Source organism: Thermovenabulum gondwanense (assembly GCF_001601575.1).
Taxonomy (GTDB): domain Bacteria; phylum Bacillota; class Thermosediminibacteria; order Thermosediminibacterales; family Thermosediminibacteraceae; genus Thermovenabulum; species Thermovenabulum gondwanense.
This window is the reverse complement of the sequence record NZ_LOHZ01000040.1, coordinates 1-57,671: the sequence shown is the minus strand read 5'-3', so window position 1 is coordinate 57,671 and position 57,671 is coordinate 1. Positions and strand designations below refer to the sequence as shown.

Annotated in this window: 66 protein-coding genes, 1 tRNA gene and 1 other annotated feature; of the genes, 60 read left to right on the top strand and 7 right to left on the bottom strand. The window is 38.3% G+C overall.

The window, feature by feature from the left end; genetic code table 11:
- The first annotated feature begins 19 nt into the window (after window positions 1-19).
- Window positions 20-242: a binding site (T-box leader), on the top strand.
- Between the two features lie 99 nt (window positions 243-341).
- The 19 genes from ATZ99_RS09370 (at window position 342) to rnfB (ending at window position 19,902) form a co-directional block, all read left to right on the top strand.
- Window positions 342-2,981 (top strand): valine--tRNA ligase, encoded by a 2,640-nt coding sequence (locus ATZ99_RS09370; RefSeq protein WP_068748971.1) that lies wholly within the window; start codon window positions 342-344, stop codon window positions 2,979-2,981.
- Window positions 2,982-2,997: 16 nt separating this feature from the next.
- On the top strand, window positions 2,998-4,299 hold the full coding sequence (locus ATZ99_RS09365) for a bifunctional folylpolyglutamate synthase/dihydrofolate synthase (RefSeq protein ID WP_068748970.1): 1,302 nt from the start codon (window positions 2,998-3,000) through the stop codon (window positions 4,297-4,299).
- Window positions 4,300-4,435: 136 nt separating this feature from the next.
- On the top strand, window positions 4,436-5,431 hold the full coding sequence (locus ATZ99_RS09360; protein ID WP_068748969.1) for an FAD:protein FMN transferase: 996 nt from the start codon (window positions 4,436-4,438) through the stop codon (window positions 5,429-5,431).
- 156 nt (window positions 5,432-5,587) lie between these two features.
- Entirely contained in the window at window positions 5,588-6,220 is a 633-nt protein-coding gene (locus ATZ99_RS09355; RefSeq protein WP_068748968.1) for a redox-sensing transcriptional repressor Rex, read from the top strand.
- A complete protein-coding gene (locus tag ATZ99_RS12025) occupies window positions 6,217-7,029 on the top strand; it encodes an ATP-binding protein (RefSeq protein ID WP_068748967.1) in 813 nt (270 codons plus the stop codon). The genes ATZ99_RS09355 and ATZ99_RS12025 overlap by 4 nt, the downstream gene beginning before the upstream one ends.
- Window positions 7,030-7,075: 46 nt before the next feature.
- A complete protein-coding gene (locus tag ATZ99_RS09345; RefSeq protein ID WP_068748966.1) occupies window positions 7,076-8,413 on the top strand; it encodes a [Fe-Fe] hydrogenase large subunit C-terminal domain-containing protein in 1,338 nt (445 codons plus the stop codon).
- Window positions 8,400-8,747 (top strand): DRTGG domain-containing protein, encoded by a 348-nt coding sequence (locus ATZ99_RS09340; RefSeq protein WP_068748965.1) that lies wholly within the window; start codon window positions 8,400-8,402, stop codon window positions 8,745-8,747. The genes ATZ99_RS09345 and ATZ99_RS09340 overlap by 14 nt, the downstream gene beginning before the upstream one ends.
- Entirely contained in the window at window positions 8,744-9,481 is a 738-nt protein-coding gene (locus ATZ99_RS09335; protein ID WP_068748964.1) for a PHP domain-containing protein, read from the top strand. The genes ATZ99_RS09340 and ATZ99_RS09335 overlap by 4 nt, the downstream gene beginning before the upstream one ends.
- A gap of 113 nt (window positions 9,482-9,594) precedes the next feature.
- Complete coding sequence (nuoE, locus tag ATZ99_RS09330) at window positions 9,595-10,080, top strand: NADH-quinone oxidoreductase subunit NuoE (protein ID WP_068748963.1); 486 nt, start codon at window positions 9,595-9,597, stop codon at window positions 10,078-10,080.
- 3 nt (window positions 10,081-10,083) lie between these two features.
- A complete protein-coding gene (locus tag ATZ99_RS09325) occupies window positions 10,084-10,629 on the top strand; it encodes an ATP-binding protein (protein ID WP_068748962.1) in 546 nt (181 codons plus the stop codon).
- A 12-nt stretch (window positions 10,630-10,641) separates the two neighbouring features.
- Entirely contained in the window at window positions 10,642-11,007 is a 366-nt protein-coding gene (locus tag ATZ99_RS09320) for a (2Fe-2S) ferredoxin domain-containing protein (RefSeq protein WP_068748987.1), read from the top strand.
- A gap of 28 nt (window positions 11,008-11,035) precedes the next feature.
- Window positions 11,036-12,829, top strand: coding sequence for an NADH-quinone oxidoreductase subunit NuoF (gene nuoF / locus ATZ99_RS09315; RefSeq protein WP_068748961.1), 1,794 nt, complete (start codon window positions 11,036-11,038; stop codon window positions 12,827-12,829).
- A 22-nt stretch (window positions 12,830-12,851) separates the two neighbouring features.
- On the top strand, window positions 12,852-14,600 hold the full coding sequence (locus ATZ99_RS09310; protein WP_068748960.1) for an NADH-dependent [FeFe] hydrogenase, group A6: 1,749 nt from the start codon (window positions 12,852-12,854) through the stop codon (window positions 14,598-14,600).
- 265 nt (window positions 14,601-14,865) lie between these two features.
- Window positions 14,866-16,182, top strand: coding sequence for an electron transport complex subunit RsxC (rsxC, locus tag ATZ99_RS09305; protein WP_068748959.1), 1,317 nt, complete (start codon window positions 14,866-14,868; stop codon window positions 16,180-16,182).
- A gap of 15 nt (window positions 16,183-16,197) precedes the next feature.
- Window positions 16,198-17,121: an RnfABCDGE type electron transport complex subunit D gene (locus ATZ99_RS09300; protein WP_068748958.1), complete on the top strand. Its 924-nt coding sequence runs from the start codon at window positions 16,198-16,200 to the stop codon at window positions 17,119-17,121.
- A complete protein-coding gene (locus tag ATZ99_RS09295; RefSeq protein ID WP_068748957.1) occupies window positions 17,118-17,660 on the top strand; it encodes an RnfABCDGE type electron transport complex subunit G in 543 nt (180 codons plus the stop codon). The genes ATZ99_RS09300 and ATZ99_RS09295 overlap by 4 nt, the downstream gene beginning before the upstream one ends.
- Window positions 17,660-18,277: an electron transport complex subunit RsxE gene (gene rsxE / locus ATZ99_RS09290; protein WP_068748956.1), complete on the top strand. Its 618-nt coding sequence runs from the start codon at window positions 17,660-17,662 to the stop codon at window positions 18,275-18,277. Before ATZ99_RS09295 ends, rsxE begins: the two co-directional genes overlap by 1 nt.
- A gap of 17 nt (window positions 18,278-18,294) precedes the next feature.
- A complete protein-coding gene (gene rsxA / locus ATZ99_RS09285; protein ID WP_083947443.1) occupies window positions 18,295-18,882 on the top strand; it encodes an electron transport complex subunit RsxA in 588 nt (195 codons plus the stop codon).
- 30 nt (window positions 18,883-18,912) lie between these two features.
- On the top strand, window positions 18,913-19,902 hold the full coding sequence (gene rnfB / locus ATZ99_RS09280; protein WP_068748954.1) for an RnfABCDGE type electron transport complex subunit B: 990 nt from the start codon (window positions 18,913-18,915) through the stop codon (window positions 19,900-19,902).
- Between the two features lie 73 nt (window positions 19,903-19,975).
- Here rnfB and ATZ99_RS09275 read toward each other — a convergent pair whose 3' ends face one another.
- The 4 genes from ATZ99_RS09275 to ATZ99_RS09260 form a co-directional block, all read right to left on the bottom strand.
- Window positions 19,976-20,551 (bottom strand): manganese catalase family protein, encoded by a 576-nt coding sequence (locus tag ATZ99_RS09275; protein ID WP_068748953.1) that lies wholly within the window; start codon window positions 20,549-20,551, stop codon window positions 19,976-19,978.
- 12 nt (window positions 20,552-20,563) lie between these two features.
- A complete protein-coding gene (locus ATZ99_RS09270; RefSeq protein ID WP_245641363.1) occupies window positions 20,564-20,824 on the bottom strand; it encodes a spore coat protein CotJB in 261 nt (86 codons plus the stop codon).
- A gap of 20 nt (window positions 20,825-20,844) precedes the next feature.
- On the bottom strand, window positions 20,845-21,009 hold the full coding sequence (locus ATZ99_RS09265; RefSeq protein ID WP_245641362.1) for a spore coat associated protein CotJA: 165 nt from the start codon (window positions 21,007-21,009) through the stop codon (window positions 20,845-20,847).
- Window positions 21,010-21,113: 104 nt separating this feature from the next.
- The gene (locus ATZ99_RS09260) at window positions 21,114-21,650 is read right to left on the bottom strand and encodes a biotin transporter BioY (RefSeq protein ID WP_068748952.1); all 537 of its coding nucleotides are present in this window, start codon (window positions 21,648-21,650) and stop codon (window positions 21,114-21,116) included.
- 193 nt (window positions 21,651-21,843) lie between these two features.
- On the opposite strand from ATZ99_RS09260, the gene ATZ99_RS09255 reads away from it, so the two are divergent.
- The 20 genes from ATZ99_RS09255 to ATZ99_RS09165 all read left to right on the top strand — a co-directional run bounded on the left by ATZ99_RS09255 (window position 21,844) and on the right by ATZ99_RS09165 (window position 38,004).
- The gene (locus tag ATZ99_RS09255) at window positions 21,844-22,059 is read left to right on the top strand and encodes a copper ion binding protein (protein ID WP_068748951.1); all 216 of its coding nucleotides are present in this window, start codon (window positions 21,844-21,846) and stop codon (window positions 22,057-22,059) included.
- A 3-nt stretch (window positions 22,060-22,062) separates the two neighbouring features.
- The gene (locus ATZ99_RS11885; protein WP_157074748.1) at window positions 22,063-22,230 is read left to right on the top strand and encodes a hypothetical protein; all 168 of its coding nucleotides are present in this window, start codon (window positions 22,063-22,065) and stop codon (window positions 22,228-22,230) included.
- 117 nt (window positions 22,231-22,347) lie between these two features.
- Entirely contained in the window at window positions 22,348-22,728 is a 381-nt protein-coding gene (locus ATZ99_RS09250; RefSeq protein WP_068748950.1) for a NusG domain II-containing protein, read from the top strand.
- The gene (locus ATZ99_RS09245; protein WP_068748949.1) at window positions 22,728-23,246 is read left to right on the top strand and encodes a Gx transporter family protein; all 519 of its coding nucleotides are present in this window, start codon (window positions 22,728-22,730) and stop codon (window positions 23,244-23,246) included. Before ATZ99_RS09250 ends, ATZ99_RS09245 begins: the two co-directional genes overlap by 1 nt.
- A 42-nt stretch (window positions 23,247-23,288) precedes the next feature.
- Window positions 23,289-23,537: a DUF4321 domain-containing protein gene (locus ATZ99_RS09240; RefSeq protein ID WP_068748948.1), complete on the top strand. Its 249-nt coding sequence runs from the start codon at window positions 23,289-23,291 to the stop codon at window positions 23,535-23,537.
- Between the two features lie 5 nt (window positions 23,538-23,542).
- A complete protein-coding gene (locus ATZ99_RS09235; protein WP_068748947.1) occupies window positions 23,543-24,121 on the top strand; it encodes a Maf family protein in 579 nt (192 codons plus the stop codon).
- Window positions 24,122-24,146: 25 nt separating this feature from the next.
- The gene (radC, locus tag ATZ99_RS09230; RefSeq protein WP_083947442.1) at window positions 24,147-24,839 is read left to right on the top strand and encodes a RadC family protein; all 693 of its coding nucleotides are present in this window, start codon (window positions 24,147-24,149) and stop codon (window positions 24,837-24,839) included.
- A gap of 24 nt (window positions 24,840-24,863) precedes the next feature.
- Window positions 24,864-25,892 (top strand): rod shape-determining protein, encoded by a 1,029-nt coding sequence (locus ATZ99_RS09225; protein ID WP_068748946.1) that lies wholly within the window; start codon window positions 24,864-24,866, stop codon window positions 25,890-25,892.
- Window positions 25,893-25,904: 12 nt separating this feature from the next.
- A complete protein-coding gene (gene mreC / locus ATZ99_RS09220; RefSeq protein WP_245641361.1) occupies window positions 25,905-26,759 on the top strand; it encodes a rod shape-determining protein MreC in 855 nt (284 codons plus the stop codon).
- 6 nt (window positions 26,760-26,765) lie between these two features.
- Complete coding sequence (gene mreD, locus ATZ99_RS09215) at window positions 26,766-27,266, top strand: rod shape-determining protein MreD (RefSeq protein WP_068748944.1); 501 nt, start codon at window positions 26,766-26,768, stop codon at window positions 27,264-27,266.
- Between the two features lie 31 nt (window positions 27,267-27,297).
- Window positions 27,298-29,427 carry a penicillin-binding protein 2 gene (mrdA, locus tag ATZ99_RS09210; RefSeq protein WP_245641360.1) on the top strand — a complete coding sequence of 710 codons (2,130 nt, stop codon included), beginning with the start codon at window positions 27,298-27,300 and terminating at the stop codon, window positions 29,425-29,427.
- 111 nt (window positions 29,428-29,538) lie between these two features.
- Entirely contained in the window at window positions 29,539-30,192 is a 654-nt protein-coding gene (minC, locus tag ATZ99_RS09205) for a septum site-determining protein MinC (RefSeq protein ID WP_068748943.1), read from the top strand.
- Window positions 30,180-30,986: a septum site-determining protein MinD gene (gene minD, locus ATZ99_RS09200; protein WP_068748942.1), complete on the top strand. Its 807-nt coding sequence runs from the start codon at window positions 30,180-30,182 to the stop codon at window positions 30,984-30,986. The genes minC and minD overlap by 13 nt, the downstream gene beginning before the upstream one ends.
- Before the next feature lie 15 nt (window positions 30,987-31,001).
- Complete coding sequence (gene minE, locus ATZ99_RS09195) at window positions 31,002-31,289, top strand: cell division topological specificity factor MinE (RefSeq protein ID WP_068748941.1); 288 nt, start codon at window positions 31,002-31,004, stop codon at window positions 31,287-31,289.
- A 99-nt stretch (window positions 31,290-31,388) separates the two neighbouring features.
- Window positions 31,389-32,486 carry a rod shape-determining protein RodA gene (rodA, locus tag ATZ99_RS09190; RefSeq protein ID WP_083947441.1) on the top strand — a complete coding sequence of 366 codons (1,098 nt, stop codon included), beginning with the start codon at window positions 31,389-31,391 and terminating at the stop codon, window positions 32,484-32,486.
- A 91-nt stretch (window positions 32,487-32,577) separates the two neighbouring features.
- Window positions 32,578-33,243 (top strand): M23 family metallopeptidase, encoded by a 666-nt coding sequence (locus ATZ99_RS09185; protein WP_068748940.1) that lies wholly within the window; start codon window positions 32,578-32,580, stop codon window positions 33,241-33,243.
- A 23-nt stretch (window positions 33,244-33,266) separates the two neighbouring features.
- The gene (locus ATZ99_RS09180) at window positions 33,267-34,151 is read left to right on the top strand and encodes a site-2 protease family protein (protein ID WP_068748939.1); all 885 of its coding nucleotides are present in this window, start codon (window positions 33,267-33,269) and stop codon (window positions 34,149-34,151) included.
- A gap of 40 nt (window positions 34,152-34,191) precedes the next feature.
- Window positions 34,192-36,039, top strand: a complete 1,848-nt coding sequence (locus ATZ99_RS09175) for a TIGR03960 family B12-binding radical SAM protein (protein ID WP_068748938.1) — start codon at window positions 34,192-34,194, stop codon at window positions 36,037-36,039.
- Window positions 36,029-36,706 (top strand): TIGR03936 family radical SAM-associated protein, encoded by a 678-nt coding sequence (locus ATZ99_RS09170; RefSeq protein ID WP_068748937.1) that lies wholly within the window; start codon window positions 36,029-36,031, stop codon window positions 36,704-36,706. Before ATZ99_RS09175 ends, ATZ99_RS09170 begins: the two co-directional genes overlap by 11 nt.
- A 20-nt stretch (window positions 36,707-36,726) precedes the next feature.
- Entirely contained in the window at window positions 36,727-38,004 is a 1,278-nt protein-coding gene (locus ATZ99_RS09165) for an Rne/Rng family ribonuclease (RefSeq protein WP_068748936.1), read from the top strand.
- 141 nt (window positions 38,005-38,145) lie between these two features.
- Here ATZ99_RS09165 and ATZ99_RS09160 read toward each other — a convergent pair whose 3' ends face one another.
- The 3 genes from ATZ99_RS09160 to ATZ99_RS11880 all read right to left on the bottom strand — a co-directional run bounded on the left by ATZ99_RS09160 (window position 38,146) and on the right by ATZ99_RS11880 (window position 38,961).
- The gene (locus ATZ99_RS09160) at window positions 38,146-38,517 is read right to left on the bottom strand and encodes a hypothetical protein (RefSeq protein ID WP_068748935.1); all 372 of its coding nucleotides are present in this window, start codon (window positions 38,515-38,517) and stop codon (window positions 38,146-38,148) included.
- 97 nt (window positions 38,518-38,614) lie between these two features.
- Window positions 38,615-38,824 carry a hypothetical protein gene (locus ATZ99_RS09155; protein WP_068748934.1) on the bottom strand — a complete coding sequence of 70 codons (210 nt, stop codon included), beginning with the start codon at window positions 38,822-38,824 and terminating at the stop codon, window positions 38,615-38,617.
- Entirely contained in the window at window positions 38,821-38,961 is a 141-nt protein-coding gene (locus tag ATZ99_RS11880) for a hypothetical protein (protein ID WP_157074747.1), read from the bottom strand. The genes ATZ99_RS09155 and ATZ99_RS11880 overlap by 4 nt, the downstream gene beginning before the upstream one ends.
- Before the next feature lie 139 nt (window positions 38,962-39,100).
- Between ATZ99_RS11880 and ATZ99_RS09150 the strand changes: the two genes are divergently transcribed.
- From ATZ99_RS09150 to ATZ99_RS09050, 21 genes are all read left to right on the top strand, one after another.
- Window positions 39,101-39,601 carry a cell wall hydrolase gene (locus tag ATZ99_RS09150; protein ID WP_245641359.1) on the top strand — a complete coding sequence of 167 codons (501 nt, stop codon included), beginning with the start codon at window positions 39,101-39,103 and terminating at the stop codon, window positions 39,599-39,601.
- Between the two features lie 13 nt (window positions 39,602-39,614).
- Entirely contained in the window at window positions 39,615-40,964 is a 1,350-nt protein-coding gene (gene ypeB, locus ATZ99_RS09145) for a germination protein YpeB (protein WP_068748932.1), read from the top strand.
- Between the two features lie 66 nt (window positions 40,965-41,030).
- Window positions 41,031-41,270, top strand: coding sequence for a hypothetical protein (locus ATZ99_RS09140; RefSeq protein WP_068748931.1), 240 nt, complete (start codon window positions 41,031-41,033; stop codon window positions 41,268-41,270).
- A 161-nt stretch (window positions 41,271-41,431) separates the two neighbouring features.
- Entirely contained in the window at window positions 41,432-41,743 is a 312-nt protein-coding gene (gene rplU / locus ATZ99_RS09135; RefSeq protein ID WP_068748930.1) for a 50S ribosomal protein L21, read from the top strand.
- Between the two features lie 3 nt (window positions 41,744-41,746).
- Window positions 41,747-42,082 carry a ribosomal-processing cysteine protease Prp gene (locus ATZ99_RS09130; protein WP_068748929.1) on the top strand — a complete coding sequence of 112 codons (336 nt, stop codon included), beginning with the start codon at window positions 41,747-41,749 and terminating at the stop codon, window positions 42,080-42,082.
- A gap of 16 nt (window positions 42,083-42,098) precedes the next feature.
- Window positions 42,099-42,383, top strand: a complete 285-nt coding sequence (rpmA, locus tag ATZ99_RS09125; RefSeq protein WP_068748928.1) for a 50S ribosomal protein L27 — start codon at window positions 42,099-42,101, stop codon at window positions 42,381-42,383.
- A gap of 145 nt (window positions 42,384-42,528) precedes the next feature.
- On the top strand, window positions 42,529-43,023 hold the full coding sequence (locus ATZ99_RS11930; RefSeq protein WP_068748927.1) for a Spo0B domain-containing protein: 495 nt from the start codon (window positions 42,529-42,531) through the stop codon (window positions 43,021-43,023).
- 40 nt (window positions 43,024-43,063) lie between these two features.
- On the top strand, window positions 43,064-44,341 hold the full coding sequence (obgE, locus tag ATZ99_RS09115; protein WP_068748926.1) for a GTPase ObgE: 1,278 nt from the start codon (window positions 43,064-43,066) through the stop codon (window positions 44,339-44,341).
- 14 nt (window positions 44,342-44,355) lie between these two features.
- Complete coding sequence (nadD, locus tag ATZ99_RS09110; protein ID WP_157074749.1) at window positions 44,356-44,970, top strand: nicotinate-nucleotide adenylyltransferase; 615 nt, start codon at window positions 44,356-44,358, stop codon at window positions 44,968-44,970.
- 7 nt (window positions 44,971-44,977) lie between these two features.
- Window positions 44,978-45,568 carry a bis(5'-nucleosyl)-tetraphosphatase (symmetrical) YqeK gene (yqeK, locus tag ATZ99_RS09105; protein ID WP_068748925.1) on the top strand — a complete coding sequence of 197 codons (591 nt, stop codon included), beginning with the start codon at window positions 44,978-44,980 and terminating at the stop codon, window positions 45,566-45,568.
- Entirely contained in the window at window positions 45,565-46,743 is a 1,179-nt protein-coding gene (locus ATZ99_RS09100) for an LCP family protein (protein WP_068748924.1), read from the top strand. The genes yqeK and ATZ99_RS09100 overlap by 4 nt, the downstream gene beginning before the upstream one ends.
- Before the next feature lie 40 nt (window positions 46,744-46,783).
- Entirely contained in the window at window positions 46,784-47,161 is a 378-nt protein-coding gene (gene rsfS, locus ATZ99_RS09095) for a ribosome silencing factor (protein WP_068748923.1), read from the top strand.
- A gap of 250 nt (window positions 47,162-47,411) precedes the next feature.
- On the top strand, window positions 47,412-49,859 hold the full coding sequence (gene leuS, locus ATZ99_RS09090; RefSeq protein WP_068748922.1) for a leucine--tRNA ligase: 2,448 nt from the start codon (window positions 47,412-47,414) through the stop codon (window positions 49,857-49,859).
- Window positions 49,860-50,044: 185 nt separating this feature from the next.
- Complete coding sequence (locus ATZ99_RS09085) at window positions 50,045-50,956, top strand: LysR family transcriptional regulator (protein WP_068748921.1); 912 nt, start codon at window positions 50,045-50,047, stop codon at window positions 50,954-50,956.
- A 25-nt stretch (window positions 50,957-50,981) separates the two neighbouring features.
- Window positions 50,982-51,734 carry an ABC transporter ATP-binding protein gene (locus ATZ99_RS09080; RefSeq protein ID WP_068748920.1) on the top strand — a complete coding sequence of 251 codons (753 nt, stop codon included), beginning with the start codon at window positions 50,982-50,984 and terminating at the stop codon, window positions 51,732-51,734.
- Window positions 51,709-52,632 carry a SufB/SufD family protein gene (locus tag ATZ99_RS09075; protein ID WP_068748919.1) on the top strand — a complete coding sequence of 308 codons (924 nt, stop codon included), beginning with the start codon at window positions 51,709-51,711 and terminating at the stop codon, window positions 52,630-52,632. Before ATZ99_RS09080 ends, ATZ99_RS09075 begins: the two co-directional genes overlap by 26 nt.
- Window positions 52,629-53,207 carry a ComEA family DNA-binding protein gene (locus tag ATZ99_RS09070; protein WP_068748918.1) on the top strand — a complete coding sequence of 193 codons (579 nt, stop codon included), beginning with the start codon at window positions 52,629-52,631 and terminating at the stop codon, window positions 53,205-53,207. The genes ATZ99_RS09075 and ATZ99_RS09070 overlap by 4 nt, the downstream gene beginning before the upstream one ends.
- A gap of 18 nt (window positions 53,208-53,225) precedes the next feature.
- Window positions 53,226-54,644, top strand: a complete 1,419-nt coding sequence (gene selA / locus ATZ99_RS09065) for an L-seryl-tRNA(Sec) selenium transferase (RefSeq protein WP_245641358.1) — start codon at window positions 53,226-53,228, stop codon at window positions 54,642-54,644.
- Entirely contained in the window at window positions 54,632-56,554 is a 1,923-nt protein-coding gene (gene selB, locus ATZ99_RS09060) for a selenocysteine-specific translation elongation factor (RefSeq protein WP_068748916.1), read from the top strand. Before selA ends, selB begins: the two co-directional genes overlap by 13 nt.
- Before the next feature lie 39 nt (window positions 56,555-56,593).
- A tRNA-Sec gene (locus ATZ99_RS09055) sits at window positions 56,594-56,688 on the top strand.
- A 202-nt stretch (window positions 56,689-56,890) separates the two neighbouring features.
- On the top strand, window positions 56,891-57,671 hold a 781-nt coding region (locus ATZ99_RS09050; protein WP_157074746.1), incomplete at its 3' end, for an aminotransferase class III-fold pyridoxal phosphate-dependent enzyme.

Genomic DNA, 57,671 nt, shown 5'->3' with positions numbered 1-57,671 from the left:
TATATAAACAACTGAATAAAAAGAGGCATTGAAGGAGAGGAGTAAAAAGTTTTTCCTTAAAAGAGAGGAAGGCATCTTTGGTGAAAGCCTTCTTAAGGAAAGCTTTTGAAGGTCGCTCCGGAGCTTTCCCGGCGAAAAAGTAGCCGGGAACGGATAAAACCGTTAATTTCATGAGTGCCCGAATAAAATTTTTTTATTCGGGAATTAAGGTGGTACCGCGAAAAAAGCCTTTCGCCCTTTATAGGGTGAGAGGCTTTTAATTTTTTACACTTTGTTACGGAAATTTATAAAGAAAAATGTTTTAAGTTTAAAAAAATGAATTTTTGGAGGAGGTTTTACAAATGACGGTAAATTTACCTTCGGTGTACGATCCTAAAAATGTGGAGGAAAAATGGTATAAATACTGGGAAGAAAATGACCTTTTTAGAGCAAAAATTGATAAAAGAAAAAAACCTTTTACAATAGTTATTCCACCGCCCAATGTTACTGGTAATCTTCATATGGGACATGCTCTTAATAATACCCTTCAGGATATATTAATTAGATTTAAAAGGATGCAGCAAATTCCCACGTTATGGCTTCCCGGGACGGACCATGCCGGCATAGCTACTGAGGCGAAGGTTAAGGAACAATTAGCCCAGGAAGGACTTTCAAAATACGACCTGGGCAGGGAAAAATTCTTAGAACGGGTATGGGCATGGAAAGAAAAATACGGCGGCACCATAGTAAATCAGCTCAAAAAATTGGGTGCTTCCTGCGATTGGTCGAGATTTAGATTTACTCTTGATGAGGGTTTAAGTAAAGCGGTGAGGGAAGTATTTGTAAGTTTATACGAAAAAGGGCTGATTTACAGGGGAGACTATATTATTAACTGGTGTCCTACCTGTAAAACAACGCTTTCGGACATAGAAGTGGAATACGAGGAACATCAGGGTAAGCTGTATTATATTAAATATCCGTTTAAAAATGGAAAGGGCTTTATCCAAATTGCTACAACAAGACCAGAGACAATGCTCGGTGATGTAGCGGTAGCAGTAAATCCGGGAGATGAAAGGTATAAACATTTAATAGGAGAAACAGTGATTCTTCCAATCATGGAAAGGGAAATACCAATAATTGCCGATGAATATGTGGATATGGAATTTGGTACCGGTGCTGTTAAAATTACTCCCGGTCACGATCCGAATGATTTTGAAATTGGCTTAAGGCATAAACTGCCCGTTGTCAAAGTTATGAATGAAGAGGGCATGATGAATGAGAACGCAGGAAAGTATGCAGGTCTTGACAGATATGAAGCAAGAAAATTAATAGTGGAAGAACTTAAAGCGAAGGACTTGCTTGTTAAAATCGATGATTTAAATCACAGCATAGGGCACTGTTACCGCTGCGATACAGTGGTGGAACCTATGGTTTCAAAACAGTGGTTCGTAAAAATGAAGCCTCTGGCAGAACCTGCAATTCAGGTGGTAAAAGATGGAAAGGTAAAATTTGTGCCTGAAAGGTTTACAAAAATTTATGTAAACTGGCTGGAAAACATACATGACTGGTGTATTTCAAGGCAACTCTGGTGGGGCCATAGAATTCCCGCATGGTACTGTAAGGATTGCAACGAGATGACCGTATCAAGGGAAGACCTTAAGGAATGTCCGAAATGTAAAAGCAAAAATTTAGAACAGGATCCGGATGTTTTGGATACGTGGTTTAGCTCTGCCTTATGGCCCTTTTCTACCCTCGGATGGCCTGAAAAAACTGAGGACCTGGAGTATTTCTACCCGACTTCGGTTTTAGTAACGGGATACGATATAATTTTCTTCTGGGTAGCGAGGATGATCTTTTCGGCAATGGAGTTTATGAAGAAGGAACCTTTTGAATACGTAGTAATAACGGGGCTTGTAAGGGATGCTTTGGGGAGAAAAATGAGTAAATCCCTGGGGAACGGCATAGACCCGTTGGAGGTAATCGAAAAATATGGTGCGGATACATTAAGGTTTTCATTGAGTACCGGAAATACCCCCGGCAATGACATGAAATTTTACTGGGAAAAAGTTGAACACAGCAGGAATTTTGCCAATAAAATCTGGAATGCTTCCCGCTTTGTGCTGATGAATCTGGAAGGCTATGTTCCCGAAAAGATTGAAATTGAAAAATTATCATTAAAGGACCGCTGGATACTGGCAAGATTGAACAATGTAATCGGAGAAGTAACCGATTTTCTGGAAAAATTTGAAATAGGCATTGCGGCTTCTAAAATTTACGACTTTTTCTGGAGTGAGTTTTGCGATTGGTATATAGAAATGGCAAAAATAGATCTCAGCGGTGAAAAAAAAGAGACGAAAAATATTACGAAAGGTGTACTTTATACCGTCCTGGAAAATTCTCTTAAACTCTTGCATCCGTTTATGCCTTTTATCACCGAAGAAATCTGGCAACAGTTGCACCATGAAGGTAAAAGTTTAATGGTATCCGAGTGGCCGAAGGTAAATCCCGCTTACAATTTTGATGATATAGAAAAAATGGAAGTTTTAATGGAGGCAATAAGAGGAATTCGTAATATACGGGCGGAAATGAATGTGCCGCCTTCCAAAAAAGCGGGAATTTTGATTAAAGCCACGCAAAAGGATATAGAAGGGTTATTCCGGGATAATATGGATATCATATATTTCCTTGCAAAGGTAGACAAAGCCGAATTTATAGAAAAAGAAGTTTTCCCGAAAAAAGCTATGAGCACGGTGGTAAAGGGAGCTGAAATTTACGTACCGGTGGAAGGTTTAATAGATGTAGATCTGGAAATAGAAAGATTAAGGAAAGAAAGGGAAGAATTAAGGGAGGAGCTGGAAAGGGCGGAAAGAAAACTGGGCAATGAAAACTTCGTAAATAAGGCTCCGAGGGAAGTAGTTGAAAAAGAGAGGTTAAAAGCCGAAGAATATAAGGATAAGATAAGCAAGATAGAAAAAAGGCTTTTACTTTTACAAAGTGAATGAGAAAGGGGCTTATTGTATGTGGACCGTTGAGGATGTACTTTTGAAAATTCACGGTATGCAAAGGTTTGGTATTAAGCCGGGACTTTTCAGAATAAAAAAGCTTTTGGAGATTCTGGGTAATCCCCAGGAGGATATAAAGGTAATTCATATTGCTGGCACCAATGGGAAAGGGTCCACATCTTCCATGATCGATTCTATTTTGAGAGCTCACGGGTACAGGGTGGGGCTTTATACCTCACCCTACCTGGAAGTCTTTAATGAGAGAATAAGATTAAACGGAGAAAACATTGCCGATGAAGACCTGGTGCAGCATGCAGTAGAAGTTTTTAAAGCCCTGGACGTGATGGAACAACAGGGTATTGAGCCGCCTACGGAATTTGAAGTAGTTACAGCTTTAGCTTTTTCTTACTACAAAGATAAAGATGTTGACTTTCTCGTGCTCGAAGTGGGAATGGGAGGAAGACTGGATGCTACCAATGTGGTAGTTCCCCTCGTGAGCGTGATAACCCCGATCAGCTTTGACCATAAGGAATACTTAGGAAATACCTTAGAAGAAATCGCCAGGGAAAAGTGCGGTATTATAAAGAAAAAAGTTCCTGTAGTAACTTCCCTGCAGGTAGATGAAGCCATGAAAGTTATTGAAGAAACATGTAAAGAGACGGATTCAAAACTGTACAAAGTAGGGGAACAAATAAAGTATAAACTTTTAAATGATGATCTATCAGGACAAACCTTTGAACTATGCTCGATAAAAAATTATTACGAAAACCTAAAAATTACCCTTTTGGGCCGGCATCAACTTTCAAATGCTTCAACAGCAGTAGGTGCGGTGGAAGTTCTCAGCGATTATGGTATTCCCGTTATTAAAGAAAAGGTGGCAGCGGGTTTATATAATGCCAAATGGGCGGGAAGATTTGAGATATTGAAAGAAAAACCTTATGTGATTATAGATGGAGCTCATAATGAAGCAGGTTGCGAGGTGCTAAAAAAGTCGGTATTAAACTATTTTAGCGGCAAAAGAAAAATTTTCGTTCTGGGAATTTTGAAGGATAAAGATTATATTAATATGCTTAGAATACTTGTACCCATTGCAGATATGATAATTACCACAAAACCCGAAAGCCCAAGAGCTTTAACTTCAAAAGAGCTGAAAGAAGCAGTTGAAGGACTTTCTTCAGAAAATATTCCTGTTATCAACGAAGATAATATAGAAAAAGCAATAGAAATAGCATTAAACTGTGCAAAAGAAGACGATGTCGTAATTTTTGCCGGTTCATTGTATATGATTGGAAAAGTAAGAGGATTGCTGAAAAAGTAATTTTTTTCACAAATATATTTTTTTAAATTTATTTTTTGATATAATATATTTATATAATGCAATTATTTAATTTTTTTTTGTAAGGGGAGTGATTTAAACGAACAAGATAAAAGCTGCAATCCTTATTTTTTTTGTGATGATTTTTTTAACATCATGCGGAAAAAAGGAAGAAGCGTCACCGGTTACCAAGACAAACTTTTTGCTGGATACTCTTATTCAGATAACTGCTTACGGGGATAATGCTGAAAGCGCAATTAATAGCGCTTTCGATAGAATTGCCGAAATTCACAATAAAATGAATGTCAATGACGAAGAAAGCGAAATTAGCAGTATAAATAAATTAGCGGGGAGGGGTTTTGCAAAAGTAAGCCAGGATACTTTTTATGTAATTCAAAAGGGGCTTTATTACTCTTCTTTATCGCACGGGAAATTTGATATAACCATCGGACCTTTAGTTAAATTATGGGGAATTGGAACGGAAAGAGCCAGGGTACCAGATAAAAACGTGATTGAAAGCGTTCTACCGTTGATTAATTATCAGGATGTGATAATAGACCAGGAGAAAAAAGAAGTGATGTTAAAAAGGGAGAAAATGGCGTTAGATTTGGGTGCAATCGCAAAAGGTTATGCAGCTGACGAAGTAATGCGGATCTTAAAGGAGAATGGGATTAAAAGTGCAGTTGCGGACTTGGGCGGAAATATATACGTTCTGGGAACAAAGCCCAATGGGAAATCGTGGAGAATAGGTATACAAAACCCTTTTAAACAAAGAGGTATTACTTTTGCGACCATAGAGGTAAAGGATAAAACGATAGTAACCTCCGGAACTTATGAAAGGTTTTTTGTTGAGAATGGGAAAAAGTATCATCATATTCTGGATACAAAAAATGGGTACCCGGTGGAAAACGGTCTGGTAAGCGTGACCATAATTGGCGATACTTCCATCGATTGTGATGCCCTTTCCACTACCACTTTTGCCTTAGGTTTAAAGGAAGGCATGAAGCTAATTGAAAATATAAAAGGTTATGAAGCAATTTTTGTTACTCAGGATAAAAAGGTTTACGTAACTTCAGGAGTAAATAATTATAATTTTACCATTACCGATGAAGAATTTAAGCTGGAAAATTTATAATTAAATAAAAATTTGAATAATTCATAACAGGAAATAATTTGCAAATAAAATATTGTTAAAAAATTAACAATATATTAAAACATTGTGATAATTTTCGCTTTTTGTATTGTAAAAAGTTATTTACTATGATAAAATAAAAGCAAGGAGTGATAATTTTTGTTTAAAAAATTTAAAATTCCCGATGCTACCATAGGAAGACTGACGGCTTACTCAAGGTTCTTAAAAGAAGCCGAGGAGAAGGGAATTTCTACGGTTTCTTCTCAAAATATTGCCGAAGCAACGGGCGTAACTCCTGCCCAGGTAAGAAAAGATTTGGCTTACTTTGGAGAATTTGGAACCAGGGGAGTGGGATATAACCCCAAAGAATTATACAATTATATCATGAAGATACTGGGTCTTGACAAAAAGTGGAATGTTGCAATTTTTGGTGCGGGCAATTTGGGAACTGCTCTTTCCCAGTACCGGGGTTTTTTAGAAAGAGGTTTTGAAATAGTTTGTATGTTCGATACCGACCCGGAAAAAGTTGGCAAAAAATTAAACGCTATTGATATCTTTCATTTAGATGAGTTGAAAGAAAAAGCAAAGGAACTTAATATTGAACTGGCAATAGTTGCTGTTCCGGCTCAGGCAGCTCAGGAAGTTGTTAATATGATTGTAGAGGCCGGTATTAGAGGTATAATAAATTTTGCACCTGTAAATATTTTCGTTCCCGATAATATAGTTTTAAGAAGGGTTGACCTTGCATCCCAATTAGAATACCTTACCTATTACTTAGGTGAAAATAGATGAAATTAGAAGAAATAAAAAATATTTTGAAAGCAGAGATCTTGTTAGGTGAAAATCTGGATCTGGAAATAGAAAATGCTTGTGGCGCAGAATTGATAAGCGACATACTTTCGGATAACAAAAAGAATGCCGTTTTATTGACCGGTTTAACCCATAATCAAATAGTTAAAACCGCCTTTATGTCGGATTTTAAAGCCATTATTTTTGTAAGAGGTAAAATGCCCGGGCGGGAAGTTATAGATTTAGCCAGGGAATATGGGCTTATTCTTTTGCGCACTTTGTATCCACTTTACGAAAGCTGCGGACTTCTTTTCGAAGCAGGTTTAAAAGGAGATATAAAAAATAAATATGAATTTAAAGAAGCGGAAGAAAAGGACCTTGCTCGGGCTATGGAACTTTCTTACGACGTGTTAGGTGGAGATTTTAACACGGCGGGGAGAGCTACCGAACAGGCCAAGAAGATCTTCAGGCAAATAGGAATAGATCCTTCGATATTAAGAAGGGTGTCTATTGCAGCCTATGAAGCAGAGATGAATATTGTCATTCATGCCTACAAAGGTAAAATTACCTTTAATTTGACTCCTAAGTTTATTGAAATTATTGCGGAAGATGAGGGGCCGGGTATACCGGATATAGATTTGGCTATGCAGGAGGGTTATTCCACAGCTCCGGCTTACATCCGAGAGATGGGCTTTGGAGCGGGAATGGGCCTTCCTAATATGAAAAAATTTTCAGATAAATTTGAAATAACTTCTGTTGTCGGAAAAGGGACAAAAGTGAGAATGATAATTTATTTACAAAATTATGGATAAAATTCTCTATTAGCCCTAAGGCTTTTAAGGAAAGCTGGTGGAATTTTTGACGGGATACTACCATTCCGTTACTCTCGATATATCGAAATGTAAGGGATGTACCAATTGCATAAAAGGATGCCCGACAGAGGCAATTAGGGTGCGCAACGGAAAGGCACAGATTTTACAGGATAAATGTATTGACTGTGGAGAATGTATAAGGATATGTCCGAATCAAGCCAAATATGCGGTTTACGATAGTCTTGAAAAATTAAAAGAGTTTAAGTTTAAAATCGCACTTCCCGCACCCAGTTTATTTGCCCAGTTTAAAGAAAACGTCTCTAAGGAACAAATATTAAATGCTCTTTACAAGGCAGGTTTTGATGAGGTATACGAGGTAGCCTTAGCTGCTGAGGAAGTTTCCATTGCGATTCGCGAATATATAAAAAATAGCTCGATAAGGCCTTTAATTTCTTCTTCCTGTCCTGCCGTACTCAGGTTAATACGCGTCAGGTTTCCTGCTCTGATTGAAAACATAATTCCTGTAAAATCACCTATGGAAATTGCGGCAAAAAGGGCAAAGGAAATCGTATCAGCAAAATTAGGTATTCCTGATATGGATATTGGCACGGTATTTTTAAGCCCATGCCCTGCAAAAGTTACGGCAGTAAAACAGCCCATCGGTACATTAAAATCCTATGTGGATGCCGTCGTTCCTGTAAATGTAATTTACGGAGAGATTTTAAAAAATCTTGGCAAAGGTAGTTACCAAACGATTTTTAAAAGAGCCAATGGTCTTGGAGTTGGATGGGGCAGATCGGGCGGTGAAAATCTGGCTATAGGATGGGGGAATAATTTATCAGTAGATGGAATACACAATTGTATTGAGGTTTTAGAGGAGATCGAGATGGGCAAACTTTCAGATATAGACTATGTAGAGTTACAGGCATGCAATGGAGGATGTATAGGTGGAGCGTTAATGGTTGAAAATAGATTCGTCGCCCGGGTAAAACTCAGAAGGATGTCAGAAAAATTAGGAAACAATCCTAATTTTGATGAAAATGAAATAAAAATATCCATAAAAAATGCGTTTTACAATATGGAAGGACCTATTACTGGAGAAGTTAACTACGGCTTGGATGGTAATATTGCAAAAGCTATAGAAAAGATGGAGCTTTTGGAAAAAACCCTGAAAGGTCTTCCCGGACTCGACTGTGGAAGCTGTGGAAGCCCGAACTGTCGTGCTTTAGCTGAGGATATAGTTCTTGGAAGAGCCAATGAAACGGACTGCGTATTTAAATTAAGGGATAGAGTTAGACAGTTAGCCAAAGAAGTGCTGGACCTCTCGCAAAAATTACCTCCCACCATGGATACGGATGGAGGTGAAAATAATGAAACTGGTTGAATTGGTTGAAAAACTGGGTTTAAAGGTTCTAACCGAGGGGGTAAACCTGAATAAAAATGTTGAAGGAGGATATTCCGGGGACCTTCTTAGCTGGGTTATGGCTCATGCAAAGGAAAATCAGGTATGGATTACCATTCAAAGCCATCAAAATATTGTGGCAATAGCTTCCCTGCTGGGTCTATCCGGAATTATTATTGCGGAAGAAGTTCCGGTAGATGAAAATACCCTGAAAAAGGCAAAGGAAGAAAATATTCCCATTTTGTCTTCGAACAAATCCTCTTTTGAATTATGCGGTATACTGTATAATTTATTATACGGGAGTAATTTTCAATGAAAGAATTTGCAGCAGACCTGCATATTCACAGCTGCTTATCTCCCTGCGCTTCTGAGGAAATGATTCCTCCTAATGTGATAAATATGGCAAAATTGATGGGTGTTAACATAATAAGTGTATGTGATCACAATTGCGCAAAAAACGTTGAAGCTTTCATAAAGGCTTCGGGCAAAGAAATACTTGTTATTCCTGGCATGGAAGTTCAAACAATGGAGGAAGTTCATGTTCTGTGCTATTTCAGAGATATTAATAACATGCGGGTATTTGAAAACTATATTTACAGAGGCATTCCGGATATTAAAAATATACCGGAGCTTTTTGGAAACCAGCATATAGTAGATGAAAAGGGAGATACCGTCGGGATAGAGGAAAGAATGTTATCGCTTTCGGTAAAATACTCTATCAACGAAATTTTCAGGAAGGTAAAGGATTTAGGTGGACTTTTTGTTCCTGCCCATATTGATAGAAAAAGTTACAGCATTATATCAAACCTGGGATTTATTCCGGAGGATATTAACCCTGATGCGCTGGAAGTTTCAAAAAGCGCACTTAAGGAGAGGAATTTAATTGATGTACCAATGGATATTATAAAAATTTATTCTTCCGATGCTCATAATTTGCTGGGGCTGGCTTTTCCTCCCAATACGTTTTTTATAATGGAGGATTTAACAATAGATGAATTTTTTAGATGCATAAAGGGCGAGGGCGGAAGGAGGGTTGTAATAAGGGAATAGTTTTTTTATCGAAATTTTTGTGAAAAGAATTACTTTAACAAAAAATTAACAATTGATACCCGGGACTTATTTAAATTTTAAATTCAAATTTAGAAAATAAAGGAGTGATTTTCTTGGAAACCAATATCAAAATAACCGACTACGAAGAAAAACTTAAAAAAATCGATGAAATGCTTGAAAAATATAAAGGCCAAAAGGGAGCGCTTTTGCAGGCGCTTCAGGAAGCACAAGGGATAATGGGTTATTTACCCTTAGACGTTCAAAAGAAAGTGGCGGAAAGTTTAAATGTAACATTGAGTGAGGTTTACAGCACGATTACTTTTTACTCCTTTTTCAACCTCAAACCAAGAGGCAAGTATCAGATAAGAGTATGCCTGGGAACCGCTTGTTATGTAAAAGGTGCGAATAAAGTACTAGAAAGGTTTGAACAGGAACTGGGCATCAAAGTAGGGGATACAACTGACGATATCAAATTTTCGCTCGATGCTTGCCGCTGTGTGGGTGCTTGCGGGCTTGCTCCTACCGTAATAATCAATGAAGATGTATACGGGAGACTTACTCCAGACAAGGTTCCCGAAATACTGAAAAAATACGAATAGGTTATGAAGGAACTGTCTTTGCATATCTTAGACATTGTGGAAAATTCAATAAATGCAGGGGCTACCCGGGTGAAAATATCAATAAAAGAAGAAAGCAAAAGGAATTTGATGACGATTACAATAGCCGACAACGGAAAAGGCATGGATGAAGATACGCTTAAAAAAGTGGTAGACCCTTTCTTCACTACCAGGACAACGAGGAGGGTAGGATTGGGGATCCCTCTTTTTGCCCAGGCTGCAAAAATGGCGGGAGGAGATTTGAAGATCACTTCAAAAATAGGTATGGGGACGAAGGTTGAGGCTACTTTCATAAAAAACCATATTGATTTGCAGCCTTTGGGGAATATGGCAGATACCCTGGTTACATTGTGTGCCCTTTATCCCCATGTGGAGTTTATATATGAGCATTCGGTAGATGACAAAATTTTTATTTTTGATACCGGGGAAGTAAAAAAACGATTAAAAGATGTTCCGATAAATCATCCTTTGGTCCTTGAGTTTATAAAGGATTATGTGGATAGCAACTTAAAAAGTATTTTGGAGGTGTAAAAAATGGGTGTAATAAAATCTCTTGAAGAATTAGAAAAAATACGTGAACAGGCAAAAGACCTTATAAACCTGAGAAAGGACAATGAAAATAAAACCCGAATTGTAGTAGGAATGGGAACCTGCGGAATTTCCGCCGGAGCAAGGCAGGTTTTACTGGCGATACTGGACGAGATTAAAAAGAGGAATTTGAATGACGTTATTGTTACCGAAACGGGATGTATTGGTCTTTGCAAGTTTGAACCTTTGATAGATGTGATTAAACCCGGCCAGCCGAAGGTAACCTATGTTAACCTGGATGCCGAAAAGGCTCGTCAAATTGTTGCCAAACATATTGTAAACAATCAAATAATTGAAGATTGGGTTATACCAAATATTTAAAAGTTTTTGATTGTGAGGAGGATTAACAATGGAGATTTATAGAGCGCATGTGCTTGTTTGCAAAGGAACCGGATGCACCGCTTCGGGAAGCGAGCCTATAATTGAGGCTTTTCAAAAGGAAATTGAGAAAAAAGGTTTATCAAAGGAAGTAAAGGTGGTTCAGACGGGTTGTTTGGGGCTTTGCGAGCTGGGACCTAATGTTTTGATATATCCTGAAGGAAGCTATTATTGCAGGGTAAAACCTGAAGATGTCGCCGAAATAGTGGAAGAACACCTGATCAAAGGAAGAATAGTAGAAAGACTCCTTTATAAGGAACATGCCACCGAAGAAAAAATGCGCGCATTGACGGATATAAACTTTTATAAGCACCAAAAAAGAATAGCTCTGAGGAATTGCGGTATTATAAACCCCGAAGTCATAGAAGAATACATTGCGAACGATGGGTATATGGCTTTAGCCAAGGTTTTAACGAAAATGACTCCTCAGGAAGTTGTGGATGAAGTAACGAAATCCGGCTTAAGAGGAAGGGGAGGAGGAGGTTTCCCGACAGGCAGAAAATGGCAGTTTGCCAAGGATGCGCCCGGGGATATAAAATACGTAGTTTGCAATGCGGATGAAGGGGACCCCGGTGCATTTATGGATAGAAGTATTTTAGAGGGTGATCCTCATTCTGTTCTGGAAGCAATGGCAATTGCCGGATACGCTATTGGAGCGCAGGAAGGTTACATTTATGTAAGAGCCGAATATCCTATAGCAGTAAAAAGGCTTGAAATCGCTATTAATCAGGCTCGGGAAAGAGGACTTCTGGGGAAGAATATCCTGGGTACAGGTTTTAATTTCGATATATTCTTGAGGCTTGGTTCCGGTGCCTTTGTATGCGGAGAGGAAACGGCATTACTTGCTTCAATTGAAGGCAGAAGAGGTGAACCCAGGCCACGACCACCCTTCCCTGCACTTCAGGGTTTATGGGGAAAACCTACCCTGATAAACAATGTAGAAACTTATGCCAACATTCCGCCCATAATATTGAACGGCGCTGACTGGTTTGCAAGCATAGGCACCGAGAGAAGTAAAGGAACCAAGGTTTTTGCTATAGGAGGAAAGATAAATAATACGGGCCTTGTGGAAATTCCCATGGGTACTACCTTAAGAGAGGTTATTTTCGAAATTGGCGGCGGAATACCAAACGGTAAGAAATTCAAGGCTGTTCAAACAGGTGGACCTTCCGGTGGTTGCATACCCGCATCGTTGCTTGATATGCCTATAGAATACGATACATTAACTCAAGCGGGATCTATGATGGGTTCCGGTGGTATGATAGTAATGGACGAGGACAACTGCATGGTGGATATTGCAAAATTCTTCTTAACCTTCACTCAGGATGAATCCTGCGGAAAATGCCCTCCATGCCGCATTGGAACTAAACGAATGTTAGAAATACTGGAAAGAATAACAAACGGGGAGGGCAAAGAGGGCGATATTGAACTTTTAGAAAACCTTGCAAAAAGTATAAAAGATTCTGCCCTCTGCGGATTGGGACAGACGGCACCGAATCCGGTACTTTCCACATTAAGGTATTTTAGAGACGAATACGAAGCTCATATAAAAGAGAAAAGATGCCCCGCAGGCGCCTGCAAAGCGCTGATAAAATACGAAATTATTCCTGAAAAATGTAAAGGCTGCGGACTTTGCGTAAAGGTATGTCCTGTAGGAGCAATAACGGGAGAAAGAAGGCAACCTCATGTAATAGATAAAGAAAAATGCATTAAATGCAACAGCTGTTTTGATAGATGCCCGTTCGGGGCAATTGTTAAAAAATAAGTAGAAGGGAGAGAACTTTGATATGGAAATGGTTACGTTGACCATAGATGGCCAGAAAGTGCAGGTTCCTAAGGGTACTACTGTTTTGGAGGCAGCCAGGAAACTGGGGATTAAAATCCCTACACTGTGCTTTTTAAAGGGTATAAATGAAATCGGTGCCTGCAGAATGTGCGTTGTAGAAGTTAAAGGCGCGAGGAATTTGCAGGCATCCTGCGTTTACCCCGTATCCGAAGGGATGGAAGTGCTCACTAATACTCCCCGGGTCAGGGAATCAAGAAAAACAACATTGGAGCTTCTTTTATCGGATCACAATTTAGAGTGCCCAACATGTGTGAGAAATTTAAACTGTGAATTGCAAAAATTATCGGAGGAACTGGGAATTAAATCTATCAGATATCAGGGGGAAAAACACAAACCAAAATACGATGATTTTTCACCCTCGATTGTCAGGGATACTTCAAAATGTATCCTCTGCAGGCGTTGCGTGAGTGCATGCCATAAAATCCAGGGAGTTGGAGTCATTTCTCCGAATCATAGAGGTTTTAATACAATGGTAGCTCCTGTATTCGACAAAAGCCTTTCGGAAGTTGCCTGCGTAAATTGCGGACAGTGCATACTGGTATGTCCGGTAGGGGCATTAAAGGAAAAGGACGATACAGACAGGGTCTGGCAGGCACTGGCGGATCCGGAAAAACACGTAATAGTTCAAATAGCTCCTGCTGTAAGGGTATCTTTGGGCGAAGAGTTCGGACTGGGCAGGGGTGCAATCGTTACGAAGAAAATTCCTGCAGCTTTAAGAAGAATGGGATTTGATAGGGTTTTCGACACGGATTTTACCGCAGACCTCACGATTATGGAAGAGGGTAATGAATTTTTGGAAAGATTGAATCACGGGGGGAAATTGCCATTGATTACTTCCTGCAGCCCCGGCTGGATTAAGTTCTGTGAGCACTATTATCCGGAGTTTCTGGAAAATCTTTCAACTTGCAAATCCCCCCAGCAGATGTTCGGTGCTGTTGCAAAGACTTATTATGCTGAAAAAATGGGTATAGACCCTTCAAAAATATTTGTAGTTTCCGTAATGCCCTGTACCGCGAAAAAATATGAAGCCCAGAGGCCTGAAATGCGGGCAAGCGGTTATCAAGATGTGGATGTGGTACTAACTACGAGAGAAATTGCCAGGATGCTAAAAGAAGCTGGAATAGACCTTGCGCTAATGCCTGATGAAGAATTTGATGAGCCCCTGGGAATTTCTACGGGAGCCGGCGCAATTTTCGGAGCAACAGGCGGTGTAATGGAAGCTGCACTGAGAACGGTTTACGAGGTGGTTACCGGTAAGGAACTGGAAAGAATAGATTTTACCGAGGTAAGAGGGGTAGAGGGGATCAAAGAAGCAACAATTGAAATAGATGGATTAAAGGTAAATGTTGCAGTAGCTCACGGGCTTTCCAATGCCAAAAAAGTTCTTGACAGAGTAAAAAATGGCGAAGCAAATTATCACTTCATAGAAATAATGTGCTGCCCCGGAGGGTGTGTAGGCGGTGGAGGACAGCCGATTTTAAACGCTGATGAAAGAATGGAACTGGATTACAGAGAAGTAAGAGGAAATGCTATTTACGAAGTTGATAGGAATATGCCTTTAAGAAAATCTCATGAAAATCCGGTGGTTCAGCAGCTTTATAAAGAATTCCTGGGTCATCCGCTAAGCGAGAAATCCCATGAACTCCTTCATACTCATTATACAAAAAGACCTCTGTATCCCGAGTCATAAATGAGTGTAAAAAATCATAAAAATTAGTATAGGGTGTTGTTTGATAGAACCTCGTCTGAAAAGGCGGGGTTTTTTGTTAATTTTATACATGGATATTTAAAACAATTTGATAGAAATTAATAAGGATTTATTGTATAATTTTTTTAGTGTTTGCTTTTTTTGTATACATGATACTTGTGAAAAAAATATTTTTTTTAATTAAAAGGTTTTAAAAGAAGAATGTCGAATATATAAAAGGTTTTTTAAACTGAGAGGAGAGGTGATTATGCTTAAAACTTTTAAGGGCGGGATTCACCCTGAGTATAATAAAGAGTATACAAATAGAAAACCCGTTGAAAGAGCAAAGCTTCCTTCAAAAGTGATTATTCCCATGAGCCAGCATGTGGGGGCACCCTGCGAACCTATCGTAAAAGTAGGGGATACGGTAAAGGTCGGGCAAAAAATAGGTGAAGCAAAGGCACCGGTCTCTGCTCCCGTGCATGCCAGTGTATCGGGGAAGGTAATAGCAATTGAACCAAGACCGCATCCTTCAGGGGCTCTTGTAATGTCTGTGGTAATTGAGTCGGATGGAAAGGACGAAATATACGAAGGGATTAATCCTCCAAAGCCGCTGGAAGAACTAACTCCCGATGAAATCAAAACCATAATAAGGGAAGCCGGCATAGTTGGAATGGGTGGTGCGGGATTCCCCACTCAGGTTAAATTATCACCTCCGTCGGGAAAAACAATAGACACCATTATCGTAAATGGTGCGGAATGTGAACCATATCTGACTTCAGACCATCGTTTGATGGTAGAGCACCCGGAGGACGTAGTTTTTGGCCTTCTTGCTATTATGAAAGCAACCGGAGTTAAAAAGGGTTATATAGGAATTGAGAACAACAAACCCGATGCAATTGAGGCAATAAAAAAAGCTGCCAAAGGATTTGAAGGTATCGAAGTGGTTGAACTTGATACAAAATATCCGCAGGGGGGAGAAAAACAACTTATTAATGCGATTACAGGAAGGGAAGTTCCTTCCGGCGGGCTCCCCATGGATGTGCATGTTATAGTTGATAATGCGGGTACCTGTGCGGCAATAGCTAAGGCTTTAAAGACAGGTATGCCCTTAATAGAAAGGATTACAACCGTAACGGGAACGGGAGTAAATGAGCCTAAAAACCTTCTTATTAGAATTGGTACTCCCTTTAATGAAATTATTGAGCAATGCGGTGGGTTTAAAGGCGAGGTTGGGAAGGTCATTATGGGAGGGCCTATGATGGGCCTTGCTCAGGGATTACTGGATGTACCCGTTATAAAAGGAACTTCCGGAATACTCGTTCTTCAAAAGAAAGATGTGAATGTTGAGGAACCATCCAATTGCATTAGATGTGCAAAATGCGTGGATGCATGTCCAATTCATCTATTACCAACTACACTTGCGAAATTTGCCCAGAAGGGTAAATGGATTGAAGCCGAGCAGTATCATGCGATGGATTGCATCGAATGTGGATGCTGCGCTTATGTTTGCCCAGCTCATATACCCCTTACCCAGTGGATAAGACTTGCTAAAAATAACATAGTAATGTCGAAAAAGAAATAGAATGGAGGCGAAAAAATGCAGGACTATAAGTTTATAACGACTTCTTCTCCCCATATACATTCGGGAGAAAGTGTTTCCAAAATAATGTATACTGTGGCAGGGGCTTTACTGCTTCCGACCGCTGCAGGTGTATATTTTTTTGGGATAAGAGCTTTGCTTTTAGTAATTACCACTTCTTTGGCCTGTATAATTACCGAAGCCCTGTTTCAGATGCTTAGAGGGAAAAAAATTACTATATGGGACGGAAGTGCACTGGTAACGGGTATTTTACTGGCCTTGAATCTCCCGCCGGGACTGCCTTTATGGATGGCTGTTGTAGGCTCCGCTGTGGCAATTTCGCTGGGTAAACAAATTTACGGTGGCATAGGGTCAAATCCTTTTAACCCGGCTTTAATAGGCAGGGTATTTCTAATGATAACTTTTCCCGTTCAAATGACTAAATGGATAAACCCCGTTGATGGCACTACCGGAGCGACACCATTGATGCTTTATAAGATGCAGCACGTAACCACCGATTATTTTAATTTGTTAATAGGAAGGACCGGAGGCTCCTTAGGAGAAACTTCCGCAATAATGATAATAATAGGAGGATTATACCTCATATACCGGGGATATGTGGATTTCAGAACACCACTTTCATATCTTGCTACGGTAGCAGTTTTATCGTTCTTACTGGGAAGGGATCCCGTATTGCAGCTTCTCTCGGGCGGCTTAATGCTCGGTGCCTTCTTTATGGCAACTGATATGGTTACTTCTCCTATAAGCCGTTTGGGGAAAATCATTTTTGGCATTGGCTGCGGTTTGTTTACGGTAATTATAAGATTTTACGGGGGATATCCCGAAGGAGTTTCTTTCTCGATTCTTTTAATGAACGCTTTTACACCGATTATTAACAGATTAACCGTGCCCAGAATTTACGGGGAGGTGAAAGCAAAATGAATCAACCGGTGAAAATGGTTGTTGTGTTAATGATGATCGCACTCGTGGCCGGTGCCCTCCTTGCTTTCACGTATCAGGCTACCTATCCCAAAATACAGCAACAGGCAAAAGAGGCTTTGGAGAGTTCTGTGTTAAAAGTAATTCCCGGTGCTGAAAAAATGGAAGAAGTCCAAAAGGATGGAATGACTTTTTATATCGGTATGGATAATCAGGGTAATAAAAAGGGTATAGCTTTCAAAGCTGTGGGGAGCGGTTTTTCAGGGCCTATTGAAATAATGGTGGGATATAACCCCAAAGAGGGAAAATTAACGGGAATAGAAATTCTTTCTATGTCCGAAACACCGGGGCTTGGTGCTAAGATAAAAGAACCTTCTTTTACGGAACAGTTCAAAGGGAAATCGGTAAAAGACGAATTCGCTCCCAAAAAAGATGTTAAGGTTATTACCGGTGCAACTATTTCTCCTACGGCCGTTGCAAAGGCAATAAAATCTACCCTGGAAGAAGTGACTAAAATATATCCCGTAGGAGGTGAGTTCTGATGCAATTGATTAAAGATTTTGTTAACGGATTATGGAATGAAAATCCTATCTTTAGAATGGTTATCGGAATATGCTCGGCTTTGGCTGTTACTACCGCAGCAAAAAATGGAATAGCTATGGGACTTGCTTTGACTTTCGTATTAACCTGTTCAAGCATATTGATTTCCCTTTTAAAAAATATTATACCCTCAAAGGTGAGGATTCCCTGCTATATTATCGTAGTGGCTACCTTTACAACCATCGTAGACCTGGTAATGAAAGCGTATTTCCCCGCTTTATATCAGGTAATGGGTATTTTCATTCCTTTAATAGTTGTTAACTGTATAGTCCTTGCAAGAGCTGAAGCCTTTGCTTCAAAGGTAAATGTGTTAAGAGCTACTGCCGATGCCCTGGGAATGGGACTTGGTTATGCCTGGGCGATAACGGTAATAAGCATGGTAAGAGAAATTTTAGGAAACGGGACGATCTTTGATGTACCTTTGTTCGGACAGAATTTTACTCAATGGGTAATTATGCTTCTTCCTCCCGGAGCTTTCTTTGTAATGGGGATTCTGGTGGGATTGATGAACCTTATAACGAGAAAATCGCCAAAGAACGACGGCTGCCATAACTGCTGATTGGGAGGTGAATTGAGTTGTTAAAGGAAATTTTATTTATAATAATCGGTTCGGTACTTGTAAATAATTTCGTATTATCCAGGTATTTAGGACAGTGTCCATTCCTCGGCGTTTCAAGCAAAACCGAAACCGCGCTGGGTATGGGAATGGCGACCACCTTTGTTCTAACAATGACTGCGGTAGCGGCGTATTTCATTCAAAATTATATATTGGCACCTTTTGGCTTGGATGCTTTTTTACAGATCGTATCGTTTATTCTGGTCATTGCCTCTCTCGTACAGCTTGTGGAAATGGTAGTATTAAAAATAAGTCCACCCTTGTACAATGCTTTTGGAATTTACCTTCCCCTGATTACTACCAACTGTATCGTGCTTGGGGTCGCTCTATTAATTCCTTCCAAAAGCTACAATTTAATTCAAAGCATTGCTTTCGGCCTGGGTGCAGGACTTGGGTTTACCTTAGCTCTTGCTTTAATGGCAGGAATAAGGGAAGATTTGGAATTTGCTGATGTTCCAGAAGCGTTGAAAGGTCCTGCCATCGTCTTCATTACAGCAGGGCTACTTGCTATGATTTTTATGGGATTTGCGGGACTTGTTCCGCTATAAGGATATTTTTTTTACCAGGAGGTGAATTGTATGGCCAACTTAATAGCTCTGGCAATGATAAGCATGGGTGGACTTGGCCTCGTGCTGGGAAGCGGACTGGTAATTGCTTCAAAGAAATTTGCCGTTGAAACCGATCCCAAGGTGGACGAGATATTGGCCGCTTTACCGGGGGCAAACTGCGGTGCATGCGGATATCCAGGATGTTCGGGTCTGGCAAAAGCGATTGTCGAAGGAAAGGCTTCCGTAAGTGCTTGCGTCGTTGGGGGACCAAAAGTTGCTGCAAAAATAGCGGATATTATGGGAGTGAAAGCTGAAGGCGAAACAAAGGATAAAAAAGTAGCACGGGTGTTATGCCAAGGAAATGCCAATAATGCGAAATTTAAATCCGAGTATTTCGGAATAAAGACCTGTAGGGCAGCTTCCCTGGTGAACGGAGGTCCTAAAGCCTGTACCTTTGCATGTATCGGTTTTGGAGACTGTGAAAAGGTATGCCCGGTAGGAGCAATAAATATGTCGGAAGATGGTCTGCCCGTTATAGATGAGGAAAAATGCACAGGATGCGGGCTTTGTGTAAAAGCCTGTCCTAAAATGGTGATTGCTCTTTCACCCTTAAAAAATGAAGTGCACGTAAGATGCAGGGCTACGATGAAAGGCAAAGATACAAAAGATGTATGCAAAGTAGGATGTATCGCCTGCAAGCAATGTGAAAAAGTCTGTCCGTTTGATGCAATACATGTGGTTAACAATGTAGCGGTGATTGATTATGAAAAATGTACAAATTGTATGCTTTGCGTAGAAAAATGTCCTACAAAAATTATCACTGCAAAGTTTGATAAAAGGAAAAAAGCGGAAATAACCGATGCTTGCATAGGTTGTACTATTTGTGCCAAGAATTGTCCTGTAAATGCAATAACCGGGGAAATAAAAAAGAAACATGAGGTACAAACGGACCTTTGCATTGGTTGCGGTGTTTGCGCAGAAAAATGTCCTAAAAAAGCTATAAAAATGGAAAGGAATTAGCATTTAAAAAAAGCCTTAAAGGGAAATTTAGTAATTTCCCTTTAAGGCTTTTAAAATTAGGTCTTTTTGACTTTTAGTAGAATATGTGTTTATGCTGATAGTGTTCCTGTACCAGCATAAGCACTTCGCCAAATCTCTGGAAATGAACTACTTCCCTTTCTCTTAAAAAGGACAGTGCAGCAATTACACCGGCGTCATTGGTCAGAGTAATTAACTTTTCATATGTTGTTCTTGCCTTTTGCTCTGCAGCTAAATCCTCATGAAGGTCAGCGATGGGATCCCCGGTGGAGGCAATATACGCTGCTGTGAAGGGAACGCCCGCAGCGTCGTGGGGGTAAAGAGCGTTGTCGTGTTGGGCGAAATGATCGCCCAATCCGGCGTTTCTCATCTGTTCGGGCGTAGCACCGCAGGTTAATTTATATATTAAAGTGCCTATAATTTCCCAGTGTGCCAGTTCTTCTGTACCTATATCGGTTAAAAGGGCTTTTGCCTGAGGTATTGGCATGGTATATCTTTGTGTAAGGTACCTTACCGCCGCAGCAAGCTCGCTATCAGGTCCTCCGTACTGGGCAAATAAAAATTTGGCCATTCCCAGGTCGGTTCTGCTTACATTTGCTGGGTACTGCAATTTCTTTTCATAGTACCACATTCCTGTTCCCTCCTAATATTCAATTTCCCAGGGCCAGGGGGAATTAATATATTTATAGGGGTACGGGCTAATGCTGTCAAGCCTCATCGGTCCGTAAGTTGATTCGTATTCATTTTTTAATTGATAGGATAATCTAACATATTTATTATGATCTTCAATGGCTCTCCTTTCATCCGGATGGGTATCCAGAAAGAGAGAAAGTTCCCATACGGCGAAGTCCACGGCCATAATATTTTTTAATTTATCTACCATATCTTTATTATGATGGGACATAATGTTTTACCTCCTTTTATTTATTCTTGAAAAGTTTGAGGTGGAAAAGGTCTGTAAAGCTCTGGAAATAAAGTGCCGTTTCTGAGAGCGGTTCTAATTTCAAAGGTTTCACCGTACATTTGCATGAGGATATATACCTGGGCAAGCTTTATATCTATATAAAAACCCTTCTTGCTTTCCGACATTATTATCTACCTCCAGGAATTTATTTTTTTGCGATATTATAATATGATTATTATATGCAGGTGGTGAAAGGCAAAAAAAAAAGCCCGAAAGGGCTTATAAATTATTACATAATCTTTTCTAAAGGTTTTTTTAATTGAAAATATAAATAGCTTGCAATTACTGCTTTTATAATATCACCGGGAATAAAAGGAAAAAGACCTACTGCGATAGCCTTATTTAAAGATAAATGCGTAACAAAAGCTAAATAGGGAACCCCGATAAAATATATAAAAAATACTCCAAAAATAAGATTTAAAAATAAGTTACGAAGGAAATTATTCGAGGTTTTTTTAAAAGTGGAAATAAAAAATGCTGCGAAGGGCCAGCTGAGAAGATACCCCCCGCTGGGACCTAAAATTACGTTAAGTCCGGCTCTCCCACCTGCAAAAACAGGTACCCCCGCAGCACCCAAAAGAAGATATATAAGCATGCTTAGAAAAGCTGAAGATGGTGAAAGCATTAAACCGGCAAGCATGACTGCGAAGGTTTGAAGGGTAATGGGAACCGGGCTGAAAGGTAGAGGAATTTTTATGTAGCTAACTACCACCATTATGGAGGTAAAAAGAGAGATAAAAATTAGATCCTTAGTTCTTATACTCATGGCCCACCTCACAAAATTGTTTTTTTCTTTAATTATATTTGTTCATGGGGAAATTGTCAACCAATAATAAAAAATAGTTAACATATTGGTTGTGACCTTTTGAATAAAATATGATTTTATATTTATAACTTTTTATATTGCCTCATGAATTTAACATCCTTGGGGGAAAAATAAAAAACAGGAGGGGATTCAAATGAAAAATGAAATTACTTTGAAAGTATCGGGGATGTCCTGTAACCATTGCAAACATGCCGTAGAATCGGCCTTAAAAAAATTGGCCGGTGTGATTTCTGCGGAAGCCTTTGTAAAGGAAGGAAAGGTTGCAGTTTCTTTTGATAGTGACCTGGTAGATAAGAGAGACATAATTCGGACCATTGAAGAGACGGGTTATGATGTCGAAGGTGAGTAAATTATGAAAAATAAGAGGGCTGGAAAAGGAAGTTTCTTCTTAGGAAGATATTTCAGAAACGGGGAAAATATGGTAGGTCATCTTTCAAATAAAACCACGAGACTTGCCCTCTTTTTGGAAAAAAAAGCTTACTTAGATAAAAAAAGAAATGAAAATGAAGATAAAAGGTGAACTTAACGGATCTTACAGGATTTTGTAAGATCCTTTTTTATTGGGACAAAACATATGTATACCTCTTGTCTTAAATTTTACAAAGTGTTACACTAATTTATGTTAAGGTGGGATGTTATGTTTACGAAAGGTGATAAAATATTAATTGCCGTTGTTTTGTTTTTTTCAGTTTTTACATTAATTATTTTTTATACCTACGGGATGGATAATAACCCGACCTATGCAGTCATAGAGGTTAATGGGAAATTCTTTCAGAAAATTTCCTTGGGGAGCAATGGCCCGCAATTAAAGGTTGAAGTACCCGGAATTATGGGTGTCAGCGTAGTAGAAATAGATAAAAACCGCGTGAGGATGCTGGAATCACCCTGCAAGGACCAACTATGCGTTCAACAGGGCTGGATTGAAAAAGGCGGGGAAATGATAGTCTGTCTTCCGAATAGGGTGGTTGTGAAGGTTTTAAAGGAAAAAAAAGATGATATGGATGGGGTTAGTTTTTGATGATGAAGTACAGTAAACTCGTATATTTATCTCTTTTTGTTACCTTCGGAATAACTCTTCATATCGTTGAAAGTTCAATTCCGGTACCGGTGCCAATTCCGGGAGCAAAATTGGGCCTTGCGAATATAATGGCGTTAATAGCAATTTTAATTTTTGGAACCAAAGAAGGTTTAATAGTCAATGTTTTAAGATGTATCATAGGTTCAACACTTTACGGTTCTATGTCAAGCCTTATATATAGTCTTTCGGGTGCTGTAGTGGCTACATTGATAATGGGTATATTTTACAGTTATTGCAATAGTGTTTTTAGCCCAATTGGTATAAGCGTTCTCGGCGGGATTTTTCATAATGTCACTCAGCTAACGGTAGCGATGATAATATTAAAAACCGGGGGACTTTATGTATATCTTCCCCACCTTTTACTAACTGGACTTGTTACCGGTATATTTACCGGAATCCTGGCATTCTTTGTAGAGAAAAATTTAAGGGGCATTCTGAAAAAAATGAAGTACTTTTAGATTTGATCAAAAACCTTTTAAAAATATTTTGGGGTGAAAAAAATGAAGAAGAGTAATCGAAGCATACTGCTTCTGGTAATAATATTAATAACTGGTGCAATTTGTGGGAATTTAATTGGAGAGAGCTTAAAAACAAAATTGCAGATTCTTTCTTATGGAGTAAAAATGGGTTTAAACCCGACCAAGCTTGATTTGGGAGTTTTTAATTTTACTTTTGGTTTTTCCATGAATTTGAATATAGCCGGGGTCGTAGGCATTATTCTGGCATTATTATTATATCAAAGGATGTAAAATCTATGGACAAGAAATTGGTTCTTGCATCTTCATCACCCAGGAGAATTGAATTATTAAAACAAATTGGATTTGACTTTGAAGTAATTCCCGCCCATATTGAAGAAGAAAAAGTTATAAATTTAAATCCCGATGAATTGGTGAAAAAAATTGCTGTAGAGAAGGTAATAAGTGTATCCAGGAAAGTAAGGAATAGCATAGTTATCGGTGCGGATACTTTGGTATATGCGGAAAATAAAATCTTAGGCAAGCCCGGGACGGAAAAAGAAGCTTTGGATATGCTGTTATTGTTGAGCAACAAATGGCATAAGGTTTACAGCGGGATAGCTGTTCTTGACACGGAAACTCAAAAGCTAATAGTAGATGTAGAAGAATCCAGTGTAAAATTTAAAGGCATATCCGAGAAAGAAGCCAGAAATTACATACAAACCGGTGAACCAATGGATAAAGCTGGCGCTTATGCCATACAGGGCAGAGGTGCTGTCTTTATAGAAAGAATTGAAGGATGTTATTATAATATTGTTGGATTGCCTTTGTTTAAATTGGTAAAACTGTTAGAGCAATTTAATGTATACGTATTTTGATTTTAAAGTTTTAAGGAGGTTCTAAGTGAAAACGGTAAAAATAAAGGATTTACCCGAAGAACAAAGACCAAGAGAAAGAATGTGGACCTTAGGCGCAGAAGCATTAAATGATGCGGAACTTTTGGCATTAATTTTGGGAACCGGGACAAAATCGGAATCTGCTCTCATGCTTGCTCAAAGGCTGTTAAAAGGGGATGGGGGGAAAAAAGGGCTTGAATATATATATAATGCCAGTTTAGAAGAACTTTCAAACCTGAAAGGAATAGGCGCTGCTAAAGCGGTTAAAATAAAAGCAGCAGTAGAAATGGGGCGAAGGATAGCCTCAAATTATGGCGTAAAAAAAATTGTTATAAATTCTCCAAAAGATGTAGAAAATTTATTAAAGGAAGAGATGCGGGTTTTAGAAAAAGAACATTTTAGAGTAATTTTGCTGGATACTAAAAACAAGGTAATCTCTGTTGAGGAAATTTCCATAGGGACATTGGATTCTTCTATTGTGCACCCGCGGGAAGTATTTAAACCCGCGATTAAAAGAAGTAGCTCTTCAATTATATTGGTTCACAATCATCCAAGCGGTGATCCCTACCCGAGTAAAGAGGATATAGTTATTACAAAAAGACTCTGCGAAGCGGGAAAGTTACTGGGGATTCATGTTGTCGATCACATAATAATTGGAAATTCTTCCTTTAGCTTTAAGGCAAATGGATTATTAGAATAGAACCACCGGAAAGGAGATAACAAAATGTTACCATTTTTTAAAGCTTTCTCGAAAGATATAGGGATAGACTTAGGTACCGCAAATACCCTTGTGCATGTACGGGGGAAAGGAATTGTGCTCCGAGAACCTTCGGTAGTTGCGATCCAGAGGGATACGGGGGCCATATTAGCGGTAGGCGAAGAGGCAAAACAGATGATAGGAAGGACGCCAGGCAATATCGTGGCAATAAGGCCTTTAAAAGATGGTGTTATTGCTGATTTTGATGTAACCCAGGCGATGTTAAAACATTTTATTTCAAAAGCTTTAAGGGCAAAAGGGGTAGTAAAACCGAGGGTAGTGGTAGGTATCCCTTCCGGCGTGACGGAAGTAGAGAAAAGAGCCGTAATAGATGCTACACTGCAGGCGGGAGCCCGGGAAGCTTACCTTATTGAGGAACCCATGGCAGCAGCTATAGGAGCGGGGCTTGAAGTTCACGAGCCTACGGGAAATATGGTGGTCGACATAGGTGGCGGCACTACAGAAGTAGCGATAATTTCATTGGGAGGAATAGTTACAAGCAGATCTATCCGCATAGGCGGTGATGAAATGGATGAAGCAATAGTTAATTATATCAAAAAAGAATACAATCTTATGATCGGCGAAAGAACGGCAGAAGATATAAAGATAAAAATGGGGTCTGCATACCCTAAGACCGAGGAGGAAACCGCGGAGGTAAAAGGAAGGGATTTGATTACCGGTCTTCCAAAAACAATTACAGTTACTTCCAAGGAAATTAGGGAGGCTTTAAAAGAGCCGGTCAACAGCATCGTTGAAGCTATTAAAGTTACCTTAGAGAAAACTCCCCCGGAACTGGCTGCAGACATTATGGACAGGGGAATTGTAATGACCGGAGGCGGTTCATTGCTCTATGGTCTCGATAAACTTGTAAATGAAGAAACGGGCATGCCGGTACATTTAGCAGAAAACCCCTTAGATTGTGTTGCTCTTGGTACGGGCAAGGTTCTGGAAGAAATAGATTTATTAAAGAGAGTTCTCGTTTCACCCAAAAGATAATCGATAAAGGGTGTGATTTTTTTGCTTGGCCTCTTAAAAAAAAGACAATTTTGGTATATCGTGCTGGTGATTTTTTTAATTACTTTGACCTACAGGTTAACCTATACCCATGAAGAAATATTTAATCAAATAGAACGGCCATTTCTGGCCGTCTTTTCTCCTATTAGCGACTTTTTCAGCAGTATGGTAAATTATTTTGCCGGAAAAGTTACTTCAATAAAAGATATTTTTTATTTAAAAAGCCAGAACGAGCTTTTAAAAAAGAAAGTAGATGAGCTTAGTCCCTATCAGAAAATGTATTACGAGTTAAAAACCGAAAATGAAAAATTGAGGAGAATGCTGGATTTAAAGGAGAGGAGTTATGATTATAATTTAGAAGCAGCGGAGGTCATCGGAAGAGACCCGAGTAATTGGTTTAATATTCTGATAATTGACAAAGGTACAAATAGCGGTGTTAGTAAAAATATGGCTGTAATTTCTGAAGATGGACTTGTAGGGTATACCATAGATGTGGGTAAGAACTGGGCCAAGGTGCTGGTGATAACCGATAATAGAAGTTCGATAAGTGCCATGATTCAAAGAACAAGAGATAACGGTGTTGTAAAAGGAAGTGTGGCACCTGCACCTCCCGGGTATCTTAAAATGGTGTATTTACCCATGGATGCTTCTGTGGTTAATGGAGATGTAGTTGTATCCTCGGGATTAGGCGGTATAGCCCCAAAGGGAATAATTATCGGTAAGGTTGAAGAGGTTAAAAAGGAATCGGATAATTTAATGAAATTTGCGATTGTAAAACCCGCTGTAGATTTTAATAAATTGGAGTACGTTTTTGTTATTAAGAATTTTTCATATGCCGGCAGGGAGTGAATCCGATTGAGATATGTATTTTATCTGATTATAATGACCTTTGTTTTAGTAATTCAATCTTCAATAAGCCCTTACATAAAAATTGGCGGAGTAAATCCCGATTTTTTTTTAATAATGCTTTTAAGTTATTCTATTATTAAAGGACCGGAAAGGGGATCCTTTTACGGGTTATCCGGCGGATTGATAGAAGATTTAATGTTCGGTAGGTTCATCGGGCTAAATTCTTTAACAAAGTTTTTAACATGCTATATAACGGGCTGGGGAACCAAAAATCTTTTTAAAGGCCCTGCCGTATTTACAATTTTATTCGTTTTCATAGGTAGCTTAATTTATAATTTGCTTTTTTTGCTTGCTAATTATATATTTATTCCTTCCTTTCAAAGGGGAAATATTTTCACCTTCTTTATTTATACAGCAATTGTTAATGCAATTTTTGCTCCAATAGTGTATAATTTTGTGTACAAAATAGAACATTTTTTCGATTATTATTTTAATATCAAGTATTAATTATTTACTCCATAGATCGAGGGGAAAAAAAGTGGTAAGTACAAAAAATAAGAACTTAAAAAGGATGGAAAAACGGATTTATATAATGACCTGGCTGTTGCTTTTTATTTTTTTATTTTTAAGCAGTGGTCTTTTTTTACTGCAGGTAGTTAAAGGCTCGGATTACGAAAAAATGGCTGAAGAAAATAGAATAAGAATAATACCCGTTACCGCACCAAGAGGAATCTTCAAAGACAGGAACGGTCGGATCCTTGTAAATAATAAACCCAGTTTTACGGTTTCTTATACCAACGTAAAATCCACTGAAAAAGAACGGGATGAGGTATTTAAAGAATTAAGTGAAATTCTAAACATGCCTTTGATCACCCATGTGGTTAATGAACAGTATACTGTTAATGATAAAAACGAAGTAGTTCTGGACAAACTCCCCTTAGTGGATTCGAATTCGGATGGAAAGGTTGACGAAAAGGATATAAAAATAATTTATCAGGATACGGGTAGCTATATTTCTCCCGCCAAAATGGAGCTGGATAAGGGAAAATTGTATTTTGATGGCAGCGTAAAACCCGGAACCAGCCTTCTGATTTCCTACAGCTATAATACTTTTAAAAACAAAATACGAGATCTGGGCTATAAAAAATATATGCCCATCCGCCTTAAAACCAATGTGGATTTTGAAACCGTAGCAAGAATTGAAGAAAAAAGGCTTCCGGGAGTTGTAGTAGAAGTGGAGCCGATAAGAAACTACATTTACGGAAGCGAGGCAGCTCACATCTTTGGGTACGTAGGAGAAATCAGTAAAAATGAATTAGAAGCACTAAAGGACAAAGGTTACAGGGCAGGAGACCTGGTGGGGAAAATGGGATTAGAAAAGGTTTTAGAACCCTATCTAAAAGGTACTAATGGAGGAAAGCAGGTCGAAGTAAACGCTTTTGGGAAACCGATAAAAGTTCTGGGAGAAATACCTCCTGTTCCCGGTGATACAATAATTTTAACTATTGATTCTGAATTACAAAGGGTTGCGGAAAAGGCGCTTCAGGACCAGCTATTAAAACTGCAAACCGATAAAATTAAACCCTTCCCAAATGCCAAGAGAGGCGCGGTAGTTGTTTTGAACGTTAAGACGGGTGAAGTTTTAGCAATGGCAAGCGTGCCGAGCTTTGACCCAAACATGTTTGCCCGGGGCCTCACTGCAAAAGAATGGGAAGATCTTTCAAATAACCCGCTTAAACCGCTGGTGAATATCGCAATTTCGGAAACCTATCCGCCCGGTTCGGTCTTCAAAATGATTACTGCTATCGCCGCTCTGGAAAACAATATTACAAATGAGAAGGAGACCATATACGATAGAGGTGTTTACTGGACTATTCTGCCGAAAAAAGACTGGAAGCCCGGCGGTCACGGTGTGGTGAATATGATAAAAGCAATTGCAGAGTCCTGCAATATATACTTTTTTGAAATGGGAAGAAGATTGGGAATTGATCTAATAGAAAAATATGCAAAAATGTTCGGTTTAGGGCAGATTACTGGGATTGAACTTCCAGGAGAAAAGGCAGGTGTAGTAGCCAGCCGGGAGTATAAAGAAAAAACTTTTAAAAAGGCCGAGGACAAGATCTGGTACCCCGCGGAAACCTTAGATGCAGCTATTGGTCAGGGTTACCATCAGTTTACGCCGCTACAAATTGCCTGTTATATTTCGGCTATTGCCAATGAAGGTTACTGGATGAAGCCTTATATTATTAAGTCCATAGTAGATGCTAATGGTAGAACTGTTTTTGATAGCAAACCCGAAATTGCAGGGAAAGTAAATGTTTCCAAGAAAACCTTTGAAATAGTGAAGCAGGGGATGAGGGGAGTTGTATCCCCGGGAGGAACTGCCTACGGAGTATTTTCCAATTTCCCAATACCGATAGCGGCAAAAACAGGTACCGCTCAATGGGATCTTAAAAAAGCCCCCCACGGATGGTTCGTCACCTTTGCTCCTTATGATAATCCCGAGATAGCCATTGCTGTTTTCATTGAACAGGCAGGATCGGGAGGAAGCACCGGCGGCCCGGTAGCCAGGGCAATCCTGGAAGAATACTTTCATTTGAATAGTAACGCTGATGCCGTAGAAAACGGTGATTCTAATGTAAATCAAAGAGGGCCGCTTCAACCGTGAAAAAACCGGAATCTTTACAGATTCTGGTTTTTTTTACTGTAAAAGAAGGAATTAAAAGTTTTTTGAAGAATATTGATAAAAAGATGTTCCTTAAAATTCGGAGGGAAGAAAATGAATCGTGAGCCGGTGGCAATAAAGGGAACAAGAGATGGACTTGCAATAATTTTATATAAGAACACAGAGTTTGAAAAAGCAAAAAATGCCATCTATGAAAAATTAAAAAAAAGTGGGGAGTTTTTCAAAGGTGCTAAAGCAAGGGTGTTTATAAAAGAGGGAGTATTGGAAAAAAAAGAATTGGAAGATTTAGAAAAATTGCTGAACGATTTTGGTATAAGCCTGAAAAAAGAAGCATTTTTAAAAGCAATGCCTTTGCCCACCCATTTTACCACCACTACATTATACCTCAAAAAAACCATCCGTTCAGGGCAAAGGATAAGTTATGGAGGCAACATCGTCATACTGGGAGATGTAAATCCCGGCAGTGAAGTTCTGGCGGGGGGAGATATAATAGTTCTTGGAGCTTTGAGGGGACTTGCCCATGCAGGGTATAAAGGTAACCGAGCTGCAATTGTCGCTGCCAACAAACTGCTACCTACTCAGCTGAGGATTGCCGATGTAATTGCAAGACCTCCTGATGAAAAACACGAGTCTTCCAGGGTCCCCGAAATAGCACGCCTTAAGGAGGATACTATTATTATCGAACCTTATTACAATATTTTAGAAAATAATAAACCAAAACAGGAGGGGAACAAATGGGTCAGGTAATAGTTATTACATCGGGAAAAGGTGGAGTTGGAAAAACTACGGCTACTGCAAATATTGGTACCGGACTTGCCCATCTCATGAGAAAAAGGGTAGTTATGATAGATACGGATATAGGTTTGAGGAACCTGGATGTGGTAATGGGATTGGAAAACAGGATCGTTTACGATATTGTTGACGTGGTTAATGGTGAATGTCGATTAAAACAGGCCTTAATAAGGGATAAACGTTTTGATAATTTGTATTTGTTGCCCGCTGCTCAGACAAAGGACAAGACCGCCGTCAGCCCTGAACAAATGAAGAAATTATGCGAACAGCTGAAGGAGGATTTCGATTATATTCTTATTGACTCACCTGCCGGTATTGAACAGGGTTTTAAAAATGCAATTGCAGGAGCGGAAAAGGCTTTTGTTATAACAACACCCGAAGTTTCGGCTGTAAGGGATGCGGATAGGGTTATTGGGCTCCTGGAAGCAGCTGGGTTTGAAGAGCCTAAATTGATAATAAACAGAATACGGCCGGAAATGGTAAAAAAAGGAGACATGATGGATATCAATGATATATTAGACATTTTGGCTATTGGCCTTTTGGGAGTAATTCCCGAAGATGAAAAAATAGTGGTATCTACCAACCGGGGAGAGCCGGCGGTAGTGGATGAAATGTCAAAAGCAGGACAGGCTTACAGAAATATTACCAGGAGAATAGAAGGAGAAGATGTACCTCTCATGTCCTTAGATGTAGAACCGTCATTGTTCGAGAAAATTAAAATGTTTTTCGGACTTAAATCAAAAAGATAAAAAGGGGGGGAAATTATGGATTTCTTCAAATTTTTCTCAAGAGAAGATGTGGCCAGTAAAGAGATCGCCAAAGAGAGATTAAAGCTCATCCTGGTGCATGACAGGGCTAATGTCTCACCAAAATTTTTGGAAATGATTAAGAGCCAGCTTATAAACCTGATTTCGGATTACATCGAAGTGGAAGAAGAAGGGATGGAGGTAAAACTTACGAGAATAAAAAAGGATGAGGAAGAAGATACAACGGTTCCTGCTTTAGTGGCGAATATACCTATTAAAAGAATAAAAAATATTGCAAGAGTTTAAAATTACATAATATACCTGTAAAAATTCGTTTAAGCCCCCTTATTAGTCGATTTATTTTATGGTATAATGATTATCGAGTTTTTCGGGGGGCTTATAATTATGGATACGAGACTTTTGAAGAATTTAAATTTTAAAATGATCCTTATTGTATTTTTTATTTTTTTAATTAGCATTTTAGCTATAGCCAGCGCTTCGCATGCTAATAAACCTGACGGCACCTTGCGCTATGTTGTTTTGCAGAGTACCTGGTTTTTGGTTGGGCTTTTATGTTTGGCAATAGTGTTGATGATTGATTACCATACTATAGCTTCCCTTGCTCCTTATGTATATTTTGCAAATGTACTATTGCTAATAATTGTGTACGCTATCGGTAAAACTACAATGGGTGCTCAAAGGTGGATTCCTATAGGGCATTTTTCATTACAACCTTCGGAATTTGCAAAATTGGCAGTGATAGTTTCCCTTTCTAAACATTTAGAAAAGACCAAAGGTGTAAAAAATATAAAAGACTTAATATTTGTTTTTCTCCATGTGGGTGTTCCTTTGATCTTAATTTTAAAGCAACCGGACTTAGGTACTTCACTGGTGCTGCTGGCAATAATGTTCGGGCTCGTTTTTATTTCGGGTATAAATTTAAAGTTGTTTTTCGGAATTATAGGTGCGGGAATATTATCAATGCCCGTTTTGTGGGAATTTTTGCACGATTATCAGAAAAAAAGAATTCTGGTTTTTTTAAACCCTAATTTAGACCCCCTTGGAGCGGGTTACCACGTTATTCAATCAAAGATTGCCATTGGTTCCGGCAGAATACTGGGGAAAGGGCTATTCCAGGGAACGCAGAATCAATTGGATTTTATTCCCGAACAGCATACGGACTTTATATTTGCAGTAATAGGTGAAGAAATGGGGTTCATAGGCAGTTTGCTGCTCCTGATATTATTTATATTATTGATTTACAATGTACTTCAAATTGCACTAAAATCAAAGGATACCCTGGGAACCTTTATTGCAACCGGAGTAGCTTCAATGTGGACTTTTCAGATGCTTGTGAATATAGGAATGACCCTTGGGTTGATGCCGGTTACCGGAATTCCCCTTCCCTTTGTTAGCTACGGAGGTAGTTCTCTTATAATGAACATGATTGCATTGGGTTTGGTATTGAATGTTGGAATGAGAAGGCAAAAGATACTTTTTTAAGCAGGTATTACCTGCTTTTTTTATTTTGTAATAATTATTTTTTTGTTTAAATAGATATAATATATAAATTCTTTGCCGGGAGGTAATAAAAATGTGGGAAAAACCGCAAAGGAGGTTTTTGCAATATATATTAAATACGAGACAGGTTTTAATGGTAATAACTGTTATGGTGCTTTTACTTTTAATCAATAGATTAAGTCTTCCCTTTAAAGATCCGCTATTATCAAAAGCAAAATACTATACAAACTACGAATTTAACATTAATAATATTAATTTAAATAAATTAGTAAAAGCGGTCCAAACCTATGCCGAGACGAAAAATATTAAGGAATTGCTGAAAAAGGAAGTTGATTCCGGTAAATTAATATCTACTTTTGCACCACCGGTTCAAAACGGCAGAGTCACATCGGGGTTTGGACTAAGACTTCACCCGGTGGAAAAAATTTTAAAAGCCCACAATGGAGTGGATATTGAACAATCAGAAGGTACACCCGTACATGCCGTTCTGGATGGTGAGGTTATTTTTGTTGGAAAGGATGCCGAATTGGGTAATTACGTAAAAATATCTCACGAAGGCAATATGATAACCTTATATGCCCATTTGAAAGATGTATATGTTAAGACAAAGGATAAAGTCAAAAAAGGACAAATAATCGGTTCCGTTGGGCAGACGGGTATAGCCGAGAATCCGCATCTACACTTTGAAGTATGGAAAAACAACGAGCCTCAGGATCCCTTAAAATGGCTTAATTATTAGTTTAATAATTCAAGGGTGGAAAAATGCAGCCTTTAGATGTAGGAGTAATATTTAATATTAAAAGTATAAGAGTTAAAATTTCCATTTCCTTATTGTTTTTTTTTGGAATATCCTTTATTAGCCCCTATGCAAAGGAGTTTTGGGCTCTAATAATATCCCTTGGTATTCACGAATTAAGTCATATTATAGCTGCTGATGCTTTAATGGTTCGGGTCAGTGAAATAATTTTTCTCCCTATTGGAGGGAAAATAAAATTAGATAAAACAAAAAAAATTTCCTATATGGAAGAAATTATTTTGAGTATGGCCGGCCCTTTCGGTAATCTCTTAGCTTTTATCTTTTTGTTTGCTTTAAAGCAAAAATTACCCATGTGGGAAGAATATATCGATTTATTGGCTTCCAAACAACTATCCATAGCTTTGTTTAATTTATTACCGGCTTTTCCTCTCGACGGTGGAAGGATTTTTTTGATGTGGTTATTCCAGAATTTAAATATCATTATAGCCATTAATTTTGCAGCATTGGTAAGCCTGATAATTTCCTCAGCTTTGATTTTATTTGGAGCAATTCTCTATTTTTCCGGATTGCTTTCTCCCTTTTATTTTATTTTTGGCTTTTTTTTATTTCTGACAGCTCTGAAGGAGAAAAAAGACTTGCCCTTCATGGTAATTTACGACTTTTTTAATATAAAAAAAAGGTTTAGCGATAGTGATTTCTGGAAGGTTAAATATATAGCGGTAAAAGAAGAGTTCGTTATTAAGGATATACTTAAACTTGTGGATCCTAAAAGCTATATAATACTGGTGGTTATCGATGAACAGGGCAAAATTAGAAAATTCTTGACCGAGTCGGAAATATTTGACAATATGATTAAAAAAGGTTTAGACTTAAAAATAGGACAAATATAAAATAGTATGTTCAAAGAAAAAGGCAGGAGGAGAACGAAAATTGAACCTGGAAAAAAACTTAGATCGAATTCTACTTCGGGTTTCGAAACCAACGAGGTATACGGGGAATGAATTGAACTCTGTGAAAAAAGTTGAAGGTGAATTCAAGGTAAGAGTTGCCTTAGCTTTTCCCGATGTGTATGAAGTAGGTATGTCCCATTTAGGGTTAAGAATTCTTTATCATTTGTTGAACGAGAGAGAAGATGTTTTTGCAGAAAGAGTGTTTGCGCCGTGGGTGGATTTTGAAGAGCAAATGAGAAAAGAAAAAATTCCCCTTTTCAGTTTGGAGAGCAAAACCCCTTTAAAAAAGTTTGACTTTATAGGTTTTTCGCTTCAATACGAGATGAGCTATTCTAACATATTAAATATGCTCGAACTTTCCGGTATTCCCATAAAATCTAAGGACAGGAAGGATAACGACCCTTTAATAATGGCCGGTGGGCCCTGTGCATTTAATCCGGAACCTTTATCGGATATTATAGATTTTTTTGTTATTGGAGAGGCTGAAGAGGTTATCCACGAAATTATCGACCTTTACGTTTATAGCAGGAGTAAAAATAATTTTAACAGAACGGATTTTCTTTTAAAACTTGCCCGGATTGAGGGTATTTACGTTCCCTCTCTCTACGAACCCGTATACAATGAAAATGGTACATTAAAGGAAATAAAACCCCTTTATAAAAATCTTCCGTCAAAAATTAAAAAAAGGGTTGTTAAAGATTTAGATAAAGCTTATTATCCAACAAAAATAATCGTCCCTTATATGGATATTGTGCACGACAGGGCTGTACTTGAGATTTTTAGAGGTTGTACCAGGGGATGCAGGTTTTGCCAAGCAGGAATGATTTACAGGCCTGTCAGGGAAAAGAATGTAAAAACTTTACATAATCTTGCAAAAAGAATAATTGAAAATACCGGGTACGAAGAAGTTTCCCTGGCTTCGTTAAGTACCAGTGACTATTCTTCTTTAAGGGAATTGGTGGAGATTTTAACCGATGAATTCAGAGATTGTGCGGTAGGCCTTTCCCTACCTTCTTTGAGGATAGATTCTTTTACAATTGATATTGCAAAAAAGATACAGGAGATTAAAAAAACCGGTCTCACCTTTGCACCGGAAGCGGGAACGCAAAGGTTGAGGAATGTCATCAATAAAGGAGTTACAGAGGAAGATTTACTGTGCTCGGTAAGGGGGGCTTTTTTAGCTGGATGGAATAATGTAAAACTCTATTTTATGATTGGACTACCCACGGAAACTTATGAAGACTTAGCGGGCATTGCTGATCTGGCAAAAGGAGTGATAAGGGAATATCGGGAAATTAAAGGGAACACCAAAGGGGTCCAGGTAACCGTAAGTACCTCCGTCTTCGTGCCCAAGCCCTTTACACCCTTTCAATGGGAATCTCAAATACCGCTGCAGGAAGTGGAAAACCGCCAGAATTTCTTGAAGAAAAATTTAAAAGGCCCCGGAATAAATTACAACTGGCATGATAGATATCTAAGCTACTTAGAGGCCGTTTTTTCACGCGGCGACAGAAAACTGGGAGAGGTATTGATTAAGGCACATGAAAAAGGATGTAAGTTCGATGGATGGAATGAATTATTTTCTTTTGAAAAATGGATGGAGGCCTTTAAAGATGCAAAGATTGATCCCGATTTTTATGCATTGAGAGAAAGGGAAGAAAAAGAATTTTTCCCCTGGGAAATTATAGATCCCGGAATTGACAGGGAGTTTTTGTGGGAAGAACGTAAAAAGGCTTTCAGGGGAGAAATTACACCTGACTGCAGGTTTAATAGATGCAATAACTGCGGTATTTTAAAGCTAAGAAAGGGGATAAATTGTGGTATATAGAATCCGACTCGCAAAGGGGAGCGAAGTAAAATATATTTCTCAATTAGATTTTGCAAGAACCATTGAAAGGGCTTTAAGGAGAGCCAAACTCCGTGTGAAATACTCTAAAGGTTTCAATAAAAAACCGGTTATTACTTATGGCCCCGCCCTGACAATAGGCATTACCAGTGCTGCGGAGTACATTGATGTGGACTTTGAAGAGAATATTTCCGGAGATGATTTAAAAGAAAGGCTAAACTATGTACTGCCTGAGGGAATAAAAGTTTTGGGAACAAAAGAAAATAACGGATTAATACCCCTTTTTAAATTAAACCGTTCCGTCTTTACTTCGAAAATAATTTTTGACGATGTTATAGATAGAGAGTTATTAGAAAAAACCATAAAAGAAATCAGAGACGGTATGGAGATTTACGTCAAGAAAAGAACGCATAAAGAGGAGAAATTGGTGAATATAGCTCCATTAATACATAACGTCTTTTTAAGGGAATTTAATTTTAACGAAGCGACGGTAATTATGGAATTAAGCAGCGGTCAGGAAGGTAGTGCAAATCCTATCCATGTAATTCAAAAAATGGCTGAATATTTAAATTTAAATGACCTTGCTTTTTATGTTAATCGCGATGAAACCTATTTTCAGGAAGATGGGAACAGGATTTTCCCTATGTGAGCGGATGGGGAGTTGAAGATATGTCAAAGGAAATTGTGGCTGACATTGGTCAGGAAATGATAAAAGTTGGAGTAATTGAAGACGGAGAGCTTGTAGAACTGTATATTGAAAAGCGTTTGAGTGAAAGTGCGGTAGGAAATATATACAAGGGAAAAGTGGCGAATGTACTGAAAGGGATGCAAGCAGCTTTTGTAAATATTGGACTTGAAAAGAATGCTTTTTTGTATTTTGGCGACATAAAAAGGGATAATTTAGATGATGGAGAAATTATCGAAAGGATGGATGTTGTTTCGATAAGCGATTTACTGAAGCCCGGTCAGGATGTGGTGGTCCAGGTTACTAAAGACCCGATGGGTACCAAGGGTGCCAGGGTTACTACAAATATAAGTATTGCGGGTAGATTTTTAGTTTTAATGCCAATGGTAGATAGCATTGGAATTTCAAGAAAAATTGAGGATGAAACAGAAAGAGAAAGATTAAAAAAACTGGTTAATGAAATAAAAAAACAACCTTACGGTGCAATTATCAGGACCGCTGCTGAAGGTTGTACAAAGGAAGAATTAGAAGAGGACTGGGACAATCTTACAAGATTGTGGGAAGATATAAAAAAAAGGTCTAAAGATTTAAAAAGCCCATCTTTAATTTACAAAGAAATGGACTTTTTGTTGAGGATTGCCAGAGACATATTCACTGCAGATGTAGAAAAATTTCATGTTAATGAAAAAGAAGCCTGGGAAAGACTGAAAGAATATTTCAAAAACATATCTCCGAAATTTGAAGAAAAAATAGTTTTTTATGAAAACAGGCTGGAACTTTTCAAATACTTCAATATGGAAAAGGAAATTGAGAAAGCTTTATCGAGAAAGGTCTGGTTAAAATCCGGTGGGTACATTGTTATTGATAAGACGGAGGCATTAACGGTAATTGATGTAAATACGGGGAAATACATAGGCAGTATTGATTTGGAAAATACGGTACTGACCACAAATCTTGAAGCAGCCAGAGAAATTGCGAGGCAAATAAGGCTAAGGGATATTGGCGGAATTATTATTATCGATTTTATAGACATGGCTTCCGAAGAACACAAAAAAAAGGTACTGGAGTATTTAAATATGCTTTTTAAAAAAGATAGAAACAAAACGCAGATTCTGGACATTACGGCTCTTGGTCTTGTGGAGGTAACAAGAAAAAAAATCAGGCAGAGCATAGATGAAATTCTCGGGAATACCTGCCCCTATTGCGACGGGAACGGCAAAATAATTTACTATGGTAACAAAAATTCACCTCGCTGCATATGATGTTATTAGCAAAAAGGCGAGGAGGGAATTTCATGGATAGGAAAGCATTTGTGATATTCTTGATTCTCATTTTGCTCCTCTTGGGAGATAATTTCTAAAGAATAAAGAAGGGCCGATTAGTCGGCCCTTCTTTATTCTTTCTTATTCTTTCTTATTTTCACCGTCATTTTTTGGATTCTTATTTTCCCCCGGGTTATCGGAAGAAAGGGCTTTCATAAGATTGAGTAATAAAGCCGGGTTTATTTTTTTATCCTGCCCACCCTGGGACTGACCGCCTCCCGAGAGGTTATTTAAAAGCATGCCGGCTAAATCTTTAATATCCAAGGAGCTTCTGGGGCTTTTTACCTCAATTCTAAAGTCCTGGTTGTTCATAAAACTAATAATACCGAGTAGATTGGTTAAAGCAATTAAGCTTATAATCTCATTCAAACTATACCCCCTCTTACCCTGGATTACATCTAATACAAGGCTTGTGAGATTTATCCCGTAATTTTCGTTTTCATTGTTCTGCAAGGCTTTTCCCCCCAAAGAATGGATTGCTCATATAATGTTTATGCAGAACTTAATGCAAATAGAATCGAAAAACAAAAATAGGGCAGGATGCCCTATTTCATCCATTTTTGCTTTCTTCTTTTTCATCAATCATGGAAAGAAGACTTGTTAAAGCCTGTATATTTATAGGTACATCGGGTTCTTCGGGCTTGAAAACATTTAATACCACAGTTACCAATTCAAGCATTTCCTGGGCCTTGGGCTCCAGGAAGGGTTTTAAAGCCTGCAGGAGATTTAATTGCTCATCTTTGATATTCAGTATTCTCAAAGGGATCCCTCCATTTTAACCGTTTTCCTTAAAAAGCCTGCAGTTTCAAAGGATTTTAATAAAAGGATCAATATTAAAAATAACATGAAGGGATTTGGATTCCTGGATTTATTTTTTTCCTTGCCGGTATCTTCCATTTATTGATCACCCTTTACCTTTTTCTTTAAAACCTTCTAAAAATATAATATGTTTGTTTTATGGTAAAAGGTGAGAATAAATTTACAACATTGTAAGAAAAATAATTAAAGAACAACACATTGATAGGGGGAGATGCCGGTGAGAACAAATAAACTCTTACTTCTGTTAATATCCTTCTCTTTGGTAGCTGGTATACTTTCTTATTATTTTTTGGTTTATAAAAACGAAAACAGCGTTTTTTCAAAAGAAACGTTGTCAGAAAAAAGTGCACTGGTAACGGCAAGAAGCAGTGATTACGTGCTTTTGGCTCGATTAGTTTCCGGTGAGGCAAGAGGCGAGCCTTATACCGGACAGGTGGGGGTAGCCGCTGTTGTGATAAACCGGGTAAAAAGCCCCAAGTTTCCAAATTCCATACCCGGGGTTATTTTTCAACCCAGGGCGTTCGAATCGGTCTCTAATGGGCAAATATGGGCTGCCTATCCCTCAAGGACAAACTTTAATGCAGCAAGGGATGCTCTAAACGGTTTTGATCCTACCTATGGAAGTTTATTTTTCTGGAACCCTTCAAAGAGAGTAAGTCCCTGGATTTGGACAAGACAGATTATTGTTCAAATAGGAAGGCACGTATTTGGAAGGTAAGGAGTGATTTTTTGTGAGAAAATATTTGCCTTGGGCGGCTGGAATTTTTTTGGCATTGCTTTTCTTAGGCGTATTTTTTATAATGCAGGGCAGGGTAACCGAGGCTCAAAATTTACTGGAAGCAAGTTACCAAAAGGGTTTTTTTAATTTGCTGGATCAGGTTAATAATTTAAATTTACTTTTATCAAAAAGCATGGTAACTTCATCAAACCAGCAGAGAATCGTGACTTTTTTAAGCATCTGGCACCAGGCGGAAAGCGCAAGAGAAAGCATTGCTTCCCTCCCGCTGGGCAACAGAGATTTGACTTATACTCAAAAATATTTTGCGCAAATGGGGGATTTTGCATATTCCCTGGCCAAAAAATCGTTAAACGGGATGGAGATAAAAAAGGAAGAATGGGACAAAGTACAAAAGTTCAGGGATACCGTTCAGGAACTGAACAAAAAGCTCAGGGAATTACAGGATGATGTAGCGAAAGGCAAGATTAATTGGGAAGGCAGGAGGTTTTCCCTTGGAATTAGCAAGAATTTAACTTCGGGAATGGCAGATAAAATTCTAAAATTGGATCAAAAGTTAAAGGAAGAAGCACCGTCGATAACCTATGACGGACCTTTTTCTGATCATGTGGAAAATATAGTTCCAAAAGGCTTAACAGGAGAAATGATAAACAGCGAAGAGGCGATAAGAATTGCAGGTAATTTCATTGACAATCCTCAAAATATAAAATACCAGATATCCTTGTATGGAACCGCTAAAGGTAACATACCTGCATATTCTTTGAGCTTTGCCAAGCCGGGACAAAATAGCCCTGCAATTTTAATGGATGTAAGCCAGAAGGGCGGGCATGTAATTTGGTTTTTAAATACAAGAGAAATAGGGGCTTCAAAGCTTACCATTCAGGATGCCGTAAATAAAGGCAGGGCTTTTTTGGAGAAAAGAGGATTTAAAGATTTTGAGGCAACGGGTTCTCTGATGGAAGATGGGACATGTGTAATAACCTTTGTAAAAAAACAGGGGGATATTATTATTTACCCTGATTTTATTAAAATTGAAATTGCTTTAGATAACGGCGAAGTAGTGGGATATGATGCTATCGGATATTATACAAATCATATGCAAAGAGTCATCCCCGCACCAAAACTCGGCAAAAATGATGTATTAAAAAGGGTAAGCCCCCGATTAAACGTTACCAGGATAAGAAAGGTAATTATCCCGGACCCCTCACTAAAAGAAAAGTTCTGCTATGAAGTGGATGCAAAACTGGGTAATGACAGATACTTTATTTATATCAACGCTTTAGATGGGACCGAAGAACAGATTTTGAAAGTAGTGGAAACCGAAAAAGGAACGATGACCATGTAGAAAAAGTAAATTATTTAATATTACAAGAATAAAATAGAAAAGAGAACTTTTAAGGGGGGTCCTATAGTGAAGGAAAACGATAAGTATAATCTCTTATATTTGCTCTTGATATCTAACATTATGGGAATAAGCGCTTTTTTCTCTAAAATTACTGCAACCGAATTAACATCGTCAAAAGAAAACTCAAAGGAAAAAGAAGAAAGAAGGGAAAGTGAACAAAAAATTATTAATTTGGAAGAAAAAAAAGAGGAAATACTGGAAAGAAAACAGGAAAAATTAAAACCCCTTGTATGGAGGTTTCCTTAAACAAGATTGCGGGCAAATCAAAAGGGGGTTTAAAGGGGAAGTTGACAAAGGGGAAAAAAGTTGCTAAAATAGGAACGTGGTTTTTCTGCGCCGGCCACCGCACGGGGCGGGTTCAAAATTTTTACCTGGCTCCGGCGAGAGTTTAAGGAGGAGGATGAAAAATGTACGCAATATTAGAGACCGGCGGTAAACAATATAAGGTCAGTGAGGGCGACGTTATTCGTATTGAAAAATTAAGTTTTGCCGAGGGAGAAACGGTAGAATTTGATAAGGTTTTGGCTATTTCAAAGGAAGAAGGACTTGTGGTAGGAAGGCCGTTTGTAGAGAATGCTAAGGTAAAGGCCACCGTATTAAAGCATGGTAAGGGCGAAAAAATAATTGTCTTTAAGTATAAGCCCAAGAAAAATTATAGAAAAAAGAAGGGACATCGCCAGCCTTTTACTGAAGTAAAGATTGAAAAAATAGAATTTTAATGTATGGTTGATATAACCATTTGGAAAGATTTAAAAGGGAATATCGCGGGGTTGGAAATCAAAGGCCATGCAGGTTATGCTGATTACGGCAGTGATATAGTTTGTGCTGCAGTTTCTGCATTGGCCGAAACTGCAATACTTGGTGTAAAAAAAATTGCAGCAGTTAATGCAAATACGGTAAAAAAGGAAGGTCTCGTCAGAATTGAGATTCCTGAGGTTTTGCCTGAAGAAAACAGATACAGGGTTAATATTATACTAAGGACAATTACGGCTGGGCTGGAAGATTTAGCAAAAACGTATCCCGAATATGTAAGACTCGTTTGCAGGGAGGAGAATTAGTAAGGAGGTGTTTTAAATGAACCTGCAATTATTTGCTCATAAAAAGGGTGTAGGTAGCACAAGGAACGGTAGAGACAGCGAATCAAAAAGACTTGGGGTAAAGAGATTTGATGGACAATTTGTCACTGCGGGCAGCGTTCTTGTAAGACAGCGCGGGACAAAGATTTATCCAGGAGAAAATGCCGGACTTGGTAGAGATTACACCATTTTTGCCAAGATTGATGGTTATGTAAAATTTGAGACAAAAGGAAAAGACAAAAAAGTTGTGAACGTTTACCCGGAACTTCAGCTCCTCGGCTAAGAGGAGCTTTATTTTTTATATACTTTGTGGTAAATTATATAAAGAAACTATAGGAAATTTAAGGAATAAAGGTGCCCAAAAATATAATGAATATTTCCTGAATAAATTTTCCTGCAGGTTACAATATCATGAAGGGAAGATATTCTTGAATATTTTTATATTTTGCGCAAACCTTTTATTGCTTTTTATTTTTTTATTCTTGTTGTTTTTATATTATAAAGAAAAGAAATTCTATAGACAGCTAATAGACAAGCTTATTTTTTTGATTAGATTGGTAAAGCACGATTTAAATAATGATTTTCAATTAATTTACGGTTACGCACAATTAAGTAAACCTCAAAAAATAATCGATTATATTAATTGCTGTAAAGAAAATTATAATTTTATTAGCAATTTAAAAATGGTCGGGGATGTGCGCCTACTTGATTGTTTGCTGGATATGTATTTTTTGGCTCAAAAAAACAGGGTCAGTATTTCCCTGGAAATAATTGAAGAGATGTATAAGGGCAAATTGGATAAAAAAGTTTATGAAGAAATAAAAAGCCGTGTCCAGCAAATTATCAATAATAAGGAATTGGACGAGGAAAAGAGAATTATCGTAACAATTGACAAAGGAAATATCGGCATAAGAGAGGAATGAAAGGGGAAAAATTTAAAAAAATACTTGTAGGGTGGTTAGCATGTTTGTGGATGTGGCAAAAATATACGTAAAAGGTGGAGACGGTGGCAACGGGGCAGTTGCTTTTAGAAGAGAAAAATATGTACCAAGAGGTGGTCCCAGCGGAGGGGATGGAGGCAAAGGAGGGGATGTGATCTTAGAGGTAGATCCAAACCTTTCAACCTTACAGGACTTTAAATATAAAGTTCATTATAAAGCGGAAAAAGGAGAACACGGTCAGGGATCCAATAAAGCTGGAAAAAACGGTGAAGACCTAATAATAAAAGTACCTCCCGGAACCATAGTTAAAGATATGCAAACCTCTGAGGTACTGGCGGATCTGGTGGAGCCTTATCAGAGGTTTGTTGTTGCTAAAGGAGGACGAGGCGGCAGGGGCAATGCCCGCTTTGTATCGTCGGTCAATCAGGCTCCGGATTTTGCAGAAAAAGGAGAGCCTGGAGAAGAAAAATGGATCCTTTTGGAACTAAAACTTTTAGCAGATGTAGGATTGATTGGATTCCCCAATGTGGGAAAATCTACTCTACTATCCAGAATCACGGCTGCGAAACCCAAGATTGCCGACTATCCTTTTACTACCCTTACCCCGAACCTTGGTGTCGTGGATATGGGTCCAGAGGGCAAAAGCTTTGTGGTTGCCGATATACCTGGTCTGATAGAAGGTGCTCATGAAGGGTTAGGACTGGGACATGAATTTTTACGCCATATTGAAAGGACAAAATTACTCGTCCATGTCCTTGACGGTTCCGGCTTTGAAATGGATCCAATAGAGGGTTTTTATAAGATTAACGAGGAATTAAAGAACTTCAGCATAAAACTTATAGAAAAACCGCAAATTGTAGCTGTAAATAAAATGGATTTAGAGGAATCCAGGGAAAATTTTCCTAAAATACTGGAAAGGCTTTCAAAAGAAGGATTTGAAGTTATTCCCATTTCAGGAGCCACCGGATTTGGTATTAAGGATTTGATAAATAAGATTGTGGAGTATTTAGAAAAGAGCGTAAAAGATAACGATAAATATAATATCGAAGAAGGAGTAAAAAAATACACTTATAAAAAAGAGGATGAAATATTAGTAGAAAAAGGCGGCAACGTATTTTATATAAAGGGAAAAGTGGTAGAAAGATTGGTAGCAATGACCGATTTAGAAAATGAATCCGCTGTAAAGAGATTGCAAAGGGTTTTTAAGAAAATGGGGATTGACGATATGCTGAAACAAAAAGGCATAAAAGAAGGGGATATTGTAAAAATCGGGGATGCGGAATTTTACTTTTTTGAATAATTGTGGGAGGGAACATTTTGACTAAAAAGAAAATTGGGCTTATGGGAGGCACCTTCGATCCCATTCATTACGGTCATCTGGTAGCTGCAGAGGAAGCAAGGATAAACTTTAATCTTTCAAAAGTAATATTTATACCTGCAGGAAATCCTCCTCATAAAAAGGATTATCCCGTTACCGATGCGGAGCACCGATACATTATGACTGCCCTTGCTGTGAACAGTAATCCTTTTTTTGAAGTATCGCGAGTAGAAATAGATAGAGAAGGATATACGTATACGGTAGATACTCTTAAATGGTTCAAAGAAAAATATAAAGATGCGGTAGAAATTTTTTTTATTTCGGGTGCCGATGCTATCTTAGATATACTTACCTGGAAAAAGGTAGAGGAAGTAATGAATTATTGCACCTTCATAGCCGCTACCAGGCCGGGATACACCAGCGAACAGTTGGAACGAAAGGTAAAGGAAGTCAAGGAAATATACGGGAAGGAAATCTTTGTTCTGGAAGTAACCGGAATGGCCATTTCTTCCACAGAGATAAGAAAAAAGGTTAAAAATGGTCAATCTATAAAATACCTGGTACCGGAGGCTGTTGAATATTATATTTTAAAATATAACCTTTACAGGTGAGTTGCCTATGCAATTAGATTTAGATTTATATAAACTGATATTGAAAAAAGAATTATCCCAAGAACGATATCTTCATTCTATTGGAGTAATGGAGACTGCAATAAACCTTGCAAGAAAGCATGGGGTTTCGGAATATAAAGCGGCAATTGCAGGGCTGCTCCATGACTGCGCTAAGGATATACCTGAAGAGGAACAGTTGAAATTAGCCCTTGAGTTTGGTATACTTTTAGATGAAATTACTTGTTTTGAAAGGGTTTTGCTGCACGGCCCCGTGGGTGCGAAATTAGCTGAAATAAAATTTGGTATAAAGGACAAAGAAATATTAAAGGCGATCGAAATTCATACTACCGGCGACGAAAATATGACATTACTTGATAAGATTATATACATTGCCGATTATATAGAACCCGGCAGAGATTTCCCCGGAGTGGAGGATATAAGGGATAAAACTTATGAGGATTTGGACGAAGGGGTCTTGATGGGGTTAAATTCGACCATAGTGTACGTTTTGAAAAAAAATTCACTTCTTCATCCAAGAACAATAGCTGCACGAAATATGCTTTTAAAAAACCGGAGGAATAAGAGGGGAGAAAAATGAAAAGGTACTTTAAGGTGTTTATTGCGATTATTTTATTTTTTGCGCTTTCTTTTGGAAGCGGTTTTTATTTTACCTATAGGAATTTATTGAGCAATCGAAATACTGAAGGGGAAGAAGATTCAGTTTTACAAGAGGCTGAAAAAAATGGCCATGTGAATATTTTACTTTTGGGACTTGATGCAGGTACCATTGGTGCCGATGAAAAGCATAATAGATACCGTTCCGATACAATGATGCTTTTTAGTTTGGATTTAAAGGATAAAAAGGTCAATGTGCTATCAATTCCGAGGGATACGAGGGTGGTTTTACCGGGGGAGGGATTCCAGAAGATAAATGCAGCTATGGCCTATGGAGGTCCTGACCTTGCGGTGGATGTGGTAAGCAAATTACTCAATGTCCCCGTTCATTATTACGTTACGGTAAATTATGAAGGTTTTAAAAAAATAGTCGATGCTATTGGCGGAATTGAAATAGAAATCGATCGGAGAATGAAATATGATGATAATGCGGGGAACCTTCATATAGATCTTAAACCGGGATTTCAGGTACTGGATGGAGAAAAAGCCGAGCAATTTGTAAGGTTCAGGCATTACCCGGAGGGAGACATAGCAAGAGTAAGAGCGCAGCAAAAATTCATAAAGGCTACTGCAAAAGCCTTACTCCAACCCGCAAATATACTGAAAATCCCCAGGCTAATTCAAATTGTACAGGAAAATGTGAAAACCGATATCAGCCCTGTAAACCTTGTTAAACTGGCTAATTTTGCAAGACAATTAAAAGAAGAAGATGTAGAAACTTATACCCTTCCCGGTACCGGGCAGTATATAGGGGGAGTAAGTTATTTTATACCTGAAGAGGAGAAAGTTAAGGAGCTGGTAAATGCTATATTTTACGATAAAAATGGAATAAAAGTAGCAGTTTTAAACGGAAGTGGATATTCGGGGGTTGCCAGCGAGATTGCAAAGAAATTGGAATCCATGGGATTTACCGTAGTAAAAGTTGCTAACGCGGATAGTTTCGACTATGACACTACCACCGTTTTATATCCTAAAGAAAAACCCGAGTATGCAAAGGAAATATCAAAAATATTGAATAATCCAATATTGAAAGAAGATGAAAATAATAACGACGATGTAGCTACGATTATTCTGGGAAAGGATATAAAGAATAATTAGTGACAATCAAGAAAATTACATTTGGAGGGAAAAAATAAAAATGACTTTTATTCCCGAACAGCTCGCACAAAAGGCAGCAAAAATCCTTGATGAAAAAAAAGCAAGGGATGTCGTTATTCTGGATATTAGTAGATTAACCGTACTGGCTGATTATTTTGTAATCGCTACTGGTTCTAATGCTATACATGTCAGAGCTTTAGCTGATGAATTGGAAGAAAAGCTTTCAGAGAGCGGTATTTTTCCCAAGGGTATAGAAGGTTACAATGAAGCAAGATGGATATTATTAGATTACGGAGATGTTATAGTTCATATTTTCAACGGTCCGGATAGGGAATATTATGATTTAGAGAGATTGTGGGCAGATGCTATTACCATCAATGTTGACAGCAAAAAGGATTTAACATATAATATTAGCTAAAAAATAATAATCGTGTATTTTTTGCGACAAGGAGTAGTAAAGGAAGCTTTCTCTTACAGAGACCGGAGGTGGGTGAGATTCCGGAGAGGAAGGCCTTGAACTCGCCTTGTCTTCACTGCCGGCAGGCGTTAAAATGCAAAGAGCGGGCTTTTGCCAATTAGGGTGGTACCGCGAGGAAAAGGCTTCTCGCCCCTAAAAGAGGGAGGAGCCTTTTTTATGTTTAACAAAGATATGAAAAAGGAGGTTTATTATGGTCTACGATTTTAAGAAGATCGAACAGAAATGGCAGAAAATCTGGGAAGAACAAAAGATTTATAAAGTTTATGAAGATACAAAAAAGCCCAAATACTATTGCTTGGAAATGTTTCCTTATCCCTCGGGGAAATTACATATGGGACATGTAAGAAATTATTCCATTGGCGACGTTGTGGCAAGGTACAAGAGAATGAACGGTTACAATGTCCTTCATCCCATGGGATGGGATGCCTTCGGTTTACCCGCGGAGAATGCAGCTATCAAGCATAAGATTCATCCGGCAAAATGGACATGGGATAATATAAACAATATGAAAAGGCAATTAAAAGAACTGGGTATTAGTTATGACTGGGATAGGGAAGTTGCTACCTGTCATCCCGATTACTATAAATGGACTCAATGGTTCTTCCTGAAATTGTATGAAATGGGTCTTGCATATCGAAAAAAGGCATATGTGAACTGGTGTCCCTCCTGTGCTACTGTTCTTGCTAATGAACAGGTGGTAGACGGCAAATGCGAGAGATGCGGTACCGAAGTGGGGAAGAAAAATCTTGAACAATGGTTTTTTAAAATAACCGAATATGCGGAGGAGTTGCTGGAAGACCTTAAAAAACTTCCGGGATGGCCTGAAAAAGTAAAAATAATGCAGCAAAACTGGATAGGAAAAAGCGAGGGGGTAGAGGTTTACTTTACTGCGGAAAAAACCAATGATAAGATAGCAGTTTTTACAACAAGGCCCGATACCATATTTGGCGTAACTTATTTGGTTCTTGCTCCGGAACATCCATTGGTAAACACACTATGTGAAGGGACTCCCTATGAAAAAGAAGTAAAAGAATTTCAGAAAAAAATGGAAAAATTAAACGAGATAACAAGAACCTCTACGGAAACGGAAAAAGAAGGTCTTTTTATAGGGGCTTATGCTATTAACCCGGTTAACAACGAGAGAATACCCATATGGATTGCAAACTATGTCCTTTTGGATTACGGAACGGGTGCGGTTATGGGTGTTCCTGCTCACGACCAGAGGGATTTCGAATTCGCTAAAAAATATAATTTGCCTATAAAATTAGTAATAAAGCCTGCTGAAGGCGATTGGAAAACGGAAGAGATGGAAAAAGCCTTTACGGATGAGGGTGTACTCATCAATTCGTGTACCTTTACCGGGATGCAGAGCGAAGAAGCTAAAAAGGAAATAGGTAAATTCATGGAACAAAGGGGAATCGGAAAAATCACGATAAATTACAAGTTAAGGGACTGGCTTATTTCGAGACAAAGGTACTGGGGGGCTCCCATTCCTATTATCTACTGCGAAAAATGCGGCATAGTGCCGGTTCCGGAAGAACAGTTGCCTATATTGCTTCCGGAAAATGTGGAATTTAACCCTAAGGGCACTTCACCACTACTTTTATGTGAGGAATTTTTAAATACCACCTGCCCCAAATGTAATAGCCCTGCCAAGAGGGAAACGGATACAATGGACACTTTTATGTGCTCCTCCTGGTATTACTATAGATACACCGACCCTAAAAACAGCGAAAAACCTTTTGATGAAACAAAATTGAAGTACTGGATGCCCGTAGACCAGTATATCGGTGGGGTAGAACATGCCATACTTCACCTTATGTATTCGAGGTTTTTCAATAAAGCAATGCGAGATGCCGGCCTTGTTCATGTAGATGAGCCTTTCACTAATTTATTGACCCAGGGGATGGTATTAAAAGATGGCGCAAAAATGTCAAAATCCCTTGGAAATATTGTAAGCCCTGAAGAAATAGTAGAAAAATACGGAGCGGATACAGCAAGACTCTTTATCCTTTTTGCCTCTCCACCTGAAAAGGACCTGGAATGGAGCGATCAGGGCGTGGAGGGCTGCTTCAGATTCCTTTCAAGGGTATGGCGGCTTGTTGAGGAACTCTCGGAAAAATTCGCAGAACCGGTGAAAAACGAGCACATCGATAAAAATGCACGCCGTTTAATCCATAAAACGATTAAAAAAGTTACGACAGATATCGAAGAAAGGTTTAATTTTAACACAGCAATAAGTGCAATAATGGAAATGGTGAACGGCATCAACTCTTTAAAGGAAGAAATTTCAGGGGATGTGGTAAAAGAAGCGGCAGAAAATTTACTGTTGATGCTGGCGCCTTTTGCCCCGCATATTACCGAGGAATTATGGGAAAGGATTGGGAACAAGGGGAGCATACATTTGATGTCCTGGCCCAAATACGATGAAAAAGCTATTTTAGAAGAAGAAGTGGAGGTAGTGGTTCAGGTTAACGGAAAAGTGAGGGCAAAAATACTCGTTCCTGCTGATATAACCGAAAAAGAGCTTGAATCCATGGCAATAAGCAATGAAAAAATATCTTCTTATTTACAAAATAAACAAATTATAAAAATTATTACCGTCCCGAACAAATTGGTAAATATTGTTGTAAAATGACGGGGTTGGGTTTTATCCCAACCTGTTTTTTTTCGCTTTTCTTGCTTAGTATGATAAAATTAATATTAATGAATTAAAAAATTTAAATCAAAGGTATATATTTTATCAAATATAAGGAATATGTGGTAAAATTAAATAGGTTTTAATTTTTTATAACTTAAAGTTATATTAAGGTGGTAATGAGAATGGAACTTTATGCTCTCTGGTTATTTCATAAGGTTGCCCAGAATATGAGTTTTACAAAAACTTCGGAAGAACTCCATATAAGTCAGCCTGCCATATCAAAACAAATAAAGAAATTAGAAGAAGAGCTGGGGCTGAAGTTAATCGAAAAATATGGTAAGAACATTTATCTCAGTAAAGATGGGCAGTTTATTTTCGAGTATACTAAAAAGATTTTTGCATTAATAGAAGAAATGGAGTCTCAAATACCTAAATTGAGAGAAAAAATGCTCGGACACATTAACATAGGGGCAAGCAATACTCCTGGTATTTATGTTCTGCCAAAGATCTTGGGGGAATTTAAAGGCAAGTATCCTGAAGTAAAAATCAACCTTCATATTGGAAATACTTATGAAATACAAAAACAGATTTTGATAGGGAGGCTTGATTTTGCTGTAATCGGAGGGGAAATTTCAGAAAAGGAAAGTGTGGAAATTGAGAGGCTGGTAGATGATTTTATGGTCCTCGTATGTTCTCCAACAAATAAGCTTGCTCTATTAAACTTTGTGGAAAGGAATCAATTAGTAGACCAGGATTTTATTACCCATGAACCTCATTCCAATCTCTATGAAATTGTAGAGGATATAATTAAAACAGATTTAAAAATTCCTCTGAATATAGGGTTAATGCTGGGGAGTATAGATGCGATAAAGAACGCCGTTTCGGCAAATTTAGGTATTTCTATTATGCCCTATATATCGGTAAAACAGGATATTGCACTGGGACATCTAAGATTATTAAACTGTGAAAATAAAGTCTGGAAGTATTCGTATAATCTTGTTTACCTGAAAAATCGCAGGTTACCGGTTCCTGCAAAAATATTACTTCAGATGATTCGGGAAAGGACCAGGGATGTGGTCCTGAATCATATTTAGCTTAACGAAAGGGGGATATTTTACATTGCTTAAAATTCAATCTCTTTATTTAGAAATGCCAAATGGGACGGGCAACGTAGAAATATTAAAAAATATTAATTTGAATCTGGAAAAAGGAAAATTTTATGCAATTACGGGCCCTAACGGAGGAGGAAAAACTTCCTTAGCCAAGACCATAATGGGGATTTATAGAAACACAAAGGGTTCCGTAATATTGGACGAAGAGGACATTACCTACTATAGCATCACGGACAGGGCAAATAAAGGAATAAGTTATGCATTTCAATATCCGGCAAGATTTAAAGGCCTTACTGTAAGTGATATATTAAAAGTAGCTGCGAAGGACGCAGGTCATAAAGATTTTAAAAAATTATTGAAAGCGGTAGGATTGTGCCCGGAAGAATATTTGGAAAGGCAATGCGATTCAAGCCTATCCGGAGGAGAGATAAAAAGGATTGAATTGGCCACCGTCCTATTAAAGCCTTCCAAAGTGGTAATTTACGATGAACCGGAAGCAGGGGTGGATTTATGGAGCTTTGAAGGTATTTTAAGGCTAATTAAAGACCACCATAGCAAAGATATAATTACAATTGTAATTACCCATCATGAAAGGGTGCTATCCATAGCCGATGAAATAATTTTAATGTCCGATGGGGAAATAAAAGAAATGGGTCAGAGAGATAAAATGTTAGATCTTTTGAAATACAAATTCCGCTGTGATTTCTGGCAAAACTGCGAGGAGGGGGAAAAGGATGACATTAGATGCTTTAGATCGTGAGTTATTAAAGACCATAGCCGATCTTCACGATATACCATCAGGAGCTGTTAATATACGAAAGGATGGACAGGGCATTGAAAGAAAATCTACAAAGAATATTACGATAGAACCCAAACAAGATAAGTCAGGTATAAATATTTACGTGGCACCCAATACAAGAAACGAAGCAGTACATTTTCCCGTTTTGTTGACATTATCCGGTATTACCGATGTGGTATACAATACCATTGAGATCGGGGAGAATTCCGATGTAATTTTAATTGCAGGTTGCGGAATTCATAATCCGGGTTCTAAAAAATCACAGCATGATGGTATTCACGAGATAAGAGTAAAAAAAGGAGCAAAAATGAAATACATCGAAAAACATTTCGGAGGAGGAGAGGGTAAGGGAGAAAGGGTTTTAAACCCCAAAACCGTCCTGGTTTTAGAAGAAAATTCCATTGCGGAAATGGAACTGACCCAGCTTAAAGGAGTTGACAGCACAGTAAGAGTAACCGATGCAATAGTAAAAAAAGGGGGAAAATTAGTAATTACGGAGAGACTTTTAACTCATGGTGATCAGGAAGCCATTTCAAAAATAAACATAATTCTTGAGGGAGAAGGTGCAAGTGCAGAGGTAATATCCAGGTCGGTAGCCAAGGAAAATTCCAAACAGATTTTTAAACCGGAAATTATTGCACGAGCAAAATCCAGGGGACATGTGGTATGTGACTCTATAATAATGGAGAACGGTAAAATAAGCTCTTCCCCAGCAATTTCTGCGGAACACCCCGATGCAGAACTTACCCATGAAGCTGCAATAGGAAAGATTGCTCAGGACCAGCTTCTAAAACTTATGACCCTGGGGCTCTCCGAAGATGAAGCAGTGGATGTAATACTGAGGGGCTTTTTAAAATGATGGGGGAAAAATTCAATTTATCAAAAAGAGAAAAGATTTTAGTATTAATAATTTTAGTATTAGTATTCTTGCTCGTTTTCTTTTTTAAAAATATGGCCGGACAGGAAGAAGTGGCTTTTAAATTAGAGGGTGCCGAGAATTTAAAAGATCCGGAGATAATGGAAAAGGAGATTTTCGTATATATCACCGGTGCCGTCAAAAACCCCGGTGTATATAAATTAAGGGATGGAGACCGGGTAAAAGATTTGGTGGAAATTGCCGGGGGATTAGATGAAAATGCTGATTTGCTTAGCGTAAATCTTGCCAAAAAATTAACCGATGAGGAAAAAATACACATTCCTAGGGTGGACGAAAGCGGCTCCGAAAAGTCTGTAAAGGATGGCAGAATTAATATTAATACTGCGGATGAGACCGAACTGGATAAACTGCCGGGTATAGGACCTTCGCTGGCTAAAAGGATTATTGATTATAGAAATACTCATGGTCCTTTTAAAAAAATAGATGAAATAAAAAATGTAGCCGGTATCGGAGATAAAAAATTTCAAGACATAAAGGATTTAATAAAAACCGAATAAATTTAGGAGTGGATGGATTTGAGTCTAAATGATACCTTAAGGAAGCTTCCAAAAATAGGAGATTTGATAGAAAGGCCTGAAATAAGGGAATTAGTTTACATTCATGGGAAAAAAGTGGTTTTGAAAGCCGCAAGAGAAGCTGTAAACGAATTGAGAGGGCATCTAATCCTATTGGAAACTTCCCAACCTTTGAAAGAAACATTAACGGAAGAAAATCTAATAAAGGAAGCGATAAAAATTATTGTTGAGAAATTAGAAGAATATAAGTCTTTCAGTTTAAAAAAGGTGATAAATGCTACTGGTGTAGTACTGCATACAAATTTGGGAAGGGCTCCCCTGCCGAAAGAGGTGTTAGAAAATATAAATAATATAGCTTCCGGCTATTCAAATTTAGAATTTGACCTGGATGAAGGGGAAAGAGGGGAAAGGTATTCACATGTAAAGAATCTTTTAATGGAACTTACCGGTGCTGAAGATGCGATGGTGGTAAATAATAATGCCGGAGCGGTACTTCTTTGCCTTTCTGCACTTTCTAAAGGCAAAGAAGTGATTGTATCCCGGGGAGAGTTAATTGAAATAGGCGGGAGTTTCAGGATACCCGATGTAATGCTCCAGAGCGGAGCAAAACTTGTGGAAGTGGGGACTACAAATAAAACTCATTTATACGATTATGAAAGGGCAATTAATGAAAATACATCCCTTTTAATGAAAGTACATACGAGCAATTACAGGATTATCGGATTTACTTCCGGCGTAGAAAGGCATGAATTAAAAAAACTGGCGGAAAAATATAATTTGGTTTTTATGGAAGATCTGGGCAGTGGCGTTTTAGTCGATCTAAGAAAATACGGGATTCCCTATGAACCCACAGTACAGGATTCTGTTAAGGCGGGAGTTGATGTGGTTACCTTCAGCGGAGATAAACTTCTGGGAGGGCCTCAAGCGGGGATTATTGTAGGTCGAAGGGAAATAATTGAAAAAGTTAAAAAACACCCTTTAAATAGGGCATTGAGAATCGATAAGCTTACCCTTGCATCAATGGAAGCAATATTAAAAATATATTTGGAAGGAAATATTGAAAGAATCCCGGTGATAAAAATGATTTCAAAGGATTTAGAAACCTTGAAAAGGGATGCGGAAAAATTGGCAGAAGGTTTAAACTCTATTTTGAAAGAAAAGGGTAGTGCCGTGATTCTTGATGACCTTTCGGAAGTTGGAGGGGGTTCCCTTCCTGGCGTTCAGATGCCTACGAAAGTAGTTGCCTTAAGGGTTTGCGGTTTGGAACCCGAAGAAATTTCGAAAAAATTAAGGTCGGCCAAGATTCCCGTTATAGGTCGCATCAATAAAAATGAATATTTACTTGATGTAAGAACGATGAACGAGGAGGATATTTTTTACACTATCGATATGGTGGGGAAGATAATATGGGAAATATAATTATCGGCACTGCAGGGCATATTGATCATGGTAAGACTACCTTGATAAAGGCTTTAACGGGGATTGATACCGATAGGTTAAAGGAAGAAAAAGAGAGAGGAATTACTATTGATTTGGGGTTTGCACATTTTACCCTTCCGAATGGCAAAAAAGTGGGAATAGTTGATGTGCCGGGTCACGAAAAGTTTGTTAAAAATATGCTGGCAGGAGTAGGAGGCATAGATCTTGTTCTCCTTGTAATAGCGGCTGATGAGGGAATAATGCCTCAAACTAAGGAACATTTGAACATATTAGAACTACTAAATACAAAAAAAGGTATAATTGTTATTACCAAAAAAGACCTGGTGGATAATGAATGGCTGGAAATGGTTGTGGAAGAGGTAAAAGAAACGGTAAAAACGAGCTTTCTAAAGGATTCTCCTATTATACCGGTTTCTTCAAAGACGGGGGAAGGTTTGGATTTACTTGTGCAAAAGATCCAGGAGATGACTCAACAGGAATTTGAAAAAGATCTATATTCTCCTTTCAGGTTGCCGGTTGACAGGGTTTTTACTATTCCGGGGATTGGCACAATAGTTACGGGTAGTTTGATTTGCGGATGTGTATCGGTAGGAGATGCCGTTGAGATCTACCCCAAAAAGATAAAAAGCAAAGTAAGATCAATCGAGGTGCACGGAGAAAGCAGGGAAAAAGCTTTTGCTGGACAGCGAACGGCAATTAACCTGGTGGATGTAAAACCCGACGATATAAAAAGAGGAGATGTAATTTCCATACCGGGCTCGATGCAACCGGTAGAAAAAGCAGTAATTAATGTTAAACTTTTGGAAGATGCGGAAAAATCTTTAAAAAACAGGGAACGGGTCAGGTTTCACGCGGGAACCGGGGAGTACCTGGGGAGAATATCTATTATAAACAGGGAAGAAATTTTGCCCGGGGAACGGGCCTTTGCTGTTATACACTTTGAAGAAGCTGTTCCCGTGACATATGAAGATTATTTTGTAATAAGAAGGTATTCTCCTGTACATACCATCGGAGGGGGCAAGGTAATTTTTGTAAATCCTGCTAAAATTAAAAAGGAAAAAATAGATATTGCAGTAAAAGGTTTGGAAAAAATTGCAAATGGGGGAATAAAAGAATTTATATTGGTTTATTTATCGCTTTTCGGGAAACCCGTTACTTCAATTGCGGATCTCTTCCCCTACCTTGGGAAAAATTATGAAACAATAAGATCTGCGGTCGATTCCCTTGTAAAAGATAATTCAGTCGTCTTTTTAAAATCCGGTAATGAAGAAATATTGTGCGACATGGATTATTATGATAATTTAACAGAAAAGGCAAAAGAGATAGTAGAAGCTTATCATCTTAAAAACCCTTTTAGTGAAGGAATTTTAAAAGAAGAACTAAAAAGCAGATTAGGTCTTGAGTCTAAGGTATTCGAGTTGTTTTTATCAAAGTGGGTTCAGGAAGGCTATTTTGAGGGCAGTGGAAAGTACCTGAAAAGGAAAGGATATAAGATAGTCCTGAATGAGAAAGAGGAACAAATGAAAGACAAGCTGCTTAAAATTTATGAGGAGAAAGGATGGACACCACCTGCGGTAGAAGAGGTGGTACAGCTTTTAAAGGACTTTGAAGAGGAAAAAATAAAATCAATATTAAATTACCTCGTCTTAGAAGGCAGTCTTATTAAATTAAATGATGAAATTTATATGCATAAAACCTGGGTGGAAAAAGCAAAAGAATTATTAAAAAATCATTTTCAAAAAAACAAAGAAATTTCCGTGTCCCAATTCAGGGATATGCTAAATACATCGAGAAAATACGCTTTGCCGATTCTGGAGTATTTTGATGGCATTTACTTTACCAGAAGAATAAAAGATGTAAGAATACCCGGAAGCAGAATTTCTGATTAGAAGTTTACTTTGAGGAATTTTTCTGATATAATGGGATGCGGGAGTAGATAGGTCCTGGTGGGCCTTCTGGTCTTCAAAACCAGCATCGGGGGCAAAACCTCCGAGGTGGGTTCGATTCCCACATACTCCCGCCAGTTACGTAAAATATAAATTATATAAAGATAATATGCCTGTGATTAAGCTATTCATGCTTAATTATGGGCATTTTTTATTATGTTTTTTCAGATAAATTAAGGGAAATTAAAATGGCACAAAAATTGCAATAAATTACACAATATGAAATTTTATTTAAATCATGTAAAATTAAAATTTCAAACATTTGAAGGAGGTTTTTATATGCTTTCACCTCACGATGTAATTCCAACCCTTGAAAAGTATATTTTGGTGGATGGCTTTCCCATTGTAATTGATTTAGAAAAATCTTACGGTAGCTACATTGTGGACGCTAAGGATGGAACCGATTACTTGGACTTTTATACCTTCTTTGCCTCATCACCACTGGGCTTAAATCATCCAAAACTTGCCAACGAGGAATTTAAAGAGAGAGTCTTCAGAGCTGCTGTCAATAAAGTGGCCAATTCGGATATATATACGGTGGAAATGGCTCAGTTTGTAAAAACCTTTATGGAAGTTGCCGCACCGGAAAATTTTATTCACCTTTTCTTAATCGATTACGGCACCCTGGCGGTAGAAAACGCATTAAAGGTCGCTATGGACTGGAAGGTAAGGAAAAACATTGATAAAGGTTATAAAGAAAGCGCTCAGAAGGGAACCAAGGTTATACACTTTAAGGAGGCCTTTCACGGAAGGTCGGGTTATGCCCTTTCCCTTACTAACACGGCAGATCCGAGGAAATATATGTATTTTACGAAATTTAACGATTGGCCCAGGATAACAAATCCCAAGATTGTTTGGCCTTTAGAAAAGCACTTAGATGAAGTGAAAAGGGCGGAAAATGAGGCAATAAACCAGATTAAAAAAGCTATTGCTGAAAACCCCGATGATATATGTGCGATAATAATTGAAACCATCCAGGGTGAGGGAGGGGACAACCATTTCAGGCCGGAGTTTTTCAGGGCACTTAGGGAGATATGCGATGAGAATGAGATAATGCTAA

Coding starts and splice junctions, on each gene's coding strand:
- ATZ99_RS09370 (WP_068748971.1), top strand. CDS start 342: ATGACGGTAAATTTACCTTCGGTGTACGATCCTAAAAATGTGGAGGAA.
- ATZ99_RS09365 (WP_068748970.1), top strand. CDS start 2,998: ATGTGGACCGTTGAGGATGTACTTTTGAAAATTCACGGTATGCAAAGG.
- ATZ99_RS09360 (WP_068748969.1), top strand. CDS start 4,436: ATGATTTTTTTAACATCATGCGGAAAAAAGGAAGAAGCGTCACCGGTT.
- ATZ99_RS12025 (WP_068748967.1), top strand. CDS start 6,217: ATGAAATTAGAAGAAATAAAAAATATTTTGAAAGCAGAGATCTTGTTA.
- ATZ99_RS09340 (WP_068748965.1), top strand. CDS start 8,400: ATGAAACTGGTTGAATTGGTTGAAAAACTGGGTTTAAAGGTTCTAACC.
- ATZ99_RS09335 (WP_068748964.1), top strand. CDS start 8,744: ATGAAAGAATTTGCAGCAGACCTGCATATTCACAGCTGCTTATCTCCC.
- ATZ99_RS09325 (WP_068748962.1), top strand. CDS start 10,084: ATGAAGGAACTGTCTTTGCATATCTTAGACATTGTGGAAAATTCAATA.
- nuoF (WP_068748961.1), top strand. CDS start 11,036: ATGGAGATTTATAGAGCGCATGTGCTTGTTTGCAAAGGAACCGGATGC.
- ATZ99_RS09310 (WP_068748960.1), top strand. CDS start 12,852: ATGGAAATGGTTACGTTGACCATAGATGGCCAGAAAGTGCAGGTTCCT.
- rsxC (WP_068748959.1), top strand. CDS start 14,866: ATGCTTAAAACTTTTAAGGGCGGGATTCACCCTGAGTATAATAAAGAG.
- ATZ99_RS09300 (WP_068748958.1), top strand. CDS start 16,198: ATGCAGGACTATAAGTTTATAACGACTTCTTCTCCCCATATACATTCG.
- ATZ99_RS09295 (WP_068748957.1), top strand. CDS start 17,118: ATGAATCAACCGGTGAAAATGGTTGTTGTGTTAATGATGATCGCACTC.
- rsxE (WP_068748956.1), top strand. CDS start 17,660: ATGCAATTGATTAAAGATTTTGTTAACGGATTATGGAATGAAAATCCT.
- rnfB (WP_068748954.1), top strand. CDS start 18,913: ATGGCCAACTTAATAGCTCTGGCAATGATAAGCATGGGTGGACTTGGC.
- ATZ99_RS09275 (WP_068748953.1), bottom strand. CDS start 20,551: ATGTGGTACTATGAAAAGAAATTGCAGTACCCAGCAAATGTAAGCAGA.
- ATZ99_RS09270 (WP_245641363.1), bottom strand. CDS start 20,824: ATGTCCCATCATAATAAAGATATGGTAGATAAATTAAAAAATATTATG.
- ATZ99_RS09265 (WP_245641362.1), bottom strand. CDS start 21,009: ATGTCGGAAAGCAAGAAGGGTTTTTATATAGATATAAAGCTTGCCCAG.
- ATZ99_RS09260 (WP_068748952.1), bottom strand. CDS start 21,650: ATGAGTATAAGAACTAAGGATCTAATTTTTATCTCTCTTTTTACCTCC.
- ATZ99_RS09255 (WP_068748951.1), top strand. CDS start 21,844: ATGAAAAATGAAATTACTTTGAAAGTATCGGGGATGTCCTGTAACCAT.
- ATZ99_RS11885 (WP_157074748.1), top strand. CDS start 22,063: ATGAAAAATAAGAGGGCTGGAAAAGGAAGTTTCTTCTTAGGAAGATAT.
- ATZ99_RS09250 (WP_068748950.1), top strand. CDS start 22,348: ATGTTTACGAAAGGTGATAAAATATTAATTGCCGTTGTTTTGTTTTTT.
- ATZ99_RS09245 (WP_068748949.1), top strand. CDS start 22,728: ATGATGAAGTACAGTAAACTCGTATATTTATCTCTTTTTGTTACCTTC.
- ATZ99_RS09240 (WP_068748948.1), top strand. CDS start 23,289: ATGAAGAAGAGTAATCGAAGCATACTGCTTCTGGTAATAATATTAATA.
- ATZ99_RS09235 (WP_068748947.1), top strand. CDS start 23,543: ATGGACAAGAAATTGGTTCTTGCATCTTCATCACCCAGGAGAATTGAA.
- ATZ99_RS09225 (WP_068748946.1), top strand. CDS start 24,864: ATGTTACCATTTTTTAAAGCTTTCTCGAAAGATATAGGGATAGACTTA.
- minC (WP_068748943.1), top strand. CDS start 29,539: ATGAATCGTGAGCCGGTGGCAATAAAGGGAACAAGAGATGGACTTGCA.
- minD (WP_068748942.1), top strand. CDS start 30,180: ATGGGTCAGGTAATAGTTATTACATCGGGAAAAGGTGGAGTTGGAAAA.
- minE (WP_068748941.1), top strand. CDS start 31,002: ATGGATTTCTTCAAATTTTTCTCAAGAGAAGATGTGGCCAGTAAAGAG.
- rodA (WP_083947441.1), top strand. CDS start 31,389: ATGGATACGAGACTTTTGAAGAATTTAAATTTTAAAATGATCCTTATT.
- ATZ99_RS09185 (WP_068748940.1), top strand. CDS start 32,578: ATGTGGGAAAAACCGCAAAGGAGGTTTTTGCAATATATATTAAATACG.
- ATZ99_RS09180 (WP_068748939.1), top strand. CDS start 33,267: ATGCAGCCTTTAGATGTAGGAGTAATATTTAATATTAAAAGTATAAGA.
- ATZ99_RS09165 (WP_068748936.1), top strand. CDS start 36,727: ATGTCAAAGGAAATTGTGGCTGACATTGGTCAGGAAATGATAAAAGTT.
- ATZ99_RS11880 (WP_157074747.1), bottom strand. CDS start 38,961: ATGGAAGATACCGGCAAGGAAAAAAATAAATCCAGGAATCCAAATCCC.
- rplU (WP_068748930.1), top strand. CDS start 41,432: ATGTACGCAATATTAGAGACCGGCGGTAAACAATATAAGGTCAGTGAG.
- ATZ99_RS09130 (WP_068748929.1), top strand. CDS start 41,747: ATGGTTGATATAACCATTTGGAAAGATTTAAAAGGGAATATCGCGGGG.
- rpmA (WP_068748928.1), top strand. CDS start 42,099: ATGAACCTGCAATTATTTGCTCATAAAAAGGGTGTAGGTAGCACAAGG.
- obgE (WP_068748926.1), top strand. CDS start 43,064: ATGTTTGTGGATGTGGCAAAAATATACGTAAAAGGTGGAGACGGTGGC.
- yqeK (WP_068748925.1), top strand. CDS start 44,978: ATGCAATTAGATTTAGATTTATATAAACTGATATTGAAAAAAGAATTA.
- ATZ99_RS09100 (WP_068748924.1), top strand. CDS start 45,565: ATGAAAAGGTACTTTAAGGTGTTTATTGCGATTATTTTATTTTTTGCG.
- rsfS (WP_068748923.1), top strand. CDS start 46,784: ATGACTTTTATTCCCGAACAGCTCGCACAAAAGGCAGCAAAAATCCTT.
- leuS (WP_068748922.1), top strand. CDS start 47,412: ATGGTCTACGATTTTAAGAAGATCGAACAGAAATGGCAGAAAATCTGG.
- ATZ99_RS09085 (WP_068748921.1), top strand. CDS start 50,045: ATGGAACTTTATGCTCTCTGGTTATTTCATAAGGTTGCCCAGAATATG.
- ATZ99_RS09075 (WP_068748919.1), top strand. CDS start 51,709: ATGACATTAGATGCTTTAGATCGTGAGTTATTAAAGACCATAGCCGAT.
- ATZ99_RS09070 (WP_068748918.1), top strand. CDS start 52,629: ATGATGGGGGAAAAATTCAATTTATCAAAAAGAGAAAAGATTTTAGTA.
- selB (WP_068748916.1), top strand. CDS start 54,632: ATGGGAAATATAATTATCGGCACTGCAGGGCATATTGATCATGGTAAG.